The sequence below is a fragment of the Roseateles sp. AC306 genome (assembly GCF_979253795.1).
This window is the reverse complement of sequence record NZ_CEEDEB010000001.1, coordinates 573,528-629,688: the sequence shown is the minus strand read 5'-3', so window position 1 is coordinate 629,688 and position 56,161 is coordinate 573,528. Positions and strand designations below refer to the sequence as shown.

The window sequence follows — 56,161 nt, the reverse complement described above, 5'->3', positions numbered from 1 at the left end:
GCCACGTCACGCGCGGCCAGCGCTGCATCCAGCTCCTGCTTGCTGGTCGCGCGCAGCTCGGCACCGAACAACGCCTGGCTGCGCTTGGCATCCAGCTCGGTGCGGGCCAGCACGCTTTCGGCCTGGGCGACCTGCGAGTTCGTCACCGCGGCTTGGGCCTTGGCCTGGGCGATCTGCGCGGCACCGGTGGCGATGGCCGCATCGGCCTGGGCGATCTGCGCCTTCAGGCGTTCGATCTGCACGGCGGCGTCGGCCGGGTCCAGGCGCAGGAGCACGTCGCCGGCCTTGACGACCGCGTTGTCCTGCATGTGCATCTCGGTGACGACACCAGCCACACGCGTGGCGACCGGGTGCAGGCGGCCGGCGATGAAGGCGTTCTCGGTCTCCACCAGATGCTGGGCGCGCCACCACATGCGGCCGCCCAGGCCGATGCCGCCAATCAGCAGCAGTGCGCCGAAGAGGATCAGCGGTACGGGCGGGCCCTTCTTGGCGGGCTTGGGCGGGGTGGCGTTTTCTTGCGGTGCGTTCATGACAGTTTTCCTTCTTGTGTTGCTTGTTTTGTCTTGGATCTATCTGGGACTATCTCGGGCTGAGGCGGCCCATGCCGCCCGACTGGAATCGCTGCAGTGCCGCCACCACCTGGCCTTCGTCGCTCATGACGAAGGGCCCGTGGCGCACGACGGGTTCATGAAGCGGCCGGCCGCAGAAACAGGCCAGGCGCAGGGCGTCATCGGCCGCGACGCGGGCGCTCGCGCCCAGCGGCAGGCTGAGGGCGCGGCCGGTGGACAGCGGCAGCTCATCGGTGTGGCCACGGCCGTGGACGACGATGGCAAAGCCCTGCTCTCCTTCGGGCAGCGTGAGGTCGAAGCTCGCGCCGGCGGCGATGTCGACCAGCACCAGTGACGTCGACCAGGGCAGGTCGAGCGCCGTGTCGGCACCAAACACCTGCACCGCCCGCCAACCGTCGCCTGCACGGCGCGGCATCTGCTCGGGTGCCAGCCGCATGACGGTGGGCGCGCGCAGCTTCTGGTCGGCCGGCAGGTTGACGAAGATCTGCAGGCCATGCGCCTCGCGGCCCGGCTCGGCGGGGAATTCGTCATGCATGACGCCACGGCCGGCCAGCGTCCAGTGCAGGCCGCCGGGCGGGATGGCGTGCTCGCCGCCCAGCGAGTCGCGGCTGACCATGCCGGTGGCCGAGTCGTCGAAGAGGTAGGTCACCGCCGAAAAGCCGGCATGCGGGTGCGGCGCGAACGCCGGCTCGCTCATCCGGAAGTGGTCGACCATGATGAAGGGGTCGAGCAGCAGCTGCGGCTCCCGCCAGCCCTCGGCCTGGAAGCCGGCGCCGATGCGCTGTCTTTGGGGCTGGAGAAGGCGGGTGGTTGACATGATGGGCCGGACTGTAGAGAGTTCCATTTATGGCGAACAGCCACAAAACTCAAACGGACCGTTCCGGAAACGAAACGAGACAAAATGAAATCCAAGGCGAAATGAAGATCGACGACCTCCTGCTGCTGGCCCAGGTCCACAAGGCCGAATCGCTCTCCGAGGCGGCCCGCCAGCTGGACCTGCCCAAGGCCACGCTGAGCCGGCGCCTCACGGCGCTGGAGACCTCGGTGGGGGCCCGCCTCTTCGTGCCCGGCGCCAGCCGGTTGACGCTGACGGAGCTGGGCGAGCAACTTGCCGAGCGCGCCGCGCGGCATGACGACGACATCGCCGAGACCCGCCACTGGCTTGCCTCGCGTGAGGCCACGCCGCAGGGGCGGTTGCGCGTCTCGGTGCCGGCGGAGTTCGCGATGCTGGTGCTGGCCGAGAGCTTTGCCCGCTTCGTGCGCCGCTACCCCAAAGTCGAACTGGAAGTCGACACGACGCCGCGCCGGGTCGACCTCTTCAACGAGCCCTACGACGTGGCCGTGCGCATGGGCCCGGTGGACGAGCCCGACCTGATCGCCCGCCAATACATGCTGCTGGAGCGCGGCCTGTACGCCAGCCCGGTCTACCTGCAGGCGCGTCCGGCGCCGCAGACGCCGGCCGATCTGGCCCACCACGATTTCGTCGTGCTGACCCAGGGCAAGGGCATGTACCGGACGCTGCAGAACGGCAAGCAGACCGCCGAGGTACAGCTGCGCGGGCCGCTGGAGGCCAACTCCATCGGCCTGGTGCTGTCACTGACGCGCGCCGGCGGCGGCCTCGGCAGCTTCCCCTTCGGCATGGTGGCGTCCGACGTGGCGGCCGGTACGCTGGTGCCGGTGCTGCCCGAGTGGCGCTACGAGCCGCTGCCCGTCCACCTGCTGACCGCCAGCCGGCGGCTGATGCCGGCCAAGACGCGCGCCTTCATCGACCACCTCTTCGAGACCGTGCCCGAATGGGCCAGGGGGTCTTTGCTCAACCCGCCAGCAAGGCCCTCAATCCCGCTTCGTCCAGCACCGTGATGCCGAGGGCCTGCGCCTTGTCGAGCTTGCTGCCCGCGTCCTCGCCGGCGATGACGTAGTTCGTCTTCTTGGACACGGAGCCGCTGACCTTGCCGCCGGCGTCTTCCACCAGCGCCTGCGCTTCATCGCGGCTCAGCGTCGGGAACTTGCCGGTCAGCACCAGCGTCTTGCCCAGCAGCGGGCGCGGCCGGTCATCGCCCTCGCCTGCGCTTTCCTTCGGGCTCACGCCAGCCGCCAACAACTGCTCGACGACCTCGCGGTTGTGCGGCTGCGCAAAGAAGGTGTGGATGCTCTCCGCGACGATCGGGCCCACGTCGGCCACCTCCAGCAACTGCTCGACGCTGGCATTCATCAGCTTGTCCAGCGTGCCGAAGTGCTTCGCCAGCTCCTTGGCTGTCGTCTCGCCGACCTGGCGGATGCCGAGTGAAAACAGGAAGCGCGCCAGCGTCGGCGCCTTGCTCTTCTCCAGCGCGTCGACGATGTTCTGCGCGCTCTTCTCGGCCATGCGGTCGAGAGCTGCCAACTTGGCCACTCCCAGCTTGTAGAGGCCGGGCAGGCTCAGCACGATGCCGGCGTCGACGAGCTGCTCGACGAGCTTGTCTCCGAGGCCCTCGATGTCCATCGCGCGGCGCCCGGCGAAGTGCAGCATGGCCTGCTTGCGCTGCGCCGGGCAGAACACGCCGCCGGTGCAGCGGTAGTCCATGCCGCCCTTCTCGCGCGCGGCCTCGCTCTTGCAAATGGGGCAGGCGCGCGGCATGCGGAAGTTGGGCACGTAGCTGGCGCGCTCGCCCGGCACGCGGCCCACCACTTCGGGGATCACATCGCCCGCCCGGCGGATGACGACCTTGTCGCCCACCCGCACGCCCTTGCGGCGCATCTCGAACACGTTGTGCAGGGTCGCATTGCTGACCGTCGTGCCGCCCACGAACACCGGATCGAGCCGCGCCACCGGCGTCAGCTTGCCCGTGCGGCCCACCTGCACGTCGATGGCCAGCAATGTCGTCACCTGCTCCTGCGCCGGGTATTTGTGCGCCACGGCCCAGCGCGGTTCGCGGGTCTTGAAGCCGAGCTTGAGCTGCAGCTCGCGGGAGTTGACCTTGTAGACGACGCCGTCGATGTCGAAGGGCAGGCCGTCGCGCGCCTCGGCGACGCGCTGGTGGAAGGCGACAAGGCCGGCGGTTCCGGCGGCCACCACACGCATGTCGCTCACCGGCACGCCGAAGACGGCCAGCGCGTCCAGCAGGCCGGACTGCGTCGGTGGCAGCGCCCAGCCCTGCACCTCGCCGATGCCGTAGGCGTAGAAGCTCAAGGGCTTGTCGCGTGCCTGGCGGGAATCGAGTTGGCGAATGGCGCCCGCGGCCGTGTTGCGCGGGTTCACGAAGGTCCTGTCGCCCTTGGCACGCTGGCGCTCGTTCAGCGCCTCGAAGGCGTCACGGCGCATATAGACCTCGCCGCGCACTTCCAGCACCGGCGGCGCCTGGCCCTTGAGCCGCAACGGAATCTGGCCGATGGTGCGGACGTTGTGCGTGACGTCCTCGCCCGTCTCCCCGTCGCCCCGCGTGGCCGCCTGCACGAGCACGCCGTCCTCGTAGCGCAGGTTGATGGCCAGGCCGTCGAACTTCAGTTCGGCGTTGTAGTCGACAGGCGCGTCGCTCGCCGACAACCCCAGCTCACGGCGCACACGCGCGTCGAAGGCGATGGCGCCGCCCTCGGTCGTGTCGGTCTCCGTCGTGATCGACAGCATGGGCACGACATGGCGCACCGGCGTCAGGCCCGCAAGCACCGCGCCGATGACGCGCTGCGTCGGCGAATCCGGCGTCAGCAGCTCGGGGTGGGCAGCCTCGATGGCCTGAAGCTCGGCGAAGAGCTTGTCGTACTCGGCGTCCGGCAGTTCGGGCGCGTCGAGCACGTAGTAGAGATGGGCGTGGTGGTTGAGTTCGGCGCGCAACTCGGCGGCGCGTTGCTCGACGTCAGTAGCGGGTGCGGCAGTCATGCCGCCATTGTCAACGTCCCTGCCGGTGTCATTCCCGGGCTGCGGGCGCTACTGCAGTGATCATCACCTGGTCGACCCGGTAGCTGTCCACGTCCACCACCTCGAAGCGCCAGCCTTCCCACTCGACGACGTCGGTGCGGCGCGGGATGCGGCGCAGCATCACCATCAGGAAGCCCGCCAGCGTGTCGTAGGTGCCGGCATGCGGCCAGCTCTCGATGCCGAGCGAGCGCTCGACGTCCGGGATCGGCGTGATGCCATCGGCCAGGAAGCTGCCGTCCTCGCGACGCACGATCTGTTCCTCGTCGTGCGGGGCGACGAGGCTGCCCATGACCGTGTTCATCACGTCGTTCAGCGTGATGACGCCCACCACGCGGCTGTACTCGTTGACGACGACGGCGAAGTCTTCATGCGCCTCGCGGAACTGGGTCAGCATCTCGGACAGCGTCAGCCGGTCCGGCACGATCAGCACCTTCTTGACGAGCACGCCGCCGTCTTCGCGCAGCGACAGGCGCTCGCCGCGCAGCACGCGCTGGAACAGGTCGGTCGCGTCCACATAGCCCACCACCTGGTCCACGTCACCGTCGCAGACGAGATAGGTCGAGTGCGGCGTGTCGGCGATGCGGGTGCGGATCAGCGCGTCGTCGTCGTCGCGCGAGAAGAAGACGATGCGCTCGCGCTCGGTCATCACGGTCTCGACGGTGCGCGTGTCCAGCTCGAAGACGTTGGCGATGACCTGCTGCTCTTCATCGGCGACGACGCCGGCCTGGTAACCCGCCTCAGTGAGGGCCAGGATGTCGCGGTAGCTGATGGTCTCGTCGCGCTTGGCCGGCAGGCCCAGCAGGCGGATCAGGCCTTCGGTGATGGCGCTGAACGCCCAGGCCAGCGGCCTGAGCAGGCGGCACAGCAGCAGCATGGGGCCGACCAGCGCCATGGCGACGCGCTCGGGCTCATTCATCGACAGGCGCTTGGGCACCAGATCGGCCAGCACGATGAACAGCGACGTGATGCTGATGAAGGAGGCCGCAAAGCCCAGCGTGGCCGCCATCTCGGGCGCCGCCACGAGTCGGAACAGGCCCTCGAAATGAGGCGTGAACGCGCCCTCGCCGACGATGCCGGCCAGGATGGCGACGGTGTTGACGCCGATCTGCACGACGGTGAAGTAGTCGCCCGAGTGCTCCTGCACGGCCAGCACCCTGGCGGCCCGCGCGTCGCCGCCGTCGGCGCGCTGCTGCAGGTTGAGCCGGCGCGATGCGGCCAGCGACAGCTCGGCCATCGAGAAGAAGGCGCTGGCGGCGATGAGGAGGGCAATCAGCAGCAGGCTGAAGCTCAAGAGCGCTCCGGCGGGAAGGGGCCGTCAGTTTAGCGGCGCCCTACCCCGCGATGCGCTTACCTGCGGTCGCCGGCGAGCTCAGGCGCGCGGGCGGCCCTCGTAGGCGGCGCGCACCTTGCGCGCGTAGTCGCGCATGCCTGGCGATTGCTGGCGGGCCACTTCACGCACCTGGCGCACATAGTCCAGCGCCGCGACGCTGTCAGCCGGCGGTATGAATGGCGCCTGGCCCACGCCTTGCTCCGGCAGCCAGTGCAGGCCGGCCAGGATGTAGAACCAGTTGTGCGCCCCGAACAGCGACAGCCGGTGCCGCATGTCGGTCGGCGACGGCGCCTTCACCTCCCACAGTTGCAGGTCCGCAACCAGCGAGGGCGGCAGTGCCACTTCTTCGGTGATGTGGCGCCAGAAGCCGCTGTCCCGCCGCTGGGAGAGCACGTAATGCAGCAGCACGAAGTCGCGCAGCTCGTCGTAAACCGTGCTCATCAATTGATTGACGCGGCTGCGGCAGATCTCAAGCCCGCTGGCGTTGGGCAGGTGATCGACGAACAGCTGAAGCGCGTACTCGATCAGGTAGATGGCGGTCGATTCCAGCGGCTCGATGAAGCCGCCGGCCAGGCCCAGCGCCATGCAGTTGCCTTCCCAGCTGCGCACGTGGCGGCCGACGCGCATCTTCAGCAGGCGCGGCTCGGCCAGCGCTTGGCGGTTCCCGATCTGGCGCTTCAACGTCGCCACGGCCTCGTCGTCGCTGCAGTGCGCGGAGGAATAGACATAGCCCGAACCCGTGCGTGACTGCAGGTCGATTTCCCACGTCCAGCCTGCGGGCTGAGCCGTCGCGGTGGTGTAGGTGCGCAGCGGACCCTGCGCGTCGGCATAGGCCCACGGCATGGCCACCGCGCGGTCGCAAGGGAGCTGCTCGGCATAGGAATGCCAGGGCACGCCCAGGGTCTTGCCGAGCAGCAGCGCATGAAAACCGCTGCAGTCGAAGAAGAAGTCGCCTTCCAGGCGCGTGCCGTCGGCCAGGCCGAGGCTGGCAATGCCGGCGTCGCAGCGCTGCACGTCGACGACCTCGCCGACGAGATGCTCGACGCCGCGCGAGACGGCGGTGTCGCGCAGCAGCGCCGCCAGCTTGACCGCGTCCAGGTGATAGGCGTAGGTGAGCGGCGCCTGGTAGTCGGGCGACTGCATGGTCTTGGGCGACAGCAGGTCGTCCATCAATGCCGTCTGCGCAACGCATGCGTCGGCCATGGCGGGCACAGGCGCGCCGCGCTGCTTAAGGGCGAGCCAGTGCATCGACAGCGGGAAGCCGTTGAACGGCCCGGGCGCTTCGAAGGGATGGTCATAACGGTCGGCCTCGGCGGAGCCGCCCTCGCGCCAGCCGGCAAAGCGGATGCCGTTCTTCAGCGTTGCGTCTGCATTGGCGAACAAAGCCGCCTCGGGGATGCCTAAAGCGGCGAGCGTGCTGCGCAGCGTGGGCACGGTGGCCTCACCGACGCCGATGGTGCCGATGTCGCGCGACTCGACCAGGCGGATGCGCACGCCCGCGGCAGGGTTGGATGCCATGGTGCGTTGCAGGTAGCACGCTGCCAGCCAGCCGGCGGTGCCGCCCCCGACGATGACGATGTTGCGGATCGGGTGCATGGTGTCCTTGGCGGAACGAGATTCAGTGGGTGGCTGCCGCAGGCGGATTGACGAACAGGCGCTGCGTCAGACGCGCAGTGTCCATCGTGTGGTTGGCCTGCACGTCGCGCATGTCGATCGAATGGAAGGCATTGCCGGGGTACATCACGAGGCGGTTGTAACGGCCGGCAATGGTGTGCAGCCGCTGCCAGATGCCGTCCTGCTCCACCGCGTAGCCGGCCGGCTGCGTGGCCTCACCATGCTCGCGCAGCCATTCGCCGTATGCGGCCATCTCCGCCGCGTCGCGCAGCATGGCCTTGCCTGTGGGCAGGTGGCGAAACAGGCAGGTGCCGATCTCGAGCTGCGGGCTGAGGTAGATGACGCCCGCCACCAGCAACCCGTCGATGTGCGGATGCTTCTGGTTGGCCAGCATCTCGGACGCTGGCGTCGTGACGATGGAGAAGTCCGAGCTGAAGTGCTCGGGCAACAGCCCCGGCGTGCCCAGTGCGGCCAGAAGTTTGCCGAGCTGCTCGTACAGCGGTTGCAGCGCCTGCGCCGGGATCTTGCTGTGCAGCCCGGGGTAGTAGGCCAGCGAGCTGTCGAAGCTGCCGTGCAGCGCCAGTTGCCGCACGGCGTCGGGGTCTTCGTAGAACTGGTCGACGACCAGGACCGGGCAGTCTTCAGAAACCGACTCGATCCGCAGCTGCGCTGCGGGGTTGAGGCGGAAGACCCGGTCGAGTGCGGTCACGACGTCTTGCGGCGGCGGCGGGTGAAGGCGGCGCCGGTGACGGCCGCCGTGGCCAGCAAGGCAATGCCCGCAGGTTCCGGCACGCTGTTGGGCTCGACCTGCACATTCAGCGTGGCGGACAGCAGACGGAACTGGCCCGCCGTCGCGGCGACGTTGAAGCTGAGGATCGAGTCCTGCGCCAGGTCGGCCAGCGCCAGACCATCCAGACCGACATTGACGGAGAGCTCGCCATAGACGGCTTCATACACGTCGCGCTGGCGGTTGTAGTAGACGTAGTTGTTCAGGCCGCCAGTCTGGCCTTCGTAGTTCCAGCCGCCGTAGCCGGTGGCCCAGTTCGACGTCTGGTCAGCGGTGTCGCTGGCCTGCGTGCCGCCGGCGGTCACGCGCATCGTGTCGGCCACTGTGTCGCGGTGGATCACGTCGATGTCGCGGCCGATCGAGGTGTTGGAACCGTACACCGGGTAATAGCTGCAGTAGCCGCCACCCCACGAGGAGTAATAGCAACCGCCCGAGTAATAGGCGACGTAGGTGGAGTAGCCGAGCTGTTGAGAGTTGCCATAGAACGTGTTGGTCGAACCGTACGACGCATCGGAGACGCCGTACACGATCAAGCTGCCCGACAGCGTGTTGCCGCCCGACACACCCGCCTGCGCCAGCGCAGCGCTGAGGTCGAACTGGAAGTTCTGTGCACCGCCGTTGAGCACCTGCCCCAGGTTGACCGTTTGGGAAACCAGCACAGGCGAAGCCTGTGCCGAGATCGCCGAGCCCAGTGCCAGCACAGTGGCCGAAAGTTTCAAGATCGTCATGATGTTCCTCGCTCCGATATCCCTAGTTCTAGGGGATTAAGTTTCGGGGCGAGGCTGGCCGGAATGGCGGTCAAAACCCCCAAAACGCGGGGGCGTGGCGCCCTTCCGGCGCGTCAGCGCGGGCTCATGCGTGACTTAGTTCGCAGGCGGAAATCAGCTGAACAAGCGGCGTGCTGCAGGTGAGCCAGCCGCCAGGTCGCGCTCGGCCAGCGCTTCATAGAGTTTCTTCAATTCGACGTCGATGGCGGCGAAGGCGTGAAGGCCCAACACCTGGCCGCGGTCGTCGCAGACCTCCGCCTCCAGGTCGCGGGCCAGCGAGCGGGCGGCCTCCTGCCAGGCGGCAAAGGGCTCTGCTTCAGCCGGCGTCTGCGGCACGTCCAGCGCCAGTGTCAGCTCGCGCAGCGACTGCGCCTCGGGGTCTTCGGCCAGTGCGGCCTGGGCGTCGAACTGCAGCGTCAGCAGCGGCGGCGCGCCCTCTTCGGCCGCGGGCATCACGAGTCGCCCCGGCAGCGCACCGGCGACGAAGCCGTGCCGGCCCGCGGCCTGCTGCACGAAGCCTGGCGTCCAGGCCGCACCCTTGGCGCGCAGCAGCAGGGCGAGCTGGGCGTCGTGGCTGGCAGCGAACTGGTCCAGTTCGCGGGCGCGGGCCACCACGTCCAGCATGTCCGGGAACTGCACGAAGCCGCCCACGCCGTCGGCAAAGGCCTGGATCTTCTGCACGAACTCGGAGTACTCGATCTCGTTGAGCGCGCCGCTGCGGTTGGCCATCTTCAGGCCGGCCTGGAACTCGCTGTAGCGCTGGCCCGGCTCTGGCAGTTCCCAGTCGCCGCTCTGAGCGTTCAGGCCTTCGATCTGCAGCGGCTTGGTGCCGGCGCGGCGGCTGCCGGGCTGGTGCTGCAGGGCCAGCTCACCGGAGACGGGCTGCTCGACGGTGATGGTCGAGATCGCGTCGATCAGCGCGTCGATGCGTGCCGACTGCCGGCGCAGCGGGCGGGCCACGGCGGGCAGCGTCGCGTCCAACGGGTCGGCCGCCACGGCGGCTTCGTCGCCGAGCGCGGGCGGGGGACCATCGAAATGCGGCTCCTCCAGCGGCGGCACGGCGCGTTTGGGGCCGGCCTTGCGCGCCGTCCAGGCGCCGTGGACGATGACGGCGATCAGGATCAGGCCGCCAAGGATGGCCAGGAGGCTGGTCAGGGTGATGTTCATGCGTCCGCCATGGCCAGGGCCTTGTCCATATCCACCGCGACGATGCGCGAAACGCCCTGCTCCTGCATCGTCACCCCAATCAGTTGTTCGGCCATTTCCATCGCAATCTTGTTGTGCGAGATGAAGAGGAATTGCGTGACGCGGCTCATCTGCGTCACCAGCTTGGCGTAACGCTCGGTGTTGGCGTCGTCCAGCGGCGCGTCCACTTCGTCCAGCAGGCAGAAGGGTGCGGGGTTGAGCTGGAAGATCGCGAACACCAGCGCAATCGCCGTCAGCGCCTTCTCGCCGCCCGATAGCAGGTGGATGCTGCTGTTCTTCTTGCCCGGCGGCTGGGCCATGACCTGCACGCCGGCGTCCAGGATCTCGTCGCCCGTCATCACCAGCCGCGCCTCACCGCCACCGAACAGCTCCGGGAACATGCGGCCGAAATGGTCGTTGACCTGGTTGAAGGTGGCGCCCAGCAGGTCGCGGGTCTCGAGGTCGATCTTGTGGATGGCGTCTTCCAGCGTGGCGATGGCCGAGTTCAGGTCGGCGCACTGCGAGTCCAGGAAGGTCTTGCGTTCGCGGGCGGTGGTCAGCTCGTCGAGTGCGGCCAGGTTGACGGCGCCGAGGGCGGCGATCTCGCGGTTGATGCGGTCGATCTCGCTCTGCAGGCCGTGGAGCTTGACGCCGTTCTCCTCGACCGACTTCGCCAGCGCTTCGAGGTCGACGGCGGCCGCTTCGAGCTGCTCGCGGTATTGCGCACCGCCGAGCTGGGCGGCCTGCTCCTCGAGCTGCAGCTTGGTGATGGCCTCGCGCAGCGGGTCCAGGCTGCGCTCGAAACCCATGCGCTGCTCATCGGCCTTGCGCAGGCGCAGCGACAGGTCGTCGTAGTTCGCACGCACTGCCGCTAGAGCCTGTTCGCGTTCGAGCTTGAGGGCCAGAGCGTCCTGCAGGCCGGTCTGGGCCGCCACGTCGTTGAAGCCGTCCAGCTCGGTCTGCAGGCTGGCGGCGGAGGTGGCAACCGTGGCGATCTGCGCCTGCGCGGTCTCGATGCCGCGCTGCAGCTCACCACGGCGGGCGGCCAGCGTCTGCGTGGCAAAGCGCGCTTCCTGGGCGCGGCGCTCCAGCCCGCGCAGCTGCTCGCGGGCATCGGCCAGCTTGCGTTCGGCGGCGATGGTGCCGTCTTCCAGTTCGGCATGGCGCTGCTGGGCGTCGCCGAGCTGGATGTCCAGCTCTTCGAAGCGCGCCTCTCCCACCGCGCGGCGCTCCTGCAGGCCCTCCTGCTGGGCAGCGATCTCGGCCAGCTCGGCGTCCAGCGCGCTTCGGCGCTGCTGGCTGGCCTCGGCCTGCTGGCTCAGGCGCAGCAGCTCGACGTGGATCTGGTGGGCGCGCGTCTGCGCCTCGCTGGCCTCGCGGCGCAGCGTCGCGAGGCGGCCGTTGGCGTCGTTGAATTGGTGCTCGATGCGGCTCAGCGTGATGCGGGCTTCATCGGCAATCAGGTTCTGCGCGCGCTGCCCGGTGGTCAGTTGCTCGATTTCCTGGGCGCGAGCCAGCAGGCCGGCCTGTTCGGAGTCAGGCGCGTAAAACGTCACCGAGAACTGGCCGACCGCATGACCGGCCGGCGTCAGGATCAGCTCGCCATGCGTGAGCTTGCCGCGCGCGGCCAGCGCTTCGTCCAGCGTCGGCGCGGTGTAGACGCCTTCGAGCCAGTCGTTCAGCAGCGCGCCGAGGCCGGCGTCGTTCAGGCGCAGCAGCTCGCTGAGCTTGGGCAGCGTCTCGTGCGTGTTGGTGATCGATCCCGTCGGCGTCGAATAGAAAGTCAGCTTCGCGGGCGGCGCATCGGCCTCGAAGGCCCGCACCGTGTCCAGCCGGCCGACGCTGAGCGCGCCCATGCGCTCGCGCAGCGCAGCCTCCAGCGCGTTCTCCCAGCCGTGTTCGATGTGCAGCCGGGTCCACAGGCCTTGCAGGCCATCGAGGCCATGCTTGGCCAGCCACGGCTTGAGCTTGCCCTCGGTTTGCACCTTTTCCTGCAGCGCCTTCAGCGCTTCCAGGCGGGCGGTCAGGTCCGACTGCCTGGCAAGCTGCGCGTTCGCGTCCTGCTGCGCGTTGCGGCGCTGTTCCTCCAGTTGCGGCAGCTGCTCGGCCAGCTCCTGCAGGCGCCCGTCGGACAGCTCGCGCGCCTCGTCGGCCGCAGCGGCGCGTTCGCGCACTTGCTCCAAGGCCTCGTGATCCGGCGCACCGAGTGCACGGGACTCGGCCGTCAGCCGGTCCTCACGCTGGCGCAGCGCCCTTGCCTGCTCGTCCACGCTGCGGCTCTCGGCCGCCAGCACCTGGATCTGCTGTTGCACCTGCGTCACCAGCGTGCGCTGCTCGTTGGCGCGGGCCTGAGCGGCGCGCACGGCGTCTTCGGCCTGCGGCAGCTGAGCCTGCTGTTCCTCGGCCTGGGCGGCCAGGATCTCGCTCTGTTCGTCGGCCCCGGCAATCTGCTCGGCGATGCCTTCCAGCTCAGCGGCAGACTGCTCCGCGCGCTCGCGCCATTGCTGGTCCTGCGCGTGAAGCTCGGCCAGGCGCGCCTGGGCCCGGTTGCGGCTCTCGACGACGAAGCGGATGCGCTCCTCCAGCCGGCTCACTTCCAGCTGCGCCTCGGCATAACGGCCCTGTGAAGCGTGCAGCTCGTCGCCGGCGGCGTAGTGCGACTGACGCACCTCTTCCAAGGTCGCCTCGACGGCGCGCAGTTCGGCCGTGCGGGATTCGAGTGCGTTGAGGGCTGAAGCATGCGCCGTCTTCACGCGCGTCGCCTCATTGCCGGCGTCGCGCGCCTTCAGGAACCACAGCTGGTGCAGCTTCAGCGTGCCGGCGTCCTGGAGGCTGCGGTAGCTGGCTGCCACCTCGGCCTGGCGTTCCAGCTTTTCCAGGTTGGCGTTCAGCTCGCGCAGGATGTCGTCGACGCGGGTCAGGTTCTCGCGCGTGTCCTTGAGCCGGTTCTCGGTCTCGCGGCGGCGTTCCTTGTACTTGGACACGCCGGCCGCTTCTTCCAGGAACAGGCGCAGCTCCTCGGGCTTGCTCTCGATGATGCGCGAGATCGTGCCCTGGCCAATGATGGCGTAGGCGCGTGGCCCCAGGCCCGTGCCGAGGAAGACGTCCTGCACGTCGCGGCGACGCACCGGCTGGTTGTTGATGAAGTAGCTGCTGGTGCCGTCGCGCGTCAGCACGCGCTTGACGGCGATCTCGGTGAACTGGTTCCACGGCCCACCGGCGCGGGCGGACTGGTTGTCGAAGACCAGCTCCACGCTGGCTCGCCCCGCCGGCTTGCGATTGCCGCTGCCATTGAAGATGACGTCCTGCATGGACTCGCCGCGCAGCTCGCTGGCCTTGCTCTCGCCCAGCACCCAGCGCACCGCGTCCATGATGTTGGACTTGCCGCAGCCGTTCGGACCCACCACGCCGACGAGCTGCCCGGGCAGCTGGAAGGTGGTGGGTTCGGCAAAGGACTTGAAGCCGGCGAGCTTGATCGAATTCAGCCGCATGGAGGAAGGTTCGTAAGCCCTTGATTTGGCTAAAGAAAAGCGCCTTTGACGGGCGCTTCGATGGGGCCGGATGATAGCATTCGCCCCCTCTCAGATTGACCCCGCACCATGGCCACCAAGAAGTCCGCCACCCCCGCCGCCAAGAACAACAAGCCCAAGATGCGCGAGGTGCCGCCGAATCCGCCGAGCAAGCCCAGCAAGGACATCCTGGTCTTTCCGAACCCGAATCCCGAGCGCGACTACGTCATCCAGTTCCAGGTGCCCGAGTTCACCTGTCACTGCCCGTTGACCGGCCAGCCCGATTTCGCCCACTTCACCATCGACATGATTGCCGACGAGCTCTGCGTGGAGCTCAAGAGCCTGAAGATGTATTTCTGGAGCTACCGCGACGAGGGCTCCTTCCACGAGAAGGTCACCAACAAGATCCTCGACGACATCGTCGCCGTGACCGACCCGCGCTTCATCCGCATCACGGCCAAGTGGTATGTGCGCGGCGGCATCTACACCAACGTCGTGGCCGAGCACCGCAAGGCCGGCTGGGCGCCCGCGCCGCGCGTGGACCTGCCGGCGCATGGCTTCGAGTCGGGGATGCTCGGTTAATCAGCGCTTCATGACGGGGTTGCGAAGCCAAGCCTCCTGGTTTTCGTCCAGAAGGCGGCCTGTGTTCATCGCCGTCAGATAGCGCTTGAGCATCGCGTCGAACTCCGGCAGCCGGCCCAGGCAGGCGCTGCGCCGCGACCAGCCGACATAGTTCAGCGCCTCGGCGACAAAGGGCTTGAGCACGCGGTAGCGCGCTTCGTTTCCCGTCGAGATCAGGTGCGCCAGCGCCGGGTAATGCGGCGAGATGAAGTAGTCGATGCGCCCGGCGTCGAGCTTCAGGAAGTTTTGCTTGATGCCCGGCCCGGCCTCGACGCTGAGCTCGGCTTCGATGAACTCGTCCAGTCCGGCACCAAAGCGCGTGCCATGCGTGACGCCGCCGCGCAGGCCTCGCAGGTCTTCGCGCTTGGTGAACTTCAGGTTCTGCCCGGCGCGCACGAAGACCGAGCTCGGGTTGGAGAAGATGGGCGTGTCGGTGTAGGCGAGGTACAGCTCGCGATCGGGTTTGCGCTTGAGCTCGGTGATGATGTCCACGTCGCCCATCCGGGCCGTCTGCAGCACGCGAACGAAAGGGCCGACATAGCGCAGCTCATAGGGCAGCTTCATGGCCTGCAGCACCGCCAGCACGACGTCGACGCTGGCGCCGCGCAGCGTCTGGCCGTCGTACCACGCATAGGGCGGGTACTCCGGGTCGGCGGTAACGACCACCCGGGTACAGACGGCCTGCGCCGTGACGGCAGCACTCGCGGCAAGCCCGCAAATGGTCAGCCAAACGCGTTTCATGTTCTTGCCTCCCCAGGCACCGGCCGCATGGTCGACCCCAACGACCACCCTATCATCCCCGCATGAGTTTTTCCGTCAATCCGCGCCTGGACAGGCTCCAGCCCTACCCCTTCGAACGCCTGCGCGAACTGACCGCCGGCATAACGCCCAACCCGTCTCTGGCGCCGATCTCGCTGGGCATCGGCGAACCCCGCCACGCGGCACCTGCCTTGATCGCGGAAGCCATCAACGGTGCGATGAAGAGCCTGGCCGTCTACCCCGCCACGGCCGGTACCCCCGTGCTGCGCGAGGCCATCGCCGCCTGGATCTCGCGCCGCTACGGCCTGACGCTGAACCCGGTGACGCAAGTCCTGCCCGTCAACGGTTCGCGCGAGGCGCTGTTCGCCATCGCGCAAACGGTGGTGGATGCCAGCCGCCCCGGCGCCACGGTTGTCTGCCCCAACCCCTTCTATCAAATTTACGAAGGCGCGGCGCTGCTGGCCGGCGCCGAGGTCGTCTTTGCCAACTCCGACCCGGCGCGCAACTTCGCCGTCGACTGGAGCCAGATCGATGACGCCACCTGGGCCAGGACGCAGCTGCTCTACGTCTGCTCGCCGGGCAACCCCAGCGGCGCGGTGATGCCGCTGTCCGAGTGGCAGGCGCTGTTCGAGCTGAGCGACCGCCACGGCTTTGTCATCGCGTCGGACGAGTGCTATTCGGAGATCTACTTCCGCGACGAAGCACCGTTGGGCGGGCTGGAAGCCGCCGCCAGGCTGGGCAGGCACGACTTCAAGAATCTCATCTCGTTCACGTCGCTGTCCAAGCGCTCCAACGTGCCCGGCTTGCGCTCGGGCTTCGTGGCCGGCGACGCGGCGCTGCTGAAGAAGTTCCTGCTCTACCGCACCTACCACGGCAGCGCCATGAACCCCATCGTGCAGGCCGCCAGCCTCGCCGCCTGGAGCGACGAGGCGCACGTCATCGAGAACCGCGCGCGCTATCGCCGAAAGTTCGCCGAGGTCACGCCGTTGTTGGCCGAGGTGCTGGACGTCGCCCTGCCCGACGCCGGCTTCTACCTTTGGGCCGCTGTCCCCGGCGGCGACGACATCGCCTTCGCCCAAGGCCTGCTCGCTCAATACAATCTCGTCGTCCTGCCGGGCAGCCTGCTGGCCCGCACCGCCCACGGCAACAACCCCGGCGCCGGGCGCATCCGCCTGGCTCTGGTCGCCGACGAGGCCGAATGCCTCGAAGCCGCCCGCCGCATCGTTTCCTTTACGAAATCCCGCTGATGAACACCGCCGAACTGCAAAGCCTGATCGACCTCGCCTGGGACAACCGCGCCTCGCTCGACCCCGTCAACGCCCCCGAGTTGCGCCAGGCTGTCGACCATGTCATCGCCGAACTGGATGCCGGCCGCCTGCGCGTGGCCACCCGCGAAAGCGTCGGCCAGTGGACGGTGCACCAGTGGATCAAGAAGGCCGTGCTGCTGTCGTTCCGACTGAACGACAACCGCATGATGGGCGACAAGGACCTGACCTTCTTCGACAAGGTGCCCACCAAGTACGCCGGCTGGAGCACCGAACAGCTGCGCGCCAGCGGCGTTCGTGTCGTGCCGCCGGCCGTCGCCCGCCGCGGCAGCTTCCAGGCCAAGAACGTCGTGCTGATGCCCAGCTACGTGAACATCGGCGCCTACGTCGACGAAGGCGCCATGGTCGACACCTGGGCCACCGTCGGCTCCTGTGCGCAGATCGGCAAGAACGTGCACCTGAGCGGCGGCGTCGGCATCGGCGGCGTGCTGGAGCCGCTGCAGGCCAACCCGACCATCATCGAAGACAACTGCTTCGTCGGCGCCCGCTCCGAGGTCGTCGAAGGCGTCATCGTCGAAGAGAACTCGGTGATCTCGATGGGCGTCTACATCGGCCAGAGCACGCCGATCTACGACCGTGCGACCGACACCGTCAGCTACGGCCGCATCCCGGCCGGCTCCGTCGTCATCTCGGGCTCGCTGCCCAAGGACGGTGGCCGCTACAGCCTGTACGCGGCCATCATCGTCAAGCGGGTCGATGCGCAAACGCGCTCCAAGACCAGCATCAACGAATTGCTGCGCGCCTGATCATGAGCAGCCCCAGCGCCGGCAACATGGAGCGCATCCTTCGGCTGATGGCCGACAAGGGTGCTTCGGACTGCTACCTGTCGGCCAATATGCCGGTGCTGATCCGCATCAACGGGCAGACCGTGCAGCTGTCCGACCAGCTGCTGACGCCACCGCAGCCGCGCCAGCTCATCGCCGAGGTCATCGACCCCGGCAGCATGGCCGAGCTGGACAACACGGGCGAGCTGAACATGGCCGTGTCGGTGCGCGGCGTCGGCAGCTTCCGGCTGTCGGGCTTTCGCCAGCGCGGCTCCATCGCCGGCGTGTTTCGCCACATCCCGCATGACATCCCGACGCTGGAGAGCCTGCAGCTGCCGCCCGTGCTGGGCGGCATGATCAAGGAGAAGCGCGGCCTCATCCTGATGGTGGGCGCCACCGGCACCGGCAAGAGCACGACGCTCGCGTCCATGCTGGAGATGCGCAACCAGACCATGACGGGGCACATCCTCACCATCGAGGACCCGATCGAATACCTGTTCAGCAACAAGCGCTCGGTCGTCAACCAGCGCGAGATCGGCCGCGACACGGCCTCGCTGCAGATCGCGCTGAAGAACGCACTGCGCCAGGCGCCGGACTGCATCCTGATCGGCGAGATCCGCGACCGCGACACGATGACGGCGGCCATCAGCTATGCACTGTCGGGCCACCTCGTGCTGGCCACGCTGCACGGCAACAACACCTACCACGCGCTGAACCGCATCCTGTCCTTTTACACGCCGGAGTCCCGCCCCGCTCTGCTGAACGACCTGGCGGCCGGCCTGAAGGCCGTCATTTCGCAGCGCCTCGTGCGCGCCACCGCGGGCGGCCGCGTGCCGGTCATCGAGATCCTGCTGAACACCAAGCTGGTGTCGGAGCTGATCGAGAACAGTGACTTCGCCGGCGTCAAGGAGGCGATGGAGAAGTCCATCGCCGAGGGTTCGCAGACCTACGAAGAACACTTCGCAAAGCTCATCACCGACGGCACCATCACCCGCGAGGAAGGCCTGGCCTTTGCCGACTCGCCGACCAACCTGCTCTGGCGGCTGCAGAACGAGGCGCCGGGCGCCCGCCTGTCGACCGCGCCGCGCAAGGAAGAGAAGGCTGGCGACGAAGCCAGCTTCACCGAAATCACCCTGGACGTCCGCGGCTCTTGAAACTGATTACCTGCATAGAAACCCAAGCTGCCCGCCTTGACCAGGCGGGTTTGTTTTTTGGCCATGGCACGACGAACGCGTTCGACGAAGCCGCGTGGCTCGCGCTGTGGCGCCTGGGCCTGCCCGTGGACGCGCTGGACGAGCATGAAGAGCGCGAGCTGACCGACGCCGAGCAGGCGGCCATCGCGGCCCTGCTCGACGAGCGCATCTCGACCCGCAAGCCCGCCGCCTACCTGACCGGCGAGGCCTGGCTGCAAGGCGTGCCCTTCACCATCGACGAGCGCGCCATCGTGCCGCGCAGCTTCATCGCCGAGCTGATCGCCGACGCCAGCATCGACCCCTGGCTGCATCCGACCAGCCGTCGCGTGCTGGATCTGTGCACCGGTAACGGTAGCCTGGCCGTGCTGGCGGCGCTGGCCTGGCCCGACGTCGAAGTGGATGCGTTGGATATCGACATCAACGCGCTCGCCGTCGCCAAGCTCAATGTCGAGCGCCACGATATGGCGCTGCGCATCCGCCTGCTGCAAGGCGACGGTCTGGCCGCCGCCGTCAGCCAGAACACCGGACCCTACGACTTGATTCTCTGCAACCCGCCCTACGTGAACAGCACCAGCATGGCCGCCCTGCCCGCCGAATACCGCGCCGAACCCGAACTGGCGCTGGCCGGCGGGTCGGACGGCATGGACTTCATCCGCGAGCTGCTGCGCGCCGCGCCCGCTGCCTTGACCGACGACGGCGTGCTTGTGCTGGAGATTGGCAACGAGCGCGAGAACTTCGAGGCCGCCTTTCCGACGCTTGAGACCGTCTGGCTGGAAACCTCCTCCGGCGCCGACCAGGTGCTGCTGCTGACCAAGGAAGCCCTGCAATGATCACGCTGCGCGATATCACGCTGCGCCGCGGCGTCAAGGTGGTGCTGGACAACGCGTCCGCCACGCTGCAACCCGGCGAAAAGATCGGCCTTGTCGGTCGCAACGGCGCCGGCAAGTCCAGCCTGTTTGCGCTGCTGACCCACCGCCTGGGCAACGACAAGGGCGAGGTCGAGGTGCCCAAGCACTGGCGCCGTTCCGAGGTCGCCCAGAACATGCCCGAGACGGACGACGGCGCGACCGACTACGTGCTGGAGGGCGACCTGCCGCTGGTGGCCGCCCGCGCCGCGCTCGAAGCGGCGGAGGCCGCCAACGATGGCCACGCGATGGCTGACGCGCATGCGCTTCTGGCCGACGTCGGCGCCTTCGACGCCCGCTCGCGCGCCCAGGCGTTGCTGATGGGCCTGGGCTTCAAGAGCGAGCAGCTCGACGCCCCGGTCAACAGCTTCTCCGGCGGCTGGCGCATGCGCCTGCAGCTGGCCCGCGCGCTGATGTGCCCGGCCGAGCTGATGCTGCTGGACGAGCCCACCAACCACTTGGACCTGGACGCCCTCGTTTGGCTGGAAGCCTGGCTGGCGCGCTACGACGGCACGCTGATCATCATCAGCCACGACCGCGAATTCCTCGACGCCATCACCAAGGTCACGCTGCATCTGGACGAAGGCAAGCTGGTGCGCTACGGCGGCAACTACACCAGCTTCGAGACCCAGCGCGCCGAGCGCATGGTGCTTCAGCAGGCGGCCTTCTCCAAGCAGCAGGAGCGCGTGGCCCACCTGCAGAAGTTCATCGACCGCTTCAAGGCCAAGGCCAGCAAAGCCAAGCAGGCGCAGAGCCGCGTGAAGGCGCTGGAGCGCATGGAGCGCCTCGCGCCCGTACTCGCCTCGGCCGACTTCAATTTCGAGTTCCGCGAGCCGCTCAATCTGCCCAACCCGATGCTGATGTTCGACGAGATGTCGGCCGGTTATGGCACGACCACCATCGTGCGCAACATCGACCGCTCCGTGCTGGCCGGCCAGCGCATCGGCATCCTGGGCGCCAACGGCCAGGGCAAGTCGACGTTGGTGAAGACGATTGCCGGTACGCAACCTGCACTCGCCGGCAGGCTGACGCAGGGCAAGGGCCTGTCCATCGGCTACTTCGCCCAGCAGGAGCTGGACGTGCTGCGGCTGGACGAAGGCCCGCTGGAGCACATGGTGCGGCTGGCCCGCGAGGTTGGCCCGGCCGGCCGCGAGCAGGAGTTGCGCGACTTCCTCGGGCAGTTCCGCTTCACCGGCGACATGGTTAACCAGCAGGTTGGCAGCCTGTCCGGCGGCGAGAAGGCCCGCCTCGTATTGGCCATGCTCGTGTGGCAGCGCCCCAACCTGCTGCTGCTGGACGAGCCCACCAACCACCTGGACCTGAACACGCGAGAGGCGCTGTCGATGGCGCTCAACGAGTTCGAGGGCACGGTCATGCTGGTCAGCCACGACCGCGCGTTGCTGCGCGAGGTCTGCGACGAGTTCTGGCTGGTGGCCGACGGCGTCGTCAAGCCCTTCGACGGCGACCTGGACGACTACCAGAAGTGGCTGCTCGACCAGAGCAAGGAAGCCGCCCGCGCTGCCAAGAAGCAATCGGCGGCAGCAGCCGCGCCCGCGCCGGTGGTTGCCGCCGCACCTGCGCCGGCCCCCGCAGCGCGCGAGGACCGCAAGGTCTCAGGTCAGGCGCGCGCCAAGCTCGCCGACCAGACGCGGCCGCTGCGCAAGGAGATGGAGCAGATCGACAAGCGCATGCATGCGCTTGCCACGGAGCGCTCCAGCATCGAAGCTCAGCTCGCTGAAGGCGCCGCCGCGTCGGCCATCGCCGAGATGGGCAAAAGGCTGAAGGCGATCAGCGACCAGCTCGAAGCCGACGAAGCCCGTTGGCTGGAGCTGGGCGAGCAGATCGAAGCGCTCAGCTAAGAAGCACCGCTGCCAGGGCCAGTGCGCCCGGCAGCGCCTGCACGAACAAGATCTTCCTGGAGGCCGTAGCCGCGCCGAATACGCCGGCCACGACGACACAGCCCAGGAAGAACACCAGCCAGGGCTTGCCCGCTCCCGCGGCGCCCTGCACGAGGCCCCAGGCCAGGCCCGCAGCGAGAAAGCCGTTGTAGAGCCCCTGGTTGGCCGCCAGCGACTTGCTCTGCTCGGCAAAGTCCGCCTTCAGCCCGAAGGCCTTGCGGCCCAGCGGCTTGGTCCAGAAGAACATTTCCAGCACCAGGAAGTACAGGTGCAGCAGTGCCACCAGCGCCGCCAGCACGATTGCGAGTGTCTGCATCGTCTCTCTCCTCATCATTGATTGGGGTGGCGCATCCTCGCAGATGGCCCTAAGGTCCCCTGTCGCTAAAAGACGTGGGAAAGACCATTTAACTTGTACGCAATTGAATTGCCAACTACATTAGAAGCCATGCCACGCGCCAAGCCGTCCACCGCCAGCGATCCCCGCACGCAATGGCTGCAGCTCGATCGTCAATTGTGTTTCGCGCTGTACAGCAGCTCGCTGGCCATGACCAAGCTCTACAAGCCGCTGCTGGCGCCGCTGGGCCTGACCTATCCGCAATACCTCGCCATGCTGGTGCTGTGGGAGGCTGATGGCCTGAGCGTGTCCGCGCTCGGCCAACGCCTGTCGCTGGACTCTGGCACGTTGACGCCACTGCTCAAGCGACTGGAGCTGCTGGGCCATGTCGAGCGCCTCCGTGCCACGGACGACGAGCGCCGCGTCGACTTGTTTCTGACACCCGCAGGCCGCAAGCTGCGCTCCCTGGCGCTGGACATCCCCAACCAGCTCGCCTGCGCCAGCGCCTGCGAGCTGGACGAGCTCGTCGCACTGACCCAGCGGCTGCACGAACTCCGGCAGCAGCTGAGTCAAGCCACTACCGACTGATCACCTTTCCCACCACGACCCCCAAAGGAGCCCCCATGGCCATCGAAAAAGCCCTCTACACCGCCACCGCAACTGCCACTGGCGGCCGCGCCGGCACTGCCAAGTCTTCCGATGGCGCCATCGACGTGACGCTGTCCACGCCCAAGGAACTGGGCGGCGCCGGCGGCCCGGGCACCAACCCCGAGCAGTTGTTCGCGGCCGGCTACTCCGCCTGCTTCATCGGCGCGATGAAGGCCGTCGCCGGCAAGCAGAAGATCAGCCTGCCCGCCGAGGTGTCCATCACCAGCGATGTCGCCATCGGCCCGCACGCCAACAAGCCGGGCGCCTTCGGCATCCAGGTCGATATGAAGATCTCCGTGCCCGGCATGGAGCGCGCCGCACTGGAAGCGCTGGTGGCCACCGCCCACGAGGTATGCCCGTACTCCAACGCCACGCGCGGCAATGTGGACGTGACGCTGACGATCGTCTGATCAGCCCGCGAGCAGGACCAGGATCAGCTCGATCCTGGCCTTGACCGGACTCAGTGCACCGGCACTCGGCAGCAGGCCGGGCAGGTCCATCACCGGCCCGGCGTCGCAGCGCGTGCTGCGCAGCACGCGTACGCCGCGCACCTCGGCGTCACGCAGCGCATCCTCCAGGGTCATGCTCAGCGTGCCGTTGCCTGTCCCGGCTGCGACGATGCCGTCCACACCCGCCGTTAGCAGTGCCTGCACGACACGGCCATCGGCGCCGGCGTGGTTGAGCACGATGTCGACGCGTGGCCAGCTCTCCGCCGGCCTTGCGACACGATTCAGACCTAACGCCTCACCCACCGGCCAGCGGCCAACAAGCCGGACCGCGCCCTCCTCCACCCGGGCCACGAGCGCGCCGTCCACCGATTCGAAGGCATCGACGCGGTAGCTGTGCGTCTTGCGCACCTGTATCGCGTCATGCACGCGACCCGCCAGCACAACGACCACACCCATGGCGCCCCGGGTGGCCGCCACTTGCACAGCGTCGAAAAGATTCTGCGGCCCGTCGGGCGCCAGCGCCGTCGCCGGCCGCATCGCCGCCGTCAGCACCACGGGCTTGGTTGGCGCCAGCACGCGGTGCAGAAAGTAGGCTGTCTCCTCCAGCGTGTCCGTGCCGTGGCTGATAACGACGCCCGCCACCTCGGGCCGCGCCAACTGCGCCTGCACGGCATGCGCGAGGCGCTGCCAGGTCGCACAGTCCATGTCCTTGCTGTCCAACTGTGCGACCTGCTGCGCCTCCAATGGCCGCCCCACCAATGCCGGCACAGCAGCGAGCAAGTCCTCGACACGCAGCTGCGCGGCCGTGTAGCCCACGCCGTCGCTGGCGCTTGCAGCGGTGCCAGCAATCGTGCCGCCGGTGCCCAGAATGACGATCAATTTCGCTGGGGTTTGCAATTTGCTGGTTTCCTGGACAAAAATACAGGTGCTGGACAAATTTCCAGCCACCTTGAAAAGGCCGCCCGTGCAAGACCAACCCAAGCTTACCGCCCGCCAACAGCAGATCTTCGACCTGGTGCGCAACGCGATCGAAAGCACCGGCTCGCCCCCCACCCGCGCCGAGATCGCCGCCGAACTGGGTTTCAAATCCGCCAACGCCGCCGAGGAGCATCTGCAGGCCCTCGCGCGCAAGGGTGTTCTCGAACTGGTCGGCGGCACCTCGCGCGGCATCCGCCTCAAGTCCGACACGCTGAATGCCGTCAATCGCGCCCGCCAGTTCAGCCTGCCCATCCCGGCGTTCGCCCAACTCACGCTTCCCTTGATCGGCCGCGTTGCCGCCGGCGCTCCCATCCTGGCGCAGGAGCATGTCGAGCAGACTTACACCGTCGAGCCAACGCTGTTTGCGAAGAAGCCCGACTACCTGCTCAAGGTCAAGGGCATGAGCATGAAGGACATCGGCATCCTCGACGGCGATCTGCTCGCCGTGCAGTCCGCCAAGGAAGCCCGCAACGGCCAGATCGTCGTCGCCCGCGTTGGTGAGGAAGTCACCGTCAAACGCTTCAAGCGCGGGCCGGACGGCATCCAGCTGCTGCCTGAGAACGCTGATTTCGAGCCCATTCATGTGAACGACAGCGAGCACTTCAGCATCGAGGGCCTGGCCGTCGGCTTGATCAGAGGGCAAGGCTTCAACTGATCGATATTGAACGGCGCGCGATTCGCTTGGATCGACGCCGGTTTGGGCACGCGCCCTGCCCCGTTGCCGCATGGCCAAGGCACGCGCTCCCGGTGGTGACATTCGAATCGGCATCTCCGGCTGGCGATACGAACCCTGGCGCAGTGTGTTCTACCCGGAGGGCTTGGTCCAGCGACGCGAACTTGAGTTCGCATCGAGGATGGTGCCCACCATCGAGATCAACGGCTCCTTCTACTCGCTTCAGCACCCGGACTACTACGCGCAGTGGCGCGATGACACGCCCCCCGGCTTTGTGTTCTCCGTGAAGGCGCCGAAGTACATCACCCACATGCGGCGGCTGAAGGAAATCGAGACGCCACTGGCCAATTTTCTTGCGAACGGCCTGTTCGAATTGCGTGACAAGCTCGGCCCCATCCTCTGGCAGTTCCCGCCGATGCTGCCCTTCAAGCCGGATCGATTCGAAGCATTTTTCGCCATGCTGCCGCATGACACTGAAGCGGCGGCGCGTATCGCCAGAGGTCACGACTCGCGCGTTGAAGGCCGGGTGAGCCTGGACATCGACCGCAAACGCTCGATGCGCCATGCCGTCGAGATTCGCCATCCAAGCTTTGTCGACCCAGCTTTCATCGCGCTGCTGCGGCGTTACGAGGTCGCGCTGGTCGTCGCCGATACAGCCGGCAAATGGCCATTGCTTGAAGACCTGACCGCAGATTTCGTCTATGTGCGCTTGCACGGCGACAAGGAGCTCTACGCGAGCGGCTACAGCGGCGAGGCGCTGGACCGCTGGGCGACGCGCGTCAAGGCCTGGAGCAGCGGCCACCAGGTATACGACGCCCGCTTGGCCTCCACGGATCCCGGTCCCCATCATTCCCGCCGCGACATCTACTGCTATTTCGACAACGACGTCAAAGTTCATGCACCCTTTGACGCCGCGACGCTCACCCGCAAGCTGGGCCTCGACAGCCCGATCGGCGAGCGAGGAGCGTCGATGCCCGACTGGGCTATGCCGGGTCCCCGCGTACGAGCAAAGGGATTCGGTGCAAAGAAATAGCCCCCGCGCTCGCGCGCTCTCACCATCAATCGTGGTGGGGTCCATAGCCCGAATACCGGCTGGGTAACTCTGCGAGGAGTGTCACCCCGACGAGCCGGGCTATCCTGAAAGTTACCCGGTCAGATGCCGGAAGGTGGCGCACTTACCCGGACGCTGACGGACAAAGAAAAAGGCCTAAGTCGTTGATTGACTTAGGCCTTTTTTGGAATTCAGCGAACCTCGCTGAACTCTGTAATGGTGGAGCCGGGGGGAATTGAACCCCCGTCCGCAAGCCATCACCGGGCAGATCTACATGCTTAGCCGGCTGATTTGAATCTCACGGTCAACTCGCGCAGTGGCACGCTAGCTTTCCCGCCAGTCACTTAGTCTCACAACACACTGAGTGACCCAGCGCATTGCCAGCCGATGTGAGTGACTTCTCAGCCTAGCCCCTTGCGGGATTCAGCCCGGCCCATCGGCCTGCCGTTGAGAAGCTCATCCGCAATTAAGCGGCGAGTGCGAACGTAGAGTCGTTTGCAGTTACTTTGTTTCCAGTGGTTTTACGAGCGAACTGGTGCTCGGCATGCCCTACTCCGGATCCGCACCCACGTCGAAACCAAGTCGGCCCCAGAGCTCGCTAGTTTAGGCCAGTCCGAGCTGTTTCAAGAGCTCGCCTGGAGCGGCCAGCGCGATATCAGCGCCCCACTGACTGAAATCTGCCTGCGCGCCCAGGTATCCCCATGCCGCAACCGCCGTCGCCATGCTGGCCGCGCGACCAGCGATCACATCCCGCTCGTCGTCGCCCACGTAGAGACAGCCCTGGGGAGCAACGCCCAGACGGCGCGCCGCTTCCAGCAGCGGCGCCGGATGTGGCTTGGTATGGCCGGTGGTGTCACCGCCCACCAACACCCGCGCACCCAGACGCAGCGCCGCCGTCAACGGCAACGCGAAGCGCTCTGCCTTGTTGGTGACGATGCCCCAGACAAGACCCGCAGCCGACAACGCCGCGAGTTCGGCCTCGACGCCGGCAAACGCTCGCGTGTTGTCATACATCAGCGTCTCATAGCGGTCGAGGAATTCGCGCTTCAGCTCGTCGTAAAACTGCTGCCCGGGCGCAACGGCGAATGCCTGTCCCAGCATGCCGCGGGCCCCCGAGCCGCCGTGCGGCCGATATTGCCCAAGCGGCAGCGGCAACAGGCCACGTTCGGCGCGCATCGCGTTCGCCGCGCGGGCCAAGTCCTCGGCGCTATCGATCAACGTGCCGTCAAGATCGAACAGGACGGCCCGCAGATGCACCCAGCGCGGGGCGAGGCGACTCACAACGGACGCCGGCAGGCGAGCAAATAGTTGACGTCGGTGTCGCTACCCAGGCTGTAGCGCTGCGTCAGCGGGTTGTAGCTCAGGCCGCGGCTGGTTTGCAGCTCCAGGCCAGCGTCGCGGCAGAACTGCGCCAGTTCGGAAGGCTTCAGGAAGCGCGCGTATTCATGCGTGCCCTTGGGCAGCATGTTCAGCACGTACTCCGCGCCGACGATGGCAAGAACGAAGGACTTGGCGTTGCGATTCAGCGTCGACAAAAACACCCAGCCGCCGGGCTTGACCAAAGTGGCCAGAGCGCGCACGACGGAGGCGGGATCGGGCACGTGCTCCAGCATCTCCATGCAGGTGACGGCGTCGAAGCTCGCCGGCTGCTCGGCCGCAAGCGCCTCGACCGCAATCTCACGGTACTCGACGCCTTCCGTGCCTGCCTCCATGGCATGCAGTTCGGCAACTCTCAATGGTTTGGTCGACAGGTCAATGCCCAGCACCTGAGCACCGGCGCGGGCCATGGAGTCGCTCAGGATGCCGCCACCGCAGCCCACGTCGACGACGCGCTTGCCCGCCAGCGGGCAGAGTTGCTGAATCCAGCCCAACCGCAGCGGGTTGATCTGATGAAGAGGCTTGAAGTCACTTTCTGGGTCCCACCAGCGGTGGGCGAGTTCGCCAAACTTGGCAAGCTCTTGCGGATCGGCATTGATCGTCATGGTCTGCTGAAATAAAAAAGCCCCGCGGCGAGCCGGCGGGGCTTTGAGCTAACCGCCCGAAGGCGATGGAGCTTACTTGTTGCGCGTACCGACGACTTCGATTTCCGTGCGACGGTTCTTGGCACGGCCTTCGGTGGTCTTGTTGTCGGCCACGGGCTGCTTTTCGCCCTTGCCTTCGGTGTAGACGCGGTTCGGCTCGACACCCTTGCCCACCAGGTAGGCCTTGACGGCTTCCGAGCGGCGGATCGACAGCTTCTGGTTGTACTCGTCGCTGCCGACCGAGTCGGTGTGGCCCACGGCAATGATGACTTCCAGGTTGATGCCCTTGGTCTTGCTGACCAGGTCATCCAGCTTGGCGGTGGCTTCGGGCTTCAGCGTCGACTTGTCGAAGTCGAAGAAGGCATCAGCAGCGAAAGTAACCTTCTCGCTGACCGGAGCCGGAGGCGGCGGGGGGACCGGCTTCGGCGGGACAGGAGGGGCGACCGGCGGCTGAGCAGGAGGCGCGGGGGGCGCTACCGGCTTTTCTGCAGGCTTGATTTCGCCATCGCAACCCTTGGCAGCCGTGGCCGGCGTCCAGAAGTTGTTGCGCCAGCAATATTCGTTGGTGCCGTTCTTCCAAACAGTGCCGTCCGTAGCGCGCCAGTTGTCAATAGTCTGGGCCGTAGTGGCCGACGATGCCGCAGCGACGACCGCAGCCACCGCAAACAGCGACGCCACGCGATTCAGTTTCTTCATGATTCTCCTCTCAAGGAATGCCGCAGTTGCCCTGCGAGAGTCAGTACTCAAACCGCAGGAGAGTCTTTAGGGTTTCTCCTAGGGACTCAACGATTGTGCCATGTGGGCACTGGGTCGACCGCATTGTGGCGGCCTACGTTCGTGGGCGCGGCGACGCTGTTGCGCTCCTGCTACAGGGTAGCGGGCCGCATAGAATTAGCACCTTTCGCCACCCCTGATGTTGCCCCGCCGTGAGGCCAGGCCGCGCACGCTGAAGATCGAGCCCGCATGACCCAGTTCGCCAAGGAAACCCTGCCGATCAGCCTTGAGGAGGAGATGCGCCGCTCCTACCTCGATTACGCGATGAGCGTGATCGTCGGCCGCGCCCTGCCCGATGCCCGCGACGGCCTCAAGCCGGTGCACCGTCGCGTGCTGTACGCGATGAACGAAATGGGCAACACCTACAACGCCAAGTACCGCAAGAGCGCGCAGGCAGTGGGTGAAACGATGGGTAAATACCATCCGCACGGCGACTCGGCGATTTACGACACCATCGTCCGCATGGCCCAGCCATTCAGCTTGCGCCACATGCTGATCGACGGGCAGGGGAACTTCGGCTCCATCGACGGCGATAACGCCGCTGCGATGCGATACACCGAAATCCGGCTCGACAAAATCGCGCACGAAATGCTGGCGGACATCGACAAGGAAACTGTCGATTTCGGGCCGAATTACGACGGCAGCCATAAGGAACCGCTGGTCCTGCCGACCCGTTTGCCTAATCTGTTGGTGAATGGCTCGTCGGGTATTGCAGTGGGTATGGCAACGAATATCCCGCCGCACAACCTCAACGAAGTCATCGACGCCTGCCTGTTCGCGCTGAAGAACCCGGAGTGCACGGTCGACGAGCTGATGGAGATCATCCCGGCGCCGGATTTCCCGACCGCCGGCATCATCTACGGCCTGGCTGGCGTGCGCGACGGCTACCGGACCGGCCGGGGCCGCGTGGTGATGCGCGCGAAGGTTCACTTCGAAGACATCGACAAGGGCGCGCGCCAGTCCATCATCGTTGACGAGATCCCCTACCAGGTCAACAAGAAGACATTGCTCGAGCGCATCGCCGAATTGGTGCACGAGAAGAAGATCGAGGGCATCAGCCACATCCAGGACGAGTCCGACAAGTCGGGCATGCGCGTCGTCATCGAGCTCAAACGCGGTGAAGTGCCCGAAGTGGTGCTGAACAACCTCTACAAGCAGACGCAGCTGCAGGACAGCTTCGGCATGAACATGGTGGCCCTCATCGATGGCCAGCCCAAGCTTTGCAATCTGCGCGACATGGTCATCGTGTTCCTGGAACACCGCCGTGAGGTGGTGACCCGGCGCACCATCTTCGAGCTGCGCAAGGCGCGCGAGCGCGGCCATGTGCTGGAAGGCCTGGCTGTGGCGCTGGCCAACATCGATGAGTTCATCGAGACCATCAAGACCTCGCCGACGCCGCCGGTCGCCAAGGCCGCGCTGATGGCCAAGAGCTGGGATTCGTCGCTGGTGCGCGAGATGCTGTCCCGCGCCGAAGGCCAGACGCCTGGCGGCCGCTCGGCCTTCCGCCCCGATGGCCTTGAGCCCGAATACGGCATGCAGGCCGACGGCCTGTATCGCCTGTCGGAATCGCAAGCTGGCGAGATCCTGCAGATGCGCCTGCAGCGCCTGACCGGCCTGGAGCAGGACAAGATCGTCGGCGAGTACAAAGACGTGATGTCTGAAATCGCCGACCTGCTGGACATCCTCGCCACGCCGGCTCGCGTCACGACCATCATCAGCGACGAGCTGGTGCAGCTGAAGACCGAGTTCGGCCAGACCAAGCTGGGCGCGCGCCGCAGCGTCATCGAGCACAACGCGCAGGAGCTGGGCACCGAGGACCTGATCACGCCGACCGACATGGTCGTCACGCTCTCGCACACCGGCTACATCAAGAGCCAGGCGCTGAGCGAATACCGCGCGCAAAAGCGCGGCGGCCGGGGCAAGCAGGCCACGCAGACCAAGGACGACGACTGGGTCGACCAGCTCTTCATCGCCAACACGCATGACTGGCTGCTGTGCTTCTCCGACCGCGGCCGCGTCTACTGGCTCAAGGTCTGGGAGGTGCCGCAGGGCTCACGCAACTCGCGCGGCAAGCCCATCGTCAACATGTTCCCGCTGCAGGCCGGCGAGAAGATCACCGTGGTGCTGGCGCTGACCGGCGAGTTCCGTACATTCCCGGAAGATCACTTCATCTTCATGGCCACGGCCATGGGCACGGTCAAGAAGACCTCGCTGAAGGACTTCGCCAACCCGCGCAAGGCCGGCATCATTTCTGTCGACCTGGACGAAGGCGACCACCTGATCGGCGCAGCGCTGACCGACGGACGCCACGACGTGATGCTGTTCAGCGACGGCGGCAAGGCCGTGCGCTTTGACGAGGACGACGTCCGCCCCATGGGTCGCACCGCCCGCGGCGTGCGCGGCATGATGCTCGAGCCCGACCAGCGCCTCATCGCCATGCTGGTGGCCGAGGACGAATCGCAGAGTGTGCTGACCGCCACCGAGAACGGCTACGGCAAGCGCACCAGCATCCTCGAGTACACCCGCCACGGCCGTGGCACCAAGGGCATGATTGCCATCCAGCAGAGCGAGCGCAACGGCCGCGTTGTCGCCGCGACGCTGGTGCGCCCTGCGGACGAGATCATGCTGATCACCGACAAGGGCGTGCTGGTGCGCACCCGTGTCAGTGAAATCCGCGAACTGGGCCGCGCGACGCAAGGCGTCACGCTGATCGCGCTGGACGACGGCAGCAAGCTGTCGGGCCTGCAGCGCATCGTCGAAAACGATGCCAATGAAGCCGATGCCGCCGCCGAACCCGGCGAGGCCGACCCGACCAACGACACCCCTGAAGCTCCCAAGGACTGACATGATTTCACGCAAGCTGGGCCTGGCCCTCGCTCTGGCCCTCGCCGCCGGCACCGCCCTGGCGCAACCGTCGCCGGCCAAGAAGGCGCTGATCGACAAGATCGTCGCGTTGCAGCAGCAGGGCCTGGCCGATGGCCTGGCCGCCAACATCATCCAGGGCCCGCTGTCCCAGCTGACGCAAGCCGGCCGCGGCGCGCTGCAGCAGTTGCCGGCGGAAAAGCGCGAAGCCACGGCCAAGGCCATGGACGCCGACCTGAAGAAGTTCGTTGAAGACAACCTGCCTTACCTGAAGGACAAGATCTCCAAGGCCGTGCCCACCACGGCTTCGGCGCTGCTGGACGAACGCTTCAACGAGGACGAACTGAAGCAGGTCCTCGCCTGGGCAGAATCGCCGCTCAGCCAGAAGTACGGCCTCGCCAGCGTCGAGCTGCAAAAGGCGGTTGCGCAGAAGGTCATGGCCGAAGCCGGCCCGACGCTGGACGGCCGCTTCAAGACCTTGCAGACCAGCCTCGCCAAGCAGCTTGGCATCCAGCAGCCGCCCGCCTCGGCACCGAAGCCGGCGGCGTCCGCAGCACCTAAGAAGTAAGACCGCAGCAGCCCTCCGTCGATGACCTCATCCCGCCCGTTCAATTTCGCCCCCGGCCCCGCCACACTGCCCGAACCCGTGCTGCGCCAGGTGGCTGCCGAGATGCTGGACTGGCACGGCAGCGGCATGAGCGTCATGGAGATGAGCCATCGCGGCCCGGAGTTCGGCGCCATCCTCGAAGGCGCCGAATCCGACCTGCGCGAGTTGCTCTCGGTACCGAGCAACTTCCGCATCCTGTTCATGCAGGGCGGCGGTCTCGGCGAAAACGCCATCGTGCCGCTCAATCTGAGCCGCGGCGGGAAGGTCGACGTCGTCATCACCGGCTCCTGGTCGCGCAAGAGCGCGGCCGAGGCGCGTCGCTACGCCGACGTGCAGATCGCGGCAGACATTGGCAAGGGCTACGCGATTCCGGACGATTGGTCCTTGCGCGATGACGCGGCCTACCTTCACCTCTGCACCAACGAGACCATCGACGGCGTCGAGTTCCACGAGCTGCCGCGCCTGAAAAACGGCGTGCCGCTGGTTGTCGACGTCTCGTCGCACCTGCTGTCCCGCCCCATTGACTGGAGCCGCGTCGGCTTGGCCTTCGGCGGCGCACAAAAGAACGTCGGCCCGGCCGGCATGACGTTGGTCTTCGTACGCGAGGACCTGCTCGGCCATGCGCTGGACATCTGCCCCTCGGCCTTCAACTACGAGACCGTAGCCGCCAACCAGTCCATGTACAACACGCCGCCGACGTTCGCAATCTACGTCGCCGGCCTGGTATTCCAGTGGGTCAAGGGATTCGAATACGCCGGCCAGCGCGGCCTCGCGGCTGTCGAGCAACGCAACATCGACAAGGCGGCCCTGCTCTACGGCGCACTGGACGCCTCCGGCCTTTACGAGAGCCGTGTCGATCCCAGCTGCCGCTCGCGCATGAACGTGCCCTTCCTGCTGCGTGACGAAAAACTCAACGAGAGCTTCCTCACGCAGGCGAAGGCCGCCGGCCTGCTGGCGCTCAAGGGCCACAAGTCGGTCGGCGGCATGCGCGCCTCCATCTACAACGCGATGCCGCTGGACGGCGTGCAGGCGCTGGTGTCGTTCCTGAAGGATTTCGAGGCTCGAAATGGCTGAGCCCGTCGCCTCCCAGGCGCTGCTGGCGCTGCGCGACCAGATCGACGGCCTGGACAAGCAGTTGCTGGCGCTGCTGAACGAGCGCGCCCACGTCGCCGAGCAGGTCGGCGAGATCAAGCGGGCCGAGGGCACGCCCTTCTTTCGCCCGGACCGCGTGGCCCAGGTCATCGACAAGATCCGCGCCGCCAACCCCGGCCCGCTGAAGGGCGAGCATGTGGCGGCCATCTGGCGCGAGATCATGTCCGCCTGCCTGGCACTGGAATCACCCCAGCGCGTTGCCGTGCTGGGCCCCATGGGCACTTTCTGCGAGCAGGCCGCGCTGGAATATTTCGGCGGCGCAGCGGACATGACCTACTGCGCCAACTTCGACGAGGTCTTCCATGCGACGGCCAGCGGCGGCGCGCAGTTCGGTGTCGTCGGCGTGGAGAACATGACGGAGGGCGTCGTCACCCGCTCGCTGGATCTCTTCTTGCATACCCCTTGCCATGTCGTCGGCGAGGTGTCTCTGCTGATCCGCCACAACCTGATGCGCAAGGAGCCGTCCATGCACGGCATCGAGGCCGTACTGGCGCATCCGCAGGCGCTGGCCCAGTGCCAGAACTGGCTGAACAAGCACCTGCCCGACGCCGAGCGCCGCGCGGTGTCGAGCAACGCCGAAGGTGCCCGCCTGGCCGCCACCAACCCGGCCTGGGCCGCCCTGGGTGCCGAGCGCGCGTCCACGCTGTTCGGCGTGCACATCGTCGCGCACGCCATCCAGGACGAGGCTTACAACCGCACCCGCTTCGCCGTCATCTGCCTGCCGCAGACCATGGCCACGCCGCCAGCCACGGGGCGCGACTGCACCAGCCTGGTCGTCTCGGTGGCCAACCGGCCGGGTGCGATGCACGACCTGCTCGTGCCACTGAAGAAGCATGGCGTGTCAATGACCCGCCTGGAATCCCGCCCGGCCCGCACTGGCCAGTGGGACTACTACTTCTACATCGACCTCGACGGCCATCCCACCCAGTCCCATGTGGCCGATGCGCTTGCCGAGCTTCGCGAGATCTGCGCCTTCTTCAAGGTGCTCGGCGCCTACCCGGTAAAAAATTGATGTTCCAGCAGCTCGGCGTGATCGGATGCGGCCTGATGGGCGGCAGCTTTGCGCTGGCGATGAAGAAGGCCGGCCTGGTCAAGCGCGTCGTCGGCTACAGCAAGTCGCCATCGACAACCAAGCTGGCCAAGAAGCTCGGCGTTATCGATGTGGCCGCCGAATCGGCGCTGCTGGCCGTGTCCGGCTCCGACATTGTGCTGATCGCCGTGCCCGTGTCGGCCACCGAGAGCACGCTCAAGGCCATTCGCCACCTGGTGAACCCCGGTGTGTTGTTCATGGACGTCGGCTCCACCAAGTGCGATGTCATCGAGGCGGCCCGACGTGCCCTGGGCGAGCGTGCGGCCAGCTTTGTGCCCTGCCATCCCATCGCCGGCAAGGAGTCGGGTGGCGTGCAGCACGCCGAGGCCACGCTCTACGAAGGCCGCCAGGTCATCCTGACGCCGCAGCCCTTCACCAATCCGATGCTGGTGCAGCGCGCCACCGACGTCTGGTCGGCACTGGGCAGCACGGTGCTGAAAATGCGGCCGCACAACCACGATGCCGCCTTCGCCGCCGTCAGCCATTTGCCGCATCTGCTGGCTTTTGCCTATTTCCAGGCCATCGCGGAGCAGCCCGCCGCGCGCGACTATCTCAGCCTGGCGGGCCCGGGCTTTCGCGACTTCACCCGCATCGCGGCGGGTGAGCCCGGCGTCTGGCGCGACATCCTGCTGGCCAACAAGCACGAAGTTCTGGCGCAGTCCAAGCGCTTTCGCACCATGCTCGATCAGCTCGAAGCCCTGATCGAAGCCGGCGATGCCATCGCCCTCGAAGCCGCGCTGCGGCCCATCGCCGAAGGCCGTGCGGCCTGGGGCAACCCTGCGCCTGCGCCCACCCCTGCCCTTCCTCCCGGCCGCCCTGCGGCTAAGTGATGTTCAAGATCCCCTTCCTCGACCTGCCGCCACTGCGCGGCGCCGCAGGCACCGTGCGCCTGCCCGGCTCCAAGAGCATCTCCAACCGCGTGCTGCTGCTGGCCGCGCTGAGCGAAGGCCGCACCGTCGTGCGCGACCTGCTCGCCTCCGACGACACGGCCGTCATGCTGGACGCGTTGCGGGCGCTGGGCTGCGGCGTGGTGCGGGATGGCGACGCGGTCAGCATCAACGGCCTGGGCGGCCAGTTGCTGGCCAAGCAGGCCCAGCTCTTCCTCGGCAATGCCGGCACGGCGATGCGCCCGCTGACCGCCGCACTGGCGCTGCTGGCCGCGACGCAAGGCGGCAGCTTCGAAGTCTCGGGCGTGGCGCGCATGCACGAGCGGCCTATTGGCGACTTGGTCGACGCGCTGCGCGGCCTGGGCTGCGAGATCGACGACCTCGGCAATGCTGGTTATCCGCCGCTGCGGCTGCGCGGCCCGTCGCCGCTCGCGCTGGACGCGCCGGTGCGCGTGCGTGGTGACGTGTCCAGCCAGTTCCTCACTGCCCTGCTGCTCGCACTGCCGCTGGTGGCCGAGCACGACATCCGCATCGAGGTCATCGGCGAGCTGATCTCCAAGCCCTACATCGAGATCACGCTGGCGCTGCTGGCGCGCTTCGGCATTCAAGTCCGGCGCGAGGGCTGGGAGGCGTTCGTGATTCCGGCCGGCAGCCGCTACCGCTCGCCGGGTGAGGTGTTCGTCGAGGGCGATGCGTCCTCCGCGTCCTACTTCGTCGGCCTGGGTGCCATTGCCGCGACCGATGCGCCCATGCGCATCGAAGGCGTCGGCAGCGAATCCCTGCAAGGCGATGTGCGCTTCATCGAAGCCGCCGCCGCCATGGGTGCGGACGTGAAGACCGGCCCGAACTGGCTGGAGGTCCGCCGCGGGGCCTGGCCGCTCAAGGGCATCACGCTCGACTGCAACCACATCCCCGACGCCGCGATGACGCTGACCGTCATGGCGCTCTACGCCGACGGCCCGACGACGCTGACCAATATCGCCAGCTGGCGCGTCAAGGAGACCGACCGCATCGCTGCGATGGCGGCCGAACTGCGCAAGCTCGGCGCAACGGTCGAGGAAGGACCGGACTGGATACGCGTGCAGCCGCTGCGGGACTGGAAGGCGGCCGCCATCCACACCTACGACGACCATCGCGTCGCCATGTGCTTCTCGCTGGCCGCCTTCAACGGCCTGGTGACCGACGCCGCCGTGCCGGTGCGCATCCTTGAACCGCACTGCGTCGCCAAGACCTTCCCCGATTACTTCGAGACGCTGTTCGGCGTCGTGACGGCCGATGCGGCCGACATCCCCGTCGTCACCATCGACGGCCCGACTGCCTCTGGCAAGGGCACATTGGCCGACGAGGTGGGCAAGGCGCTCGGTTTTGCCGTGCTCGACTCCGGCGCCCTCTACCGCGTCACCGGCCTGGCCGCGCGCCGTGCCGGCCTGAACCTGGACGACGGCGCCGCAGTGGCGGCCATCGTGCCGACGCTGCAACTTCGCTTCACTGAAGGCCAGGTCTTCCTCGGCCAGGAGGACGTCAGCGCCCGCCTGCGCGCCGAGGCAACCGGCCTGCTGGCATCCCAGGTGGCCGTGCACCCTGCCGTCAGGCAGGCGCTGCACGATCTGCAACTGAGCTTTCGTCGCCTCCCCGGTCTCGTCGCAGACGGGCGTGACATGGGCACGGCGATCTTCCCCGACGCCGACCTCAAGGTCTTCCTGACCGCCAGCGCCGCGACCCGCGCCGAGCGCAGGTATAAGCAATTGATTTCCAAGGGGATTTCCGCTAATATCAGAGGCCTGCGCGAGGATTTGGAGGCGCGGGACGAACGGGACAAGAACCGCTCGGCCTCGCCACTGGAACCCGCACAGGACGCGCAGTTGCTCGACAACTCGGCGCTGACCATCGAAGCCTCGGTGGATCAGATGCTGGTTTGGTGGCAGCAGCGCCGCCCCTTCTGACGCGCCTCGTTACGCACGCGGCGCCCAAAAGGGTCCAGGCTTGAGAAGCCATGGCCCGTGGCCCTTCCCTCCGAACGTCAGTTCACTGAGGGCCGCGATGTCAACAACTTAACCCGCAGCTTGTCTGCACGCCGCGTCCGGGGCTCCCCGGCGCATCAGGATCCCATCAACATGTCCCAAACCCAAACCGCCCAAGATTCCGGCATGGAATCCTTCGCCGCCATGTTCGAGGAGTCGCTGCAGCGCTCCGACATGCGCGCCGGCGAAGTGATCTCGGCTGAAGTCGTTCGTGTCGAACACAACTTCGTCGTCGTCAACGCAGGCCTCAAGTCCGAAGCCTACGTGCCCATCGAAGAGTTCAAGAACGACCAGGGCGAACTGGAAGTCCAGGTCGGCGACTTCGTCTCCGTTGCCATCGACGCCATCGAAAACGGCTACGGCGACACCATCCTGTCGCGCGACAAGGCCAAGCGCCTGGCCTCGTGGCTGAGCCTGGAAACGGCCCTGGAGTCCGGCGACTTCGTGACCGGCACCGTCTCCGGCAAGGTCAAGGGCGGCCTGACCGTCCTGGTCAACGGCATCCGCGCCTTCCTGCCCGGCTCGCTGCTCGATACGCGCCCGGTGAAGGACATGAGCCCCTACGAGGGCAAGACCATGGAGTTCAAGGTCATCAAGCTCGACCGCAAGCGCAACAACGTTGTGCTGTCGCGCCGTGCCGTGGTCGAAGCCTCCATGGGTGAAGAGCGCGCCAAGCTGCTCGAGACGCTGTCCGAAGGCGCCATCGTCAACGGCGTGGTCAAGAACATCACCGAATACGGTGCGTTCGTTGACCTCGGCGGCATCGACGGCCTGCTGCACATCACCGACATGGCATGGCGCCGTGTCCGCCACCCGAGCGAAGTCGTTCAGGTCGGCCAGGAACTGACCGCCAAGGTCCTGAAGTTCGACGCTGAAAAGAACCGCGTCTCGCTGGGCATCAAGCAGCTGGGCGACGACCCGTGGTTCGGCGTTGCTCGCCGCTACCCGACCGGCACGCGCCTGTTCGGCAAGGTCACGAACATCGCCGACTACGGCGCGTTCGTCGAGATCGAGCCGGGCATCGAAGGCCTGGTGCACGTGTCCGAGATGGACTGGACCAACAAGAACATCGCCCCCAGCAAGCTGGTCACGCTGGGCGACGAAGTCGAAGTCATGGTTCTGGAAATCGACGAAGACAAGCGCCGCATCAGCCTGGGCATGAAGCAGTGCAAGGCCAACCCGTGGGAAGAGTTCGCCGAGAACGTCAAGCGCGGCGACAAGGTCAAGGGCCCGGTCAAGTCGATCACCGACTTCGGCGTGTTCGTGGGCCTGGCGCAAGGCATCGACGGCCTGGTGCACCTGTCCGACCTGTCTTGGGACGAGACCGGCGAAACCGCCGTTCGCAACTTCAAGAAGGGCCAGGAAGTCGAAGCCGTCGTGCTGGCTGTGGACGTCGAGCGCGAGCGCATCTCGCTGGGCATCAAGCAACTGGACAGCGACCCGTTCACCGCCTACACCACGATCAATGACCGTGGCGCTTCGGTGACCGGCAAGGTCATCACGGTCGACCCGCGTGGCGCCGAGATCGAGCTGGCTGAAGGCGTGATGGCCTATCTGCGTGCTTCGGAAATCTCCCGCGACCGCGTGGAAGATGCCCGCAACGTGGTCAAGGAAGGCGACGAAGTCACTGCCGTCATCGTCAACATCGACCGCAAGACCCGCAATATCCAGCTGTCCATCAAGGCCAAGGACAACGCCGACAACCAGGAAGCCATGACGCGCCTGAGCCAGTCGAGCGAGCGTGAAAACGCCGGCACCACCAGCCTGGGCGCCCTGCTGCGCGCCAAGCTGGACAACCAGGGCAACTAAGCTCTGTTTGACGTTCCCGGCCTCTGTGGAGGCCGGGTATGCTCCCCACAGGCTCGCCGGCCTCGCCAGCGGGCCTGTTTCAATTTCAAGACTGACAAAGCCGCTTCGCCATGACCCGCTCCGACCTCGTTGCCGTGCTCGCCGAAAGATTTGGTCAGTTGACCCAGCGTGACACCGAGTTCGCCGTCAAGACCATCCTCGACGCGATGAGCGACGCCCTCGCGCGCGGCCACCGCATCGAGATCCGCGGCTTCGGCAGCTTCTCCATCAGCCGCCGCCCGCCCCGCGTGGGCCGCAACCCGCGCAGCGGCGAGCAGGTCATGATCCCAGAGAAGCTCGCGCCGCATTTCAAGCCGGGCAAGGCGCTGCGCGAGGCGGTCGACAAGCACCTTCCCGTCACCGACGCCTGAGCTGCCCTGAGTCAGAATCACGGGCCATGCGCACCCTCGTCTGGCTCCTGCGGGCCCTGCTCTTCTTCACACTGTTCGCCTTCGCGCTGAACAACAGTCACGACGCCGTCGTGCGCTGGTTCTTCGGCCACGAATGGCGCGCGCCTCAGGTCATCATCGTGCTCATCGCCTTTGGTCTGGGTGCGGCTTTTGGCGTGCTGGCCATGGTGCCGGCTTGGTGGCGGCACCGCCGCGCGGCGCAGCGCATAGAGCCACAGCCCACCGCGCCCACCCCGACGCCCGACGCGCCTGCAACTCCTTTCGCCGCCCACCAAGATGGAGTTTGATCCGCGCTGGCTGCTCTTTGTCCTGCCCGTCGTCTTCGTCCTCGGCTGGCTGGCCTCCAAGCTCGACTCGAGGCAATGGAAGCTTGAAGAGAAGGAGTCGCCCAAGGCCTATTTCAAGGGACTGAACCTCCTCCTGAACGAGCAGCAGGACAAGGCCATCGACGCCTTCATCGAGGCCGTCCAGAACGACCCCGACACCTCCGAGCTGCACTTCGCTCTCGGCAGCCTGTTCCGCCGTCGCGGCGAGACCGAGCGCGCGGTGCGCGTGCACGAGCACCTGCTGCGGCGCGGCGACCTGGCGCAAACCGACCGCGACCGCGCCCAGCATGAACTGGCCCAGGACTTCTTCAAGGCCGGCCTGTTCGACCGCGCCGAAGCGGCCTATGCCGAATTGCGCAACACGGCCTTCGAGCGCGAGGCCCGCATGGCCCTGCTGTCTCTGTACGAGCGCTCGCGCGACTGGTCCAAGGCGGCCGAGGTTGCCGCCGAACTGGAGGCCGCCGGCACCGGCTCTTTCTCCGGCCGTATCGCGCACTATCTTTGCGAGCAGGCACTCGTCGCCCAGTCCCAGGGCCATGGCGATCTCGCCCTGGAACTGCTTGGCCAAGCCCAGCGCCGCGAGCCCGAGGGGGCCCGGGCCTATGTGCTGCAAGGCCAGTTGCTGCTCAAGGCCGGGCAGGCGGAAGGCGCGATGGCCGCGTTCACCAAGCTGCTGTCGGCCAACCCGCCCGCCTTCAACCTCGTCGCTGCCGATTGCGCCGCTGCCGCCCAGTCTCTGGGCCAGCCCGAGCGCGCCATCGCGCTGCTGACTGAGCAATACCAGCGCGCGCCCAGCATGCATCTGCTGCGCGCGCTCGGCATGCTGCAACCCGCCCCACAGCGCCAACGCCTGGCCACGCATCTGCGCGAGCAACCAGCACTGTCGGCTGCCACGGAGCTGCTCAAGCTAAACGCCTCCGCGCTGCCAGCCGATGAAGGCGCGCCCATGGTGCAGGCGCTGGAAAGGGCCGTCAAACCGCTGCTGCGCTACCGCTGCGCCGCCTGCGGCTTCGAGGCCGCCCACTATTTCTGGCAGTGCCCCGGCTGCCTGGGCTGGGACACCTACCCCCCGCGTCATGTCGAAGAACTCTAAGCGCACCATCGTCTGCATGAAATGGGGGACCAAGTACGGCCCCGAGTACGTCAACCGCCTGTATGCGATGGTGCGCCGCCATCTGAAGGGCGACTTCGCATTCGTCTGCCTGACCGACCGCAGCGAAGGCATCCGTGCCGAGGTGCGATGCCTGCCCATCCCCGAGCTGACGCTGCCTAACGGCGAACCCGAGCGGGGCTGGAAGAAGCTCACGACCTTCAGCCCCGTGCTCGTCAACGAGTATGGCCTCAGCGGCACCGCCCTCTTCCTCGATCTGGACGTCGTCATCGTCGACGACATCACGCCCTTCTTCGAGGTGCCCGGCGAGTTCCTCGTCATCCACGACTGGAAGCGCCCCTGGCGCATCACCGGCAACTCTTCGGTCTACCGCTGGGAACTCGGCGCCCACCTGGACGTGCTGACCGAGTTCGTCGCCGACCAGGCAAAGGCCAAGGCAGACTACCGCAACGAGCAGGCCTTCCTATCCGCTGTATTGCACCGTCAGGGCAAGCTCAAGTACTGGGATGACGCCTGGTGCGCCAGCTACAAGTACCACTGCATACCCGCCTGGCCGACGAGTTACTGGCGTGACCCGTTCATCCCGAACGGCGCGCGAATCCTGATCTTCCACGGCGTCATGAACCCGCCCGACGCGCTGGCCGGCCGCAGCAACGGCAACTGGCGTCACGCAAGGCCGGCGCGCTGGATTGCGGATCATTGGCGAGAGTGACTCGCGAATGACCATCGTCGTTCTCGTTCTGCAAGGCCTGCTCGTTGTGGCCACGCTGCTGTTCCTGCGCGAGGTCTGGACAGTGCTGAGCGCCCGCGTACCCGAGCGCACGCGTGAAACCGTGGTGGGCAATGCACGCTTCGACGTGCCTATCCCCAAGGTCATCTGGACCTATTGGCACGCCGCGCCGCCACCAGATTTCATCGTCGCCTGCCTCGAGAACTGGCGCCTTTTCGCGCCAGACCATGAGATCCGCCTGCTGCACCGTGACAGCGCGCTTGACTGGTTGCCCGCCCTGCGCGCTGACTTCGACGCGCTGCCCGCCTATCGCCAGGCCGACTGGCTGCGCGTTCAGTTGCTGGCTCGTCATGGCGGTGTCTGGATGGACGCCTCCATGCTGCTCGCGCGCGACCTGGACTGGCTGCACCGGCAGCGCACCCACCGGGCGGCCAGCTATGTGGGCTTCTACATCGACCGCTTCACGACACGGCCCGAATCGCCCATGGTCGAGAACTGGCTGATGGCCGCCGCGCCGGGTTGCCCGTTCACGCAGGCGCTGGCCGATGCCTTTGACCTGGCGCTGGACGAAGGTGCCGAAGCCGTACTCGCGCGACTGGCCGAACAAGGCCGCGCAGCACGCGTCGTCCAGGGGCTGGACCCTGACTTGCAGCGCTATTTGCTGATGCACGTCGCCGCAGCGGACCTGCTTGACCGGCGCGCAGACGAATTCCGGCTGAGCCTGCTGCGTGCCGAGGATGGCCCGCTGGCGTGGCTCTGTGGCGTGGGCTGGCGCAAGACCCATCTGCTGGTGCGCCTGGCGCTGACCCCCTGCCCCCGTCGCATGCCGGCCGTGCTGAAGCTGCGCGGCAACGACCGCCGCCTCGTCGAGAAGCAGTGGCTGCGTCGCCGCGTGCTGCCTGGCAGCGTGCTGGACGAACTGCTGCGCCGCCCGCTGTGACCTGGCTCAGCCTGCTGTTGCCCATGCACGGCGTCGAGGCCTGGCTGCCGGCCTGCATCGCGTCCTTGCGACCGCAGCTGGACGAGGGCGTGGAACTCGTCTTCGTCGACGACGCGTCGCCTGATGCCAGCGCTGCGCTGGTCCGGCGGCTGTTGCCGCAGGCGCGTGTGGTCCGCCAGCCGACGAACCTGGGCGTCAGCGCGGCGCGCAACCGCCTGCTGGATGAAGCGCGTGGCGACTACCTGTGGTTCATCGACCCGGACGACCTGGTCGAGCCCGACGTGCTGCCCAGGCTGAGAGCGCTGTTGAACACGCACCGGCCTGATCTGCTCAGCTTTGACTTCCGGGTCTTCGACGATGGCCCCTCCACCGAATCCGTGAAGCCGCGCCACCGCCACATCGTCAGTTTCGACGGGCCGGCCGGCGTGCTGATGCACGACATCGATCTGCGCCTGCGCGGCTTCTTCATCCATGGCCAGTTCCACCCCTGGAGCAAAGTGGTGCGCCGTGCCTGCTGGCCGCAAGGCCTGCGCTTTCCCGAGGGCCGCGTCTTCGAGGACATGGCCCTGTACCCGCGGCTGCTGCTGCACACGCCGCGCCACCTTCATGTCGCCGAGGTCTGGATCGCCTATCGCCAGCGCAGCGGCAGCCTGATGTCGGCACTGGACGCCAAGCGGCTGGACGACTGGAGCGCCGCGCTGGACGGGCTGGCGGCCGAGCTGCCACCGCTGCATGACGACACACGCTTCGAGATCGCCCACTTCTGCGCCCGCACGCTGCTGCGCGCCAGGCGCCGGCGCCTGCAGCTGGGCGGTAAAGCTCTGGCCGGGCTGCGGACCGATGTCGAACGCTTCGACCGCAGCGCTCCGCTGACAAAACGCGAACTGCTCACCGCTTACGTCAAGCGTGGCCGCTGGTTGCGCGCCCTGCAGTGGTGGCACAACGCATGATCAGCGCCTCATAGCGCTCGCGCATCAAGGCTAGCCCATGCTGGGCCAAGGCTCTTTCGCGCGCTGCGGCGCCCAGCCGCGTCGCTAGCACCGGGTCGCGCACCAGCCGTGCGATGGCATCGGCCAGCGCCCCGGCATCGCCCTCAGGCACGAGCAGTCCCGTCACGCCGTCCTCGATGACACCGCGAACGCCGATGACCTCGGAGGCGATGCAGGCGCAACCGGCGGCCATCGCCTCGACGAGGGCCAACGGCATGCCTTCGTAGTGTGTGGACAGCACGTAGATGGCCTGCGAGCCCAGCAACGCAGGCATGTCGGCGTGATGGCCTAGAAACCTGACCTGTGTGCCGAGTCCCAGCCGCGTGGCCTGGGCCTGCAGGCGAGCCATCAACGGCCCGGTTCCCGCAAGCTGGAGCGGTGGGCGCAGGCCATGCCTGGAAGCCAACAAAAGCATGGCGCTGAGCAGCGTCCCATGGTCCTTCTGCCGCGCGAATCGGGCCGACATGACGAGGCCGGCCCCACGTTCACCCTCGTGCGCGGGGAATCGGGACAGGTCGATGCCGTTGGGAATCGCGATGGTCTTGTCGGCCGGCAAACCCTGAGCCAGCAGGCTCTGGCGCACGCCTTCGCTGACGCCCACCAACGCCGCCGAGCGCCGCGCAAGCCGGCGCGACAACCAAAGGCTCCACGGTGAGTAGCGCTCGCGCGAGTTGTGCTCCACCTGAATCAGCACAGGCACGCCAGCATCAAGGCCGGCCTGGCGGCCAATCAAGTGCTCGGGGAAGCCATGAGCGACCACGGCCACTGGGCGGATCTGACGCAAAAGGCGGGCAAGCTCGCCGACAGTCACCCGGTGCCACCAGCGGTTGGCCACCAGATGCACCGTGAGCCCCTGAGCCGACAGCGCCTCGACACGCGCCATGGGCGTGTGGCGCTTTTGGCGCAACACCAGGACGGGCTGGAACGGGCCTCCCTGAAGTGCGGCCAAGCAAAGATCGACCGCAACCTGCGTCGCGCCCGAAAAGCCGCCCGTCACGAAATGCACGACCCGGGGGCGGTCAGTGAGGGTGGTGTCATTCGGCATCGGCGCGCAGTGTAGGAGGGAGAATCGGTCTCATGTCGATTGACGCTAGCGCCACATCCCACACCAACCCCGCCCGCCGCCTGGGCCAGTACGTCTACCCGCACCGCTGGGGCGCCGTCCTCACCGTGCTGGCTTACGTCGGCCTGGCCTCGACCGAGACGCTGATCCCCAAGCTCGTCGGCTATGCCTTCGACGACGGATTCACGGCCAATGCCTTTCCGCTCTGGATGGTGCCCGTCGCGCTGATCGGCCTGTATGTCATCCGCGGCGTATTCGGCTTCGCCGGCCAATACCTCTTCAACTGGACGCTGACACGCACCGTGGTGGACTTCCGCGCGGCACTTGTCAGCGCGCTGCTGCAGCTGGACGCCCAGGTCTATACCCGCATACAGCCAGGCACGGCCGTCAGCAAGGTCGTCAACGACCCGCAGCAGATCATCCAATTGGTCGGCAATGTCGGCCTGAGCGTGCTGCGTGACGGGCTGCCCGCCATCGCCATGGTGGGCTATCTCTTTCACCTCAACTGGCAACTGACCCTGCTCAGCTTGGTCGTCACGCCACTGATGGCCCTGGTCATGAAGAAGGTCAACCAGCGCATGCGCATCATGTCCACGCGCGCCTACGACTCGCAGCTGCTGCTGGTCAACCGGGTCGACGACATGACACGCGCATGGCGCGTGGTGCGCCAGTTCGGCGCGGCCGCGCATGAGCGCGAGCGCTTCGCCGAGGTGTCCCAGGCCGTGCGCCGCAACGACCTCAAGACGGCTGCCGCAGCGGCGCTCGCGCAGCCGCTGTCCCAGCTCGTGGCCAGCGTCGGCCTGTCCATGATCATCTGCGTGGCGCTTTGGCAGGCGCGTGCCGACGACACGGGTGTCAAGGCCTTTGCCGAGTTCGTGACCGCCCTGATGCTGCTGACCTCGCGGCTGCGCCATCTGTCCGACCTGGCTGCACCGCTGACCCGCGCCTTCGTCATCGCCAAGGGCTGCTTCGAGCTGATGGACGCGCCCAAGGAGGCCGACACCGGCACGCAGGAGCTGCCCGACCTGGCCCAGGGCGACATCGCGATGGAGGCCGTGAGCCTGACCTACCCCGGCGCGAACCAGCCGGCGCTGGATGGCTTGAACCTGACTTTCCGCGCCGGCCGCACGACGGCCCTGGTGGGCGCATCCGGCGCGGGCAAGAGTTCCATCATCCATTTGCTGCTTGGCTTTGGCCGGCCGGACGCCGGGCGCATCACGTTGGACGGCACCGACATCGAGACGCTGACCCGGCTGAGCCTGCGCCGCCAGTTCGCCGTCGTGTCGCAGGACATCGTGCTCTTCGACGACTCCATCGCCGCCAACATCGCTTACGCCCAACCGCGCGACGAGGCCAGGCTCGAAGCTGCGCTGCGTGCCGCCCATCTGTGGGACTTCGTCCAGACGCTGCCCGAGGGCATCGAGACGGCCGTGGGCGCCAACGGCAGCAAGCTCTCCGGCGGCCAGCGCCAGCGTCTGGCCATCGCACGGGCGCTCTACAAGGACGCGCCAATCTGGATCTTCGACGAGGCCACGTCGGCGCTGGACACCGAGAGCGAACGCGCCGTGCAGCAGGCCCTGGCCGCGTGGTCGGGCCGCAAGACGCTGATCGTCATCGCCCACCGCCTGTCGACCATCCGCGACGCCGACGCCATCCATGTGATGGGCGCGGGCAAGCTGGTGGAGACCGGCACGCACGCCGAGCTGATCGCCCGCGATGGCGCCTATGCGGCCATGGTGCGCGCGCAGGCCGGCGAGCCGTGATGAAGCGGCGTGCGCTGCTGCTGTGGGCGGCGGTGCCCGCACTCGCTCAAACCGAGGTGGACGCCAACACGGCAACCCGGGCAGAACTCGAATCCCTGCCCGGCCTCGGCCCGGCGCTCGTGCAGCGGCTGCTGGCGGCGCGGCCATTTGCGGATTGGGCTGACCTGATGAAGCGAGTGCCGGGCATTCGCGCGGCGACTGCACGCAAGCTGTCTGGCGCCGGGCTGCGCGTGGCCGCCAAACCGTACGCTGACTAACGCATCCGGCTCTTGATGACGCCCATCAACGGGCCGTCCAGCAGCACCTTGTCGCCCTTGCCCTGTTCGCGCAGGTAGTACACCTGGCCGGCGGGGAAGGCGGGCGGAATCTCGTAATCCATCGCCTCCCAGACGTCCTCGCGGAAGCTGTAGAAGGCCCAGTGGGCGCCGTGGCCGTTGAGCGTGTCCAGCACGTCGCCCAGATAGGCGCCGCAGTCCGTCCACACCCGCACACAGCCCAGCTCGCCCGCCACCATGCGGTTGGGCGCCACGCCGTTGGCCTGGGCCCACGCGAACGGCACGCCGAGAAATTGCTGCATGGCCGTCTTGTCGAAGCTCAGCGACTGGCCGCCCCACGTCACCTTCGAGCCCGGATACGGCAACTGCGGCTTGCGCTTGATCTGCGGCGCGCTGGTCAGGTCCCACGGTTCGTACATGTGGAAGGCGTACAGCACCTTTGAGTCCTGCAACGGTTTCCAGTAGCTGAAGCTCCAGGCGTTGGCATACCAACCGCCGTCAACCATGACGGGCGTGTGTGCATCGACCGTTCGAACAGCGGCAATCACCTGCTCGTAGAAAGCCGGCAGGTCATGGGTCGTGCCCTTGTACTTCGCGTACCAGGCCTGCCGCACCTCCGGCGCCGCATGTTCATCCAGCCCCATGCCCTTCTCGGGCGTCGGCTCGTTGAGCAGGTTGTAGCCCGCCAGGGCGGGATGGTCCTTCAAGGCGACGGCCAGGTCGCGCCAGAAGGCGGCGGACTGGTCCCAGAACTTGCGCTCCTTCCACAGCCGGTCGTCCTGCTTGTCCTGGTTGTGCTGCACCCAGCGATTGCCCGGCAGAGACAGCGGCACCAGCACCACCTTGATCCCAGCCGCATGCGCCGCATCCAGCGTCCTGCGCAACACGGCCAGGTCTGCCGCCGGGATGCCCCGGTAGGCGTCGGCATTGCCGATCAGGAAATCGCGGCCTTCGCCTTTCCACTTGGAGAAGGTGAGCCGCACCCATGTGGCACCTGTGGCCTTCAGCGCGCGGAAGTAGGCCTCGTCGGGTGGCTTCCCATTGAAGCTGTTGCCGCCGTGGCGCGGGGTGTCCCAGAAGGCGATGTCGGCCGCCTGGGCCGGCATGGCCAGGAAGGTGTTGAGGGCGAACATCAACAGCAGCTTTCGCATCACACCCCCGCCGCAAAACCGGCCGAACGGCTGCGTCGCAACAGGGACGGATCGATCTGCGGCGCCCGACCCGGCCAGCCGAAGAAGCGCTGCACCTCGGCCCGCTTGGCCAGCGTGTCGCTCATACCGAGGTTGATCAGCTCGTTGACGAAGCTGGGCTCGAAGAGCAAATAGCTCACCAGCGCCGAGCCGCTGGTCTTGTTGCCCTTGCCGCTGACGCCGAAGGCCCGCAGCATGGCGCGCACCGACGACGGCAGGCTGGCCTGGTGCTCACCGGCCAGGTCGTCCAGGCGGCGGCTGGGCGCGATGACGAGAAGCTCGATGGGCCGCAGCGCGGTGGCGGCGCGGGTTTCGTTGGGCAGCAGCGCCAGCGTGCGGTTGATGCGGCGCAGGCGCTCCACATCCACAGCCAACGCATCCAGGAAGATGTTGGACAGCGCATGCCCGGCGATCGTGGCCATGCTGGGGTGCGTCTCGGTGGCCTGCACGCGCCGACCCTCGGGCTCCTTCATCCGGCCGGCGCCGATGACGAGCACGCGCTCGGCGCCCAGGTGCACGGCCGGCGAGATGGGCGCGCTCTGGCGCATCGAGCCGTCGCCGAACCACTCGGGCATGCCCTCCAGCGCCACCAATTCGGCCGGGAAGATGAAGGGGATGGCCGCCGAGGCCATCAGATGACTCAAGCTCAGCCGCGCCTGCACCGCCATGCGCTGCTCGCGCAGCCAGGGCACGATGTGGTGGTGGGTCTGGTAGAAGGTGACGTGCTGGCCCGAGGTGTAGCTCGAGCCGGTCAGTGCGAGTGCGCGGAGGTGGCCACCGTCGAGCATGGACTCGATGCGGTCCATGTCCAGATAGCGGCCGAGCAGCTCGCGCAGCGGCCGGTTGTCGAGCAAGCTGCGTGGGCGGCTGCGCGTCCAGCGCGCGAGGGCCCAGCCCAGGCTGAGCATCGAGAGCCAGCGCGCACCGCTCTTCACCGCCTCAAAGGCATCGGCGCGGTAGATGTTCTCGACGTGCAGGCCCTGCCAAAGATGCACAAGCCCGTCGACGGCGCCGTCGAAGTCATCGGCATGGCAGGCCAGCGTGGACGCGTTGATGGCGCCGGCCGAGGTGCCGCTGATGATGGGAAACGGATTGCCCCGCGTTGCGCCGGCATCGCGGCGCAACTGGGCGATGGCGGCCAGGACGCCCACCTGGTAGGCCGCGCGCGCCCCGCCGCCGGTCAGGATCAGGCCCGTGACCGGCTGCGGACGGTGAAGCCCGAAATCCGACTGGGCAAAGGGCTTGGGAACGGCTTGTTGCATCGAGGGCCTGTTGGCACTACGGCAATGGGTCGCGAAGGCCTGCCGCCAGGGGCCAATCAAGGCGCGGCACGCCGCCCGCACTCACGTGCGGGCAAGTGGCGCAACGCCGAGTGGCCCCTGGCGGCAGACCTTCCCGAAGGGTTAAGGCCAGAAAGCCCGCGCGCAGCGTTGCAAATGCTCGCCGGGTGTGCAACCCGGCTCCGCTTTGCGCCTTGCTCGCGGACTTTCTGACCTCAACGCGACCCATTGCCGTAGTGCCAACAGGCCCATTGAAATCATCGCCGATGCAAGCCGTCATCCAATCTCGTAGATAACCTCGGCTGCCGTGCCCAATTTGGCTAAAGCCTCGTCTGCCGGCCAGAAGCGGCTGGCCTCGCCGAGTTCCACCAGCCACCGGGCGCCGACCTGATCGCCATTGGGCTCGGCCTTGACCGACACGCGCACGGGCAGGCCCAGCTTGCGCGTGCCGCCCTCTTCCATCACGACATCACGCGGCGGGAAGCGCTGCACCAGCTCGTGTACGAGCCCTGCCGATCCCGCATTGCCAATCAGCAGATGCCGGCCGAACTTGGCGCGCGCGGCCGCCAGGCCCCACACCGCCGTGACGTTCATGCGCAGGCCGCCGGAGAAGCGGTCGTTCTGCACCTTGCCCTGGGCAATGATGAGTTCGTCCTCGGCCAGCAGTTCCTTATTGGCGTTCAGCAGCTCCTCGTTGGCGACGGCCTCGACGGCGTCGCTCTTGTCGTCGATCTTGAAGATGGCGACGCGGCCGCGCTGGCCGTTGATGACGCGCAGGTCGCTGACGATGCCGGCCACCAGCGTCGGCTCGCGGCTGTCTACCAGGTCGGCGATCTGGCGCTTGACGATGCGCCGCACCTCGGCGCCGCCGTGGTCGAACAGGTGACCCGACAGGTAGAAGCCGATGGCCGTCTTCTCCAGCGACAGGCGCTCCTTGATGCTCCAGGGCGCCGTCTCGACGAGGTCCGGCTCGACATGCGAGGCTGCATGCGAGTCGCCGAAGTCGAACAGGCCGCCCTGGTCGGCATTGGCCTCCTGCGTCTCGGCATGCGTGTAGCCGCGACCGACGCTGGCCAGCAGCTTGTGGCGGTCGGGGTTGATGCTGTCGAAGGCGCCAGCCTTGATCAGCGCCTCGACGGCGCGCTTGTTGACGGCCTTGCGGTCCACGCGCAGGCAGAAGTCGTAGAAGCTCAGGAAAGGTCCGCCGGACTCGCGCGCCGCGATGATGGCCTCGATGGCGCCGCGGCCCGTGCCCTTGACGGCGCCCAGGCCGTAGTTGACGAGCCGGTTCGTCAGTGGCTCGAAGCGGTAGACGCCCTTGTTCACGCAGGGCGACTGGAACTCGATGCCGAAGATCTTCGCGTCGTTGAGCAACACCTTGAGCTTGTCGGTGTCGTCCATTTCGATGGTCATGTTCGCGGCGTAGAACTCGGCCGTGTAGTGCGTCTTCAGCCAGGCCGTGTGATAGCTCAGCAGCGCATAGGCGGCGGCATGCGACTTGTTGAAGCCGTAGCCGGCGAACTTTTCCATCAGGTCGAAGACCTCATCGGCCTTCTTCTCGTCAATGTCCTTTTCCGCCGCGCCCTTGCGGAACATCGCGCGGTGGGCGGCCATTTCATCGGCCTTCTTCTTCCCCATCGCGCGACGCAGCATGTCGGCGCCGCCGAGGCTGTAGCCGCCCAGCACCTGAGCGGCCTGCATCACCTGCTCCTGGTAGACGAAGACGCCGTAGGTCTCCTCCAGCACCTGGCCCAGCAGCGGATGCGGGTACTCGATCGTCTCCTTGCCATGCTTGCGCGCCACGAAGGACGGGATCAGGTCCATCGGGCCCGGCCGATACAGCGATACCAGCGCGATCAAGTCCTCGAAGCGCGAGGGCTTGGCGTCCTTCAGCAGGCGCTGCATGCCGGGCGATTCGAACTGAAACACGCTCTCGGAGTAGCCCTTGCCGAAGAGGTCGAACACCTTCTTGTCGACCAGCGGCACATTGGCCCAGTCGAAGTCCTTGCGCTCGGGGTAGCGGGCGACGATGAAATTCTTGGCCAGCTCCAGGATGGTCAGCGTGGCCAGGCCCAGAAAGTCGAACTTGACGAGGCCGATGGCCTCCACGTCGTCCTTGTCGAACTGGCTCACCGCGCTGGTGGAGCCGGGCTGCTGGTACTGCGGGCAGAAGTCGGTGATCTTGCCCGGCGCGATCAGCACGCCGCCGGCATGCATGCCGATGTTGCGCACCATGCCTTCGACGCGCGCGGCCAGCTTCAGCAGCTCGGCCACTTCCTCGTCGGCGGCCTCGCGCTCCTCCAGCTCCGGCGCCTCGTGGCGGGCGTAGATGACCTTGGCCTTGTCGGGGTCGAAGTTGGGCGGCAGCTTGGCCAGCGTCACCGTCTTGCCGGGTGGCGCAGGGATGAGCTTGGCGATGCTGTCGACATGGCCGTAGCCCATGCCCAGCACGCGGCCGATGTCACGCAGCGCGGCCTTGGCGGCCATCGTTCCGAACGTCGCAATCTGGCTGACCGCCGGGCGGCCGTACTTGTCCTTGACGTAGTCGATGACGCGGTCGCGGTTGCCCTGGCAGAAGTCGATGTCGAAGTCGGGCATGGACACCCGCTCCGGGTTCAGGAAGCGCTCGAACAGCAGGTTGTATTTGAGCGGGTCCAGGTCCGTGATCAGCAGTGCATAGGCGACGAGCGAGCCCGCGCCCGAGCCCCGGCCCGGGCCGACCGGGCAGCCATTGGCCTTGGCCCAGCGGATGAAGTCCGACACGATGAGGAAGTAGCCCGGGAAGCCCATCTTGATGATGGTGTTCAGCTCGAACTCCAGCCGCTCGACGTAGCGCGGTCGCTCCTTCTCGCGCTCGGCCTCGTTGGGGAACAGGTGGATCAGCCGGCCCACCAGGCCCTCGTGGCTCAGCTCGCGGAAGTACTGCTCCATCGGCATCGGCGTGCCGTCTTCCAGCAGCGGCGTCGGGAAGTTGGGCAGCTGCGGCTTGCCCAGCACCAGCGTCAGCGAGCAGCGCCGCGCGATCTCGATCGTGTTCTGTATAGCGCTGGGAATGTCCTTGAACAGCTCCCGCATCTGCGCCTGCGTCTTGAAATACTGGCTCGGCAGGAAGCGCTTGATGCGCTTGGGGTTGGCGAGGGTCTCGCCTTCGGCCACGCAGACGCGCGCCTCGTGCGCCTCGAAGTCGTCCTCACCGAGGAACTGGATCGGATGCGTTGCCACGACGGGCAGGCCCAGTTCGGCGGCGAGCGGCACGCTGGCGTGCACGAGGGCATCCTGGCCAGGCAGACCGGCGCGTTGCAGCTCGATGTAAAAGCGATTCGGGAACACGGCCGCGAGCCGCTGCGCCCACTCACGTGCCCGCACCTTGTCGCCCTGCATCAGCGCCTGGCCGACGCCGCCGTGCTGCGCGCCAGACAGGCAGATCAACCCCTCGCCCAGCTCGCTCAGCCACTCCCACTTCAGGCAAGCCTGGTTGCGCTGCACGTTGTCTATCCACGCGCGCGACAGCAGCTCGCTAAGGTTGAGATAGCCCTGGCTGTTTTGCACCAGCAGCAGCAGGCGCGTCGGCGGCTTGTCGGTCGCGTCGGTCTCCAGCCAGCAGTCGGCGCCGAGGATGGGCTGCACGCCCTTCTTGCGCATCGCGCTGTAGAACTTGATGCCGCCGAACAGGTTGGCGAGGTCGGTGATGGCCGCCGCCACCTGGCCGTCCTTGGCTGCGGCGTCGGCCGCGTCATCGGTGCGGAGGGTGCCGTCCACGACCGAAAACTCGGTGTGCATGCGCAGGTGGACGAAAGCGGGTTCAGGCAGGTCTTGCAGATCTTGGGCGGGCATCGCGGCATTGTAGGAATGCCGTTCTGGCCCGAGGCGTGCCGCCCCTGCCGACCGGCGCTGTAAACGCTTCCGGCAAGAAACTTTAAGTCTTACTTTTAAGTGATACCAACTCCAGAATCGGCGTTACCCCGGGGACGAATGTTTTTAATAGTCATATTTAATTCGTTCAGGCCTCCCGAACGAGGCGGCCGCCAACGACCCGAGACACCCCATGTTCTTGACCTTGAAGCGCCTCGTGCGCTTGGCCCTCGGCTGCACGCTCGCCGCCGCATTGCTTCCCGCCCAGGCCGCCCCCTGGACGCTGACCGGCGCCATCGGCACCCACGACCCGCACCTCTACAAGACCAGCTCGACCTGGTGGCTGTTCGAGACCACCGACAACGGCGGGATCGGCGTCAAGTACTCCAGCAACGGCACGGCGTGGACCCAGGGCGGGTCGATCTTCAGCGGCGGCCTCGCCTGGTGGAAGACCTATCTGCCCACCAACAAGACCGCCATGGTCTGGGCGCCCGGCTGCGGCGAATACGGTGGCCTCGGCTACTGCTACTACGCCATCTCCAGCTTCGGCTCGCAGAAGTCGGCCATCGGCCTGACGACGTCGGCCGGCGGCATCGCCGCAGGCCAGTGGGTGGACCAGGGCGCCATCCTGACGTCCAAGTCCGGCGACGGCTACAACGCCATCGACCCGGCCTTCGTGCTCGCCGCCAACGGCGACCCCTACCTGGTGTTCGGCTCCTTCTGGAACGGCATCCACATCACCCGCGTCAGCAAGGTCAACCTGAAGCCCCCGAGCGGCGGCATCGTCAACATCGCCAAGGACACGGCCAACGGCATCGAGAACGGCTTCGTCGTCCGCCGGGGCAGCTGGTACTACCTGTTCGCTTCCAAGGGCGCCTGCTGCCAGGGCGCCAACAGCACCTACCGCATCGTCGTCGGCCGCTCCACATCCATCACCGGGCCCTACGCCGACAAGGCTGGCAAGGCCATGATGTCCGGCGGCGGCACCGTCATCGCGTCCAGCGGCTCGCGCTTCAAGGGACCGGGCGGGCAGTCGCTGCTGGCCGACGGATCGGTGATGGCCTGGCATGCCTATGACGCGCAGAACAACGGCGCGCCAGTGCTGTTCATCGGCAACGTGACCTGGGGTTCGGACGGATGGCCGCAAGCGGTCTGGTGATCGCGCCACGGGCGGCCCTTCTTCTCGGGGTCGTCGGGGTCGCCCTGGTGGCCTGGGCCTGGTGGGGAACGCCGGCGGACGCCGAGGCGCCGCGCGCGGCGGCAGCAGCCGTCGCGCTGGCGCCACCGGCGCCCCGGCCTGCCGTTGTTCCGCCAGGCCCGGTGCCCATCCTGCAGGCGGCAAAGCCGGCCGTGGACCTGCCCGGTCTGCTCACCGCCCCCGAGGCCGACCTGCGCGCCACGCTGCAAGCTGCACTCGCCGCGCCCGCTCAGGGCGGCCGCCTCTATGCCCGGGCGCTGGCACGGCGCTGCGCCAACCTTGCCGGCCTGCAAGCCGCCGAGGCGCCCGACCTCAACAACGCCCGCCACCAGCGCGCCGTCGCCCGCCAGGCGGCGCTCTCGGCCGGCTGCGGCCAGTTCGCCAAAGCCGAGTGGCTGGCCCTCGTCAACATATCGCCCGACGAGCCCGTCAGCGACCCGTTGCTGGCCGTTCAGCAGTCCGACTTCGACGACGCCGCGCTGCTGCACGCGATGTTCGCCCGCCCTGACCCGCTGCTGATCGATGAACTCGGCGAGCGCCTGCTGCTGCGCCGCATCGCTGGTCAGCCCACCCTCTACTTCGACGGCCAGCGCTTCGACGATGACACCAGCCGCGCCACCGCCCAGGCGGCGCTGCGCCTGCTGCCCTGCCAGTTCGGCCTGGCCTGCGACGAGCGCGACCCCGAGGTCTGGCTGGCCTGCCTGCGCGGCGATGGCTGCCTGGCCTCGCGCGCCGAGCAGGAGATGCCGGCAGCCCAGGCACTCGCCGTGCGGCTGGCGGCGGCGCTGCGTTCGCGCGAGCTGGGTCGCTTCCTGCCGCCGTCCTGAGGTTTGCGCGGCGGTTCGTGGCCGCTAAGCTGCGCGCCCATGAAACACATTGCCATCGCGCTGGCCACCGCCGGCCTGCTCTCTACCGCCCTGGCCGCACCCAAGCCAGCTACCAAGCCCGCCAAGAAGTCAGCCCAGGAGATCCTGGCCGCGTCGCCGGCCTGGGACTGGCGCCCGCTGGACCCCGAGAACACCTTGCTGATGGAGCTGGCCGCAGGTCAGGTCATCATCGAGCTGGCGCCCCGCTTTGCGCCCGCCCACGCGGCGAACATTCGCGCGCTGGCCCGTGGCGGCTACTGGGATGGCCTGGCCATCCTGCGCGTGCAGGACAACTTCGTCACGCAATGGGGCGACCCCGACGGCGAGAACGCCGCCAAGGCCCGGCCGCTGCCGGCTGGCGCGTCACCCAAGCTGCCCGCGGAGTTCTCGGTGCCCATGGACGCCATCGGCAAGGCTGCGGGCTTCGCCAGGCTGCCCGACATCGACGGCTGGGCGCCCCGCACCGGCTTTGCGCAGGGCTTCCCCGTCGCCGCCGACCCCAAGACCGGCAAGGCCTGGCTGACCCATTGCTACGGCATGGTCGGCGCGGGCCGCAGCGATGCGGTCGACTCCAGCAACGGCAGCGAGCTCTACGTCGTCATTGGCCAGGCGCCGCGCGGGCTGGACCTGAACATCACCGTCGTGGGCCGCGTGCTCAAGGGCATGGAATTGCTGTCCGCCCTGCCCCGCGGTTCGGCGGCCATGGGCTTCTACGACAAGCCCGAGCAGCGCACCGGCATCCAGCGCATCCGCCTGCTGGCCGAGGTGCCGCCCACCGAGCGGCCCGCGCTGCAGGTGCTGAAGACCGAGTCCGCCACCTGGACCCAGCTGCTGGACGCCCGCCGCTACCGGGGCGGCTGGTTCGTGCACAGCCCGGGGCACATCGAGGTCTGCAGCGCGACCGTGCCGACGCGGCCCGTGCCCGCGACGGCCGCTCAGCCGCCCAAGTAAAGCGCCACGCGGTAGGTGATGAATGACGCCAGGTAGGCCAGGCCGAACAGATAGGCCGTCATGATGAGCGGCATCTTGTAGCCACCCGTCTCGCGCTTCACCGCTGCCAGCGTCGCGATGCATTGCGGCGCGAACACATACCAGGCCAGCAGCGACATCGCCGTCGCCATGCTCCAGGTCTGCTGGATCAGCGGTGACAGCGCCTGCGCCGCTTCGTCGCCCGTGGCCGACAGCGCGTAGACCGTGCCCAGCGCGCTGATGGCCACCTCGCGCGCGGCCAGGCCCGGCACCAGCGCCAGGCTGATCTGCCAGTTGAAGCCGATGGGCGCGAAGATCTTGGCCAGGCCCGCGCCGAGATAGCCGGCGATGCTGTACTGGATGGGTGCGCCGGTCGCGCCCTCGGGCGGCCCGGGGAAGCTGGACAGCAGCCACAGCGCCAGCGTCAGCAGCAGGATGATGCCGCCCACGCGCTTGATGAAGATCATGGCGCGCTGCCACAGGCCGATGGCGATGGAGCGCGGATGCGGCCAGTGGTAGCTGGGCAGCTCCATCATCAGCGGGCGCACCAGCTGGCCGGCGCTGGTGAAGCGCTTGAGCAGCCAGGCCACAGCCATCGCGCCGACGATGCCGATCACATAGAGGCCGAACAGCACCAGGCCTTGCAGCTCGAAGCCGCCGACGTCCCGGTTCGGGATGAAGGCGCC

General features: G+C 67.2%; 49 protein-coding genes and 1 other RNA gene (2 of these 50 only partly in view). 29 read left to right on the top strand and 21 right to left on the bottom strand.

Annotated elements, in window-relative coordinates; genetic code table 11:
- Together AC0IZJ_RS02535 and AC0IZJ_RS02530 are read right to left on the bottom strand one after the other, a co-directional pair.
- Positions 1–530: the 5' portion of an HlyD family secretion protein gene (locus AC0IZJ_RS02535; protein ID WP_471846327.1), read on the bottom strand. 553 nt of this gene lie to the left of the window's left edge; the window shows 530 of its 1,083 coding nt (coding positions 1–530); it begins with the start codon at positions 528–530; its stop codon lies beyond the left edge, outside the window.
- Between the two features lie 49 nt (positions 531–579).
- A complete protein-coding gene (locus tag AC0IZJ_RS02530; RefSeq protein WP_471846325.1) occupies positions 580–1,386 on the bottom strand; it encodes a pirin family protein in 807 nt (268 codons plus the stop codon).
- A 101-nt stretch (positions 1,387–1,487) separates the two neighbouring features.
- On the opposite strand from AC0IZJ_RS02530, the gene AC0IZJ_RS02525 reads away from it, so the two are divergent.
- Complete coding sequence (locus AC0IZJ_RS02525; protein ID WP_471846321.1) at positions 1,488–2,429, top strand: LysR family transcriptional regulator; 942 nt, start codon at positions 1,488–1,490, stop codon at positions 2,427–2,429.
- On the opposite strand, the gene ligA is transcribed toward AC0IZJ_RS02525, so the two are convergent.
- From ligA to smc, 7 genes are all read right to left on the bottom strand, one after another.
- Positions 2,383–4,422 carry an NAD-dependent DNA ligase LigA gene (gene ligA / locus AC0IZJ_RS02520; protein WP_471846319.1) on the bottom strand — a complete coding sequence of 680 codons (2,040 nt, stop codon included), beginning with the start codon at positions 4,420–4,422 and terminating at the stop codon, positions 2,383–2,385. The genes AC0IZJ_RS02525 and ligA overlap by 47 nt on opposite strands.
- Before the next feature lie 28 nt (positions 4,423–4,450).
- The gene (gene paeA / locus AC0IZJ_RS02515; protein ID WP_471846317.1) at positions 4,451–5,752 is read right to left on the bottom strand and encodes a polyamine export protein PaeA; all 1,302 of its coding nucleotides are present in this window, start codon (positions 5,750–5,752) and stop codon (positions 4,451–4,453) included.
- 78 nt (positions 5,753–5,830) lie between these two features.
- Complete coding sequence (locus AC0IZJ_RS02510; RefSeq protein WP_471846315.1) at positions 5,831–7,387, bottom strand: tryptophan halogenase family protein; 1,557 nt, start codon at positions 7,385–7,387, stop codon at positions 5,831–5,833.
- Between the two features lie 22 nt (positions 7,388–7,409).
- Positions 7,410–8,114 carry a DUF6445 family protein gene (locus AC0IZJ_RS02505; RefSeq protein WP_471846313.1) on the bottom strand — a complete coding sequence of 235 codons (705 nt, stop codon included), beginning with the start codon at positions 8,112–8,114 and terminating at the stop codon, positions 7,410–7,412.
- Positions 8,111–8,920, bottom strand: a complete 810-nt coding sequence (locus tag AC0IZJ_RS02500) for a PEP-CTERM sorting domain-containing protein (protein WP_471846311.1) — start codon at positions 8,918–8,920, stop codon at positions 8,111–8,113. Before AC0IZJ_RS02500 ends, AC0IZJ_RS02505 begins: the two co-directional genes overlap by 4 nt.
- A 153-nt stretch (positions 8,921–9,073) precedes the next feature.
- Entirely contained in the window at positions 9,074–10,126 is a 1,053-nt protein-coding gene (locus AC0IZJ_RS02495; RefSeq protein ID WP_471846309.1) for a cell division protein ZipA C-terminal FtsZ-binding domain-containing protein, read from the bottom strand.
- Positions 10,123–13,635, bottom strand: coding sequence for a chromosome segregation protein SMC (smc, locus tag AC0IZJ_RS02490; RefSeq protein WP_471846307.1), 3,513 nt, complete (start codon positions 13,633–13,635; stop codon positions 10,123–10,125). The genes AC0IZJ_RS02495 and smc overlap by 4 nt, the downstream gene beginning before the upstream one ends.
- Before the next feature lie 159 nt (positions 13,636–13,794).
- On the opposite strand from smc, the gene queF reads away from it, so the two are divergent.
- The gene (gene queF, locus AC0IZJ_RS02485) at positions 13,795–14,235 is read left to right on the top strand and encodes a preQ(1) synthase (RefSeq protein ID WP_471847127.1); all 441 of its coding nucleotides are present in this window, start codon (positions 13,795–13,797) and stop codon (positions 14,233–14,235) included.
- On the opposite strand, the gene AC0IZJ_RS02480 is transcribed toward queF, so the two are convergent.
- Positions 14,236–15,015 (bottom strand): substrate-binding periplasmic protein, encoded by a 780-nt coding sequence (locus tag AC0IZJ_RS02480; RefSeq protein ID WP_471846305.1) that lies wholly within the window; start codon positions 15,013–15,015, stop codon positions 14,236–14,238.
- Positions 15,016–15,077: 62 nt separating this feature from the next.
- Between AC0IZJ_RS02480 and dapC the strand changes: the two genes are divergently transcribed.
- Genes dapC through AC0IZJ_RS02455 form a run of 5 tightly spaced genes read left to right on the top strand, consistent with a single transcriptional unit; the run spans position 15,078 to position 21,079 of the window.
- The gene (gene dapC, locus AC0IZJ_RS02475; RefSeq protein WP_471846303.1) at positions 15,078–16,280 is read left to right on the top strand and encodes a succinyldiaminopimelate transaminase; all 1,203 of its coding nucleotides are present in this window, start codon (positions 15,078–15,080) and stop codon (positions 16,278–16,280) included.
- Entirely contained in the window at positions 16,280–17,104 is an 825-nt protein-coding gene (gene dapD / locus AC0IZJ_RS02470) for a 2,3,4,5-tetrahydropyridine-2,6-dicarboxylate N-succinyltransferase (RefSeq protein ID WP_471846301.1), read from the top strand. The genes dapC and dapD overlap by 1 nt, the downstream gene beginning before the upstream one ends.
- A 2-nt stretch (positions 17,105–17,106) precedes the next feature.
- Positions 17,107–18,276, top strand: coding sequence for a PilT/PilU family type 4a pilus ATPase (locus AC0IZJ_RS02465; protein WP_471846299.1), 1,170 nt, complete (start codon positions 17,107–17,109; stop codon positions 18,274–18,276).
- Positions 18,273–19,145, top strand: a complete 873-nt coding sequence (prmB, locus tag AC0IZJ_RS02460; RefSeq protein WP_471846297.1) for a 50S ribosomal protein L3 N(5)-glutamine methyltransferase — start codon at positions 18,273–18,275, stop codon at positions 19,143–19,145. Before AC0IZJ_RS02465 ends, prmB begins: the two co-directional genes overlap by 4 nt.
- On the top strand, positions 19,142–21,079 hold the full coding sequence (locus AC0IZJ_RS02455; protein ID WP_471846295.1) for an ATP-binding cassette domain-containing protein: 1,938 nt from the start codon (positions 19,142–19,144) through the stop codon (positions 21,077–21,079). The genes prmB and AC0IZJ_RS02455 overlap by 4 nt, the downstream gene beginning before the upstream one ends.
- On the opposite strand, the gene AC0IZJ_RS02450 is transcribed toward AC0IZJ_RS02455, so the two are convergent.
- On the bottom strand, positions 21,072–21,434 hold the full coding sequence (locus AC0IZJ_RS02450) for a DUF1304 domain-containing protein (protein WP_471846293.1): 363 nt from the start codon (positions 21,432–21,434) through the stop codon (positions 21,072–21,074). The two genes, AC0IZJ_RS02455 and AC0IZJ_RS02450, sit on opposite strands and share 8 nt — an antisense overlap.
- A gap of 129 nt (positions 21,435–21,563) precedes the next feature.
- Here AC0IZJ_RS02450 and AC0IZJ_RS02445 point away from each other — a divergent pair, with 129 nt between their 5' ends.
- Positions 21,564–22,040: a MarR family winged helix-turn-helix transcriptional regulator gene (locus AC0IZJ_RS02445; protein ID WP_471846291.1), complete on the top strand. Its 477-nt coding sequence runs from the start codon at positions 21,564–21,566 to the stop codon at positions 22,038–22,040.
- A gap of 35 nt (positions 22,041–22,075) precedes the next feature.
- Complete coding sequence (locus AC0IZJ_RS02440; protein WP_471846289.1) at positions 22,076–22,510, top strand: organic hydroperoxide resistance protein; 435 nt, start codon at positions 22,076–22,078, stop codon at positions 22,508–22,510.
- Here the strand turns inward: AC0IZJ_RS02440 and AC0IZJ_RS02435 are convergent, their stop codons facing one another.
- Positions 22,511–23,428 (bottom strand): asparaginase, encoded by a 918-nt coding sequence (locus AC0IZJ_RS02435; protein WP_471846287.1) that lies wholly within the window; start codon positions 23,426–23,428, stop codon positions 22,511–22,513.
- Positions 23,429–23,513: 85 nt separating this feature from the next.
- On the opposite strand from AC0IZJ_RS02435, the gene lexA reads away from it, so the two are divergent.
- Both lexA and AC0IZJ_RS02425 read left to right on the top strand, forming a co-directional pair.
- Positions 23,514–24,182: a transcriptional repressor LexA gene (gene lexA / locus AC0IZJ_RS02430; protein WP_471846285.1), complete on the top strand. Its 669-nt coding sequence runs from the start codon at positions 23,514–23,516 to the stop codon at positions 24,180–24,182.
- Positions 24,183–24,252: 70 nt separating this feature from the next.
- The gene (locus AC0IZJ_RS02425) at positions 24,253–25,233 is read left to right on the top strand and encodes a DUF72 domain-containing protein (RefSeq protein WP_471846283.1); all 981 of its coding nucleotides are present in this window, start codon (positions 24,253–24,255) and stop codon (positions 25,231–25,233) included.
- A gap of 235 nt (positions 25,234–25,468) precedes the next feature.
- Here the strand turns inward: AC0IZJ_RS02425 and ssrA are convergent.
- The 4 genes from ssrA to ompA form a co-directional block, all read right to left on the bottom strand.
- Positions 25,469–25,841, bottom strand: a transfer-messenger RNA (tmRNA) gene (ssrA, locus tag AC0IZJ_RS02420).
- Between the two features lie 13 nt (positions 25,842–25,854).
- On the bottom strand, positions 25,855–26,532 hold the full coding sequence (locus tag AC0IZJ_RS02415) for an HAD-IA family hydrolase (protein ID WP_471846281.1): 678 nt from the start codon (positions 26,530–26,532) through the stop codon (positions 25,855–25,857).
- Complete coding sequence (gene ubiG, locus AC0IZJ_RS02410) at positions 26,529–27,233, bottom strand: bifunctional 2-polyprenyl-6-hydroxyphenol methylase/3-demethylubiquinol 3-O-methyltransferase UbiG (RefSeq protein ID WP_471846279.1); 705 nt, start codon at positions 27,231–27,233, stop codon at positions 26,529–26,531. The genes AC0IZJ_RS02415 and ubiG overlap by 4 nt, the downstream gene beginning before the upstream one ends.
- 72 nt (positions 27,234–27,305) lie before the next feature.
- Positions 27,306–27,968, bottom strand: coding sequence for an outer membrane protein OmpA (ompA, locus tag AC0IZJ_RS02405; protein WP_471846277.1), 663 nt, complete (start codon positions 27,966–27,968; stop codon positions 27,306–27,308).
- 267 nt (positions 27,969–28,235) lie between these two features.
- On the opposite strand from ompA, the gene gyrA reads away from it, so the two are divergent.
- The 13 genes from gyrA to AC0IZJ_RS02340 all read left to right on the top strand — a co-directional run bounded on the left by gyrA (position 28,236) and on the right by AC0IZJ_RS02340 (position 42,980).
- Positions 28,236–30,890 carry a DNA gyrase subunit A gene (gene gyrA / locus AC0IZJ_RS02400; RefSeq protein WP_471846275.1) on the top strand — a complete coding sequence of 885 codons (2,655 nt, stop codon included), beginning with the start codon at positions 28,236–28,238 and terminating at the stop codon, positions 30,888–30,890.
- 1 nt (position 30,891) lies between these two features.
- Positions 30,892–31,476: a DUF2059 domain-containing protein gene (locus AC0IZJ_RS02395; RefSeq protein WP_471846273.1), complete on the top strand. Its 585-nt coding sequence runs from the start codon at positions 30,892–30,894 to the stop codon at positions 31,474–31,476.
- Between the two features lie 21 nt (positions 31,477–31,497).
- Entirely contained in the window at positions 31,498–32,589 is a 1,092-nt protein-coding gene (gene serC, locus AC0IZJ_RS02390; protein ID WP_471846271.1) for a 3-phosphoserine/phosphohydroxythreonine transaminase, read from the top strand.
- On the top strand, positions 32,582–33,679 hold the full coding sequence (gene pheA / locus AC0IZJ_RS02385; RefSeq protein WP_471846269.1) for a prephenate dehydratase: 1,098 nt from the start codon (positions 32,582–32,584) through the stop codon (positions 33,677–33,679). The genes serC and pheA overlap by 8 nt, the downstream gene beginning before the upstream one ends.
- Positions 33,679–34,587 (top strand): prephenate dehydrogenase, encoded by a 909-nt coding sequence (locus AC0IZJ_RS02380; protein WP_471846267.1) that lies wholly within the window; start codon positions 33,679–33,681, stop codon positions 34,585–34,587. Before pheA ends, AC0IZJ_RS02380 begins: the two co-directional genes overlap by 1 nt.
- The gene (locus AC0IZJ_RS02375; protein ID WP_471846265.1) at positions 34,587–36,587 is read left to right on the top strand and encodes a bifunctional 3-phosphoshikimate 1-carboxyvinyltransferase/cytidylate kinase; all 2,001 of its coding nucleotides are present in this window, start codon (positions 34,587–34,589) and stop codon (positions 36,585–36,587) included. Before AC0IZJ_RS02380 ends, AC0IZJ_RS02375 begins: the two co-directional genes overlap by 1 nt.
- A gap of 171 nt (positions 36,588–36,758) precedes the next feature.
- On the top strand, positions 36,759–38,474 hold the full coding sequence (rpsA, locus tag AC0IZJ_RS02370; protein WP_471846263.1) for a 30S ribosomal protein S1: 1,716 nt from the start codon (positions 36,759–36,761) through the stop codon (positions 38,472–38,474).
- Positions 38,475–38,584: 110 nt separating this feature from the next.
- Complete coding sequence (locus tag AC0IZJ_RS02365; protein WP_056202110.1) at positions 38,585–38,884, top strand: integration host factor subunit beta; 300 nt, start codon at positions 38,585–38,587, stop codon at positions 38,882–38,884.
- 26 nt (positions 38,885–38,910) lie between these two features.
- On the top strand, positions 38,911–39,210 hold the full coding sequence (locus AC0IZJ_RS02360) for a LapA family protein (RefSeq protein WP_471846260.1): 300 nt from the start codon (positions 38,911–38,913) through the stop codon (positions 39,208–39,210).
- Positions 39,200–40,342 (top strand): lipopolysaccharide assembly protein LapB, encoded by a 1,143-nt coding sequence (gene lapB / locus AC0IZJ_RS02355; RefSeq protein WP_471846257.1) that lies wholly within the window; start codon positions 39,200–39,202, stop codon positions 40,340–40,342. Before AC0IZJ_RS02360 ends, lapB begins: the two co-directional genes overlap by 11 nt.
- A complete protein-coding gene (locus tag AC0IZJ_RS02350; protein ID WP_471846254.1) occupies positions 40,326–41,072 on the top strand; it encodes a glycosyltransferase in 747 nt (248 codons plus the stop codon). The genes lapB and AC0IZJ_RS02350 overlap by 17 nt, the downstream gene beginning before the upstream one ends.
- A gap of 7 nt (positions 41,073–41,079) precedes the next feature.
- Positions 41,080–42,030 (top strand): glycosyltransferase family 32 protein, encoded by a 951-nt coding sequence (locus tag AC0IZJ_RS02345; RefSeq protein ID WP_471846252.1) that lies wholly within the window; start codon positions 41,080–41,082, stop codon positions 42,028–42,030.
- Positions 42,027–42,980, top strand: coding sequence for a glycosyltransferase family 2 protein (locus AC0IZJ_RS02340; RefSeq protein WP_471846250.1), 954 nt, complete (start codon positions 42,027–42,029; stop codon positions 42,978–42,980). The genes AC0IZJ_RS02345 and AC0IZJ_RS02340 overlap by 4 nt, the downstream gene beginning before the upstream one ends.
- Here AC0IZJ_RS02340 and AC0IZJ_RS02335 read toward each other — a convergent pair.
- Positions 42,931–44,064, bottom strand: a complete 1,134-nt coding sequence (locus tag AC0IZJ_RS02335; protein WP_471846248.1) for a glycosyltransferase — start codon at positions 44,062–44,064, stop codon at positions 42,931–42,933. The two genes, AC0IZJ_RS02340 and AC0IZJ_RS02335, sit on opposite strands and share 50 nt — an antisense overlap.
- A 32-nt stretch (positions 44,065–44,096) precedes the next feature.
- Between AC0IZJ_RS02335 and AC0IZJ_RS02330 the strand changes: the two genes are divergently transcribed.
- Entirely contained in the window at positions 44,097–45,845 is a 1,749-nt protein-coding gene (locus tag AC0IZJ_RS02330) for an ATP-binding cassette domain-containing protein (RefSeq protein WP_471846246.1), read from the top strand.
- On the top strand, positions 45,845–46,102 hold the full coding sequence (locus tag AC0IZJ_RS02325) for a ComEA family DNA-binding protein (protein WP_471846244.1): 258 nt from the start codon (positions 45,845–45,847) through the stop codon (positions 46,100–46,102). The genes AC0IZJ_RS02330 and AC0IZJ_RS02325 overlap by 1 nt, the downstream gene beginning before the upstream one ends.
- On the opposite strand, the gene AC0IZJ_RS02320 is transcribed toward AC0IZJ_RS02325, so the two are convergent.
- The 3 genes from AC0IZJ_RS02320 to dnaE all read right to left on the bottom strand — a co-directional run bounded on the left by AC0IZJ_RS02320 (position 46,099) and on the right by dnaE (position 52,424).
- Positions 46,099–47,271 (bottom strand): glycoside hydrolase family 5 protein, encoded by a 1,173-nt coding sequence (locus tag AC0IZJ_RS02320; RefSeq protein WP_471846242.1) that lies wholly within the window; start codon positions 47,269–47,271, stop codon positions 46,099–46,101. The two genes, AC0IZJ_RS02325 and AC0IZJ_RS02320, sit on opposite strands and share 4 nt — an antisense overlap.
- The gene (locus AC0IZJ_RS02315; protein WP_471846240.1) at positions 47,271–48,572 is read right to left on the bottom strand and encodes a patatin-like phospholipase family protein; all 1,302 of its coding nucleotides are present in this window, start codon (positions 48,570–48,572) and stop codon (positions 47,271–47,273) included. The genes AC0IZJ_RS02320 and AC0IZJ_RS02315 overlap by 1 nt, the downstream gene beginning before the upstream one ends.
- 294 nt (positions 48,573–48,866) lie before the next feature.
- Positions 48,867–52,424, bottom strand: coding sequence for a DNA polymerase III subunit alpha (gene dnaE, locus AC0IZJ_RS02310; RefSeq protein ID WP_471846237.1), 3,558 nt, complete (start codon positions 52,422–52,424; stop codon positions 48,867–48,869).
- 211 nt (positions 52,425–52,635) lie between these two features.
- Here dnaE and AC0IZJ_RS02305 point away from each other — a divergent pair, with 211 nt between their 5' ends.
- The 3 genes from AC0IZJ_RS02305 to AC0IZJ_RS02295 are packed head-to-tail and all read left to right on the top strand — an operon-like array spanning position 52,636 to position 55,457.
- A complete protein-coding gene (locus AC0IZJ_RS02305; protein WP_471846235.1) occupies positions 52,636–53,601 on the top strand; it encodes a glycoside hydrolase family 43 protein in 966 nt (321 codons plus the stop codon).
- Positions 53,580–54,467: a hypothetical protein gene (locus AC0IZJ_RS02300; protein WP_471846233.1), complete on the top strand. Its 888-nt coding sequence runs from the start codon at positions 53,580–53,582 to the stop codon at positions 54,465–54,467. Before AC0IZJ_RS02305 ends, AC0IZJ_RS02300 begins: the two co-directional genes overlap by 22 nt.
- Positions 54,468–54,506: 39 nt before the next feature.
- On the top strand, positions 54,507–55,457 hold the full coding sequence (locus tag AC0IZJ_RS02295; RefSeq protein WP_471846231.1) for a peptidylprolyl isomerase: 951 nt from the start codon (positions 54,507–54,509) through the stop codon (positions 55,455–55,457).
- On the opposite strand, the gene feoB is transcribed toward AC0IZJ_RS02295, so the two are convergent.
- Positions 55,442–56,161: the end of a ferrous iron transporter B gene (gene feoB, locus AC0IZJ_RS02290; RefSeq protein WP_471846229.1), read on the bottom strand. Its footprint extends 1,152 nt past the window's final position; the window shows 720 of its 1,872 coding nt (coding positions 1,153–1,872); its start codon lies off the right edge, out of view; the stop codon is at positions 55,442–55,444. The genes AC0IZJ_RS02295 and feoB overlap by 16 nt on opposite strands.

What these genes read in the sequence shown, in the direction of transcription:
- AC0IZJ_RS02530 (WP_471846325.1), bottom strand. Translation starts at nt 1,386, where the DNA reads ATGTCAACCACCCGCCTTCTCCAGCCCCAAAGACAGCGCATCGGCGCC.
- AC0IZJ_RS02525 (WP_471846321.1), top strand. Translation starts at nt 1,488, where the DNA reads ATGAAGATCGACGACCTCCTGCTGCTGGCCCAGGTCCACAAGGCCGAA.
- ligA (WP_471846319.1), bottom strand. Translation starts at nt 4,422, where the DNA reads ATGACTGCCGCACCCGCTACTGACGTCGAGCAACGCGCCGCCGAGTTG.
- AC0IZJ_RS02510 (WP_471846315.1), bottom strand. Translation starts at nt 7,387, where the DNA reads ATGCACCCGATCCGCAACATCGTCATCGTCGGGGGCGGCACCGCCGGC.
- AC0IZJ_RS02500 (WP_471846311.1), bottom strand. Translation starts at nt 8,920, where the DNA reads ATGACGATCTTGAAACTTTCGGCCACTGTGCTGGCACTGGGCTCGGCG.
- AC0IZJ_RS02495 (WP_471846309.1), bottom strand. Translation starts at nt 10,126, where the DNA reads ATGAACATCACCCTGACCAGCCTCCTGGCCATCCTTGGCGGCCTGATC.
- smc (WP_471846307.1), bottom strand. Translation starts at nt 13,635, where the DNA reads ATGCGGCTGAATTCGATCAAGCTCGCCGGCTTCAAGTCCTTTGCCGAA.
- queF (WP_471847127.1), top strand. Translation starts at nt 13,795, where the DNA reads ATGCGCGAGGTGCCGCCGAATCCGCCGAGCAAGCCCAGCAAGGACATC.
- AC0IZJ_RS02480 (WP_471846305.1), bottom strand. Translation starts at nt 15,015, where the DNA reads ATGAAACGCGTTTGGCTGACCATTTGCGGGCTTGCCGCGAGTGCTGCC.
- dapC (WP_471846303.1), top strand. Translation starts at nt 15,078, where the DNA reads ATGAGTTTTTCCGTCAATCCGCGCCTGGACAGGCTCCAGCCCTACCCC.
- dapD (WP_471846301.1), top strand. Translation starts at nt 16,280, where the DNA reads ATGAACACCGCCGAACTGCAAAGCCTGATCGACCTCGCCTGGGACAAC.
- AC0IZJ_RS02465 (WP_471846299.1), top strand. Translation starts at nt 17,107, where the DNA reads ATGAGCAGCCCCAGCGCCGGCAACATGGAGCGCATCCTTCGGCTGATG.
- AC0IZJ_RS02455 (WP_471846295.1), top strand. Translation starts at nt 19,142, where the DNA reads ATGATCACGCTGCGCGATATCACGCTGCGCCGCGGCGTCAAGGTGGTG.
- AC0IZJ_RS02450 (WP_471846293.1), bottom strand. Translation starts at nt 21,434, where the DNA reads ATGCAGACACTCGCAATCGTGCTGGCGGCGCTGGTGGCACTGCTGCAC.
- AC0IZJ_RS02445 (WP_471846291.1), top strand. Translation starts at nt 21,564, where the DNA reads ATGCCACGCGCCAAGCCGTCCACCGCCAGCGATCCCCGCACGCAATGG.
- AC0IZJ_RS02440 (WP_471846289.1), top strand. Translation starts at nt 22,076, where the DNA reads ATGGCCATCGAAAAAGCCCTCTACACCGCCACCGCAACTGCCACTGGC.
- AC0IZJ_RS02425 (WP_471846283.1), top strand. Translation starts at nt 24,253, where the DNA reads ATGGCCAAGGCACGCGCTCCCGGTGGTGACATTCGAATCGGCATCTCC.
- ubiG (WP_471846279.1), bottom strand. Translation starts at nt 27,233, where the DNA reads ATGACGATCAATGCCGATCCGCAAGAGCTTGCCAAGTTTGGCGAACTC.
- ompA (WP_471846277.1), bottom strand. Translation starts at nt 27,968, where the DNA reads ATGAAGAAACTGAATCGCGTGGCGTCGCTGTTTGCGGTGGCTGCGGTC.
- gyrA (WP_471846275.1), top strand. Translation starts at nt 28,236, where the DNA reads ATGACCCAGTTCGCCAAGGAAACCCTGCCGATCAGCCTTGAGGAGGAG.
- AC0IZJ_RS02395 (WP_471846273.1), top strand. Translation starts at nt 30,892, where the DNA reads ATGATTTCACGCAAGCTGGGCCTGGCCCTCGCTCTGGCCCTCGCCGCC.
- serC (WP_471846271.1), top strand. Translation starts at nt 31,498, where the DNA reads ATGACCTCATCCCGCCCGTTCAATTTCGCCCCCGGCCCCGCCACACTG.
- pheA (WP_471846269.1), top strand. Translation starts at nt 32,582, where the DNA reads ATGGCTGAGCCCGTCGCCTCCCAGGCGCTGCTGGCGCTGCGCGACCAG.
- AC0IZJ_RS02380 (WP_471846267.1), top strand. Translation starts at nt 33,679, where the DNA reads ATGTTCCAGCAGCTCGGCGTGATCGGATGCGGCCTGATGGGCGGCAGC.
- AC0IZJ_RS02375 (WP_471846265.1), top strand. Translation starts at nt 34,587, where the DNA reads ATGTTCAAGATCCCCTTCCTCGACCTGCCGCCACTGCGCGGCGCCGCA.
- rpsA (WP_471846263.1), top strand. Translation starts at nt 36,759, where the DNA reads ATGTCCCAAACCCAAACCGCCCAAGATTCCGGCATGGAATCCTTCGCC.
- AC0IZJ_RS02365 (WP_056202110.1), top strand. Translation starts at nt 38,585, where the DNA reads ATGACCCGCTCCGACCTCGTTGCCGTGCTCGCCGAAAGATTTGGTCAG.
- AC0IZJ_RS02360 (WP_471846260.1), top strand. Translation starts at nt 38,911, where the DNA reads ATGCGCACCCTCGTCTGGCTCCTGCGGGCCCTGCTCTTCTTCACACTG.
- lapB (WP_471846257.1), top strand. Translation starts at nt 39,200, where the DNA reads ATGGAGTTTGATCCGCGCTGGCTGCTCTTTGTCCTGCCCGTCGTCTTC.
- AC0IZJ_RS02350 (WP_471846254.1), top strand. Translation starts at nt 40,326, where the DNA reads ATGTCGAAGAACTCTAAGCGCACCATCGTCTGCATGAAATGGGGGACC.
- AC0IZJ_RS02345 (WP_471846252.1), top strand. Translation starts at nt 41,080, where the DNA reads ATGACCATCGTCGTTCTCGTTCTGCAAGGCCTGCTCGTTGTGGCCACG.
- AC0IZJ_RS02335 (WP_471846248.1), bottom strand. Translation starts at nt 44,064, where the DNA reads ATGCCGAATGACACCACCCTCACTGACCGCCCCCGGGTCGTGCATTTC.
- AC0IZJ_RS02330 (WP_471846246.1), top strand. Translation starts at nt 44,097, where the DNA reads ATGTCGATTGACGCTAGCGCCACATCCCACACCAACCCCGCCCGCCGC.
- AC0IZJ_RS02325 (WP_471846244.1), top strand. Translation starts at nt 45,845, where the DNA reads ATGAAGCGGCGTGCGCTGCTGCTGTGGGCGGCGGTGCCCGCACTCGCT.
- AC0IZJ_RS02320 (WP_471846242.1), bottom strand. Translation starts at nt 47,271, where the DNA reads ATGCGAAAGCTGCTGTTGATGTTCGCCCTCAACACCTTCCTGGCCATG.
- AC0IZJ_RS02315 (WP_471846240.1), bottom strand. Translation starts at nt 48,572, where the DNA reads ATGCAACAAGCCGTTCCCAAGCCCTTTGCCCAGTCGGATTTCGGGCTT.
- dnaE (WP_471846237.1), bottom strand. Translation starts at nt 52,424, where the DNA reads ATGCCCGCCCAAGATCTGCAAGACCTGCCTGAACCCGCTTTCGTCCAC.
- AC0IZJ_RS02305 (WP_471846235.1), top strand. Translation starts at nt 52,636, where the DNA reads ATGTTCTTGACCTTGAAGCGCCTCGTGCGCTTGGCCCTCGGCTGCACG.
- AC0IZJ_RS02300 (WP_471846233.1), top strand. Translation starts at nt 53,580, where the DNA reads ATGGCCGCAAGCGGTCTGGTGATCGCGCCACGGGCGGCCCTTCTTCTC.
- AC0IZJ_RS02295 (WP_471846231.1), top strand. Translation starts at nt 54,507, where the DNA reads ATGAAACACATTGCCATCGCGCTGGCCACCGCCGGCCTGCTCTCTACC.